Source organism: Arcticibacterium sp. GJ41-1 (genome assembly GCF_055808875.1).
In genome coordinates this window covers 3,582,055-3,639,725 of record NZ_CM147888.1, presented here as the reverse complement: position 1 = coordinate 3,639,725, position 57,671 = coordinate 3,582,055, and the positions used below count along the sequence as shown (strand labels likewise).

The following is a 57,671-nucleotide window of genomic DNA, read 5'->3' as shown; positions in this document are numbered from 1 at the left end:
TCCGGAATACAACACTCACTATTTAGTGAGTTAGGTCTTAAACAAAAAAAAAGGACTGGAACAAAATGTTCCAGCCTTTCCCGCTACTAAATCCACACAACTTTTATCTTAAATATTTTCTGTTTCCCGACTAGTTTTTTCTTAGTGTTTCAAAGGTAGATTTTCTCTTTATACAACGCAAATAAATTTCTACTATTTTTATTGGGCGGTGGTATCCATGAAAAATATCCTCTCGCTAATATCTATACGCTGTGTAAGTTAACCGATTTTGATAAATAATATTTTTTTTCAAAACTCTTTAGGTTTCCGATTCTTTATCATAGCTACATTATAAACGTAACAAAAGCCCATTTAGTTTTTCAGTTTTATCTATTTGTTTGGGTAATATATAATAATCTTCTGTATTTCCCTTATAGTTAGGGTTTTGTATTGTTAACAGCTAGATAATCTAGGCTTAACAATTAGTTAATATTGCTATTCTAGCTTTGTGCCAAATTTCAGGGTAGAGGTATACGCTATTCTGAAAATTTAGTAAAGAATCAAATACTATAAAAAAAAACGCCCGAAAGGGTAGAGTTAAAAATCAAGTTTAAAAAAACTAATTCAAAGAATTTTTAAAACTCCAAATTTCCCAAACAAATGAAATTTTCAAAAATGATTTTAGCCGTAATGGCGGCTTCTGCGTTTATTTTTTCATCATGTGATAATAATGATGATGAGTGTACTACAGTATGTGCAGATGGTTCTGTACTTACAGCAGATTGTAATTGTGTTCCAGTTACTACAGACCCTTGTGCTGATGTAACATGTCCAGAGGGTTTTGTATGTTCTGATGGAAATTGTATCGAAGTTAATACACCAGTAACGGAAGAGTCTAGAGCAGGTCAATTAAGTACTGATGAAACTTGGACTGCAGATAGAATTTACATATTACAGGGTAAGGTAGTAGTGCCAACAGGTGTTGTATTGACTATTGAGCCGGGTACTATAATTAAAGGTGCTACAGGAACAGGTTCTTTAGCTTCTGCATTAATAGTAGCTCGTGGTGGTAAGATTATGGCGGAAGGAACAGCAGATGCTCCTATCGTTTTGACATCTATTGAAGATAATATCGCAATAGGTGAGAAAGCAGGTACTAACCTAGATGAGACTATAAACTCTCAATGGGGTGGTTTAATTGTTTTAGGAAATGCACCTATTTCTGCAGGCTCAGGAGCTACAGCACAAATAGAAGGTATTCCTGCGGATGACTCTTATGGTAACTATGGTGGAACTGATGCTGAAGATAACTCAGGTGTTATTAAGTATGTATCTGTTCGTCATGGTGGTGCTTTGATTGGTGACGGTAACGAAATTAATGGTATCACTTTAGGTGGTGTAGGTTCTGGTACTACTATAGAGTATGTAGAAGTAGTTGGTAACCTTGATGATGGTATTGAATTCTTCGGTGGAACTGTAAACTTAAGCTATGGTTTAGTTTGGGGACAAGGAGATGATGGGTACGATATTGACCAATCTTATTCAGGTACTATTGATGGTTCTATTTACATAGCAGGTGCTGACAGTGACCACGCATTGGAAATTGACGGCCCAGAAAACGCTATCAACGCTGATGGATTGTTCACTATTCAAAATAGCTCATTCAAAGGCATGGCTGGAGAGTATGCTGACTGGAGATCAAATGCACAGGGTAGCCTTCTAAATAACTACTTCTTTAATTTCAGCGATAATTCTGATATGGAATTAGATGATAATGCTGGAGTACAAGCTAACTACGTATCAGGTACTATCGTAATTTCTGGTAACGAATTTAAGCTTCCTGCTAATGTAACTGATTTTGCATCAATATTCAAAGACACTTTTGCTACAGGTGATGACGCTGCTTTCAAAGCAGATATGACTTCAAAAAATACTGCTGTAACAACAAGAACTGTGGGAGCAGATCCTGCAAACTTCTCTTGGACTTTTGCAGCTTCTAAAGGAGCCTTAGAAGGCTTCTAGGAAAAAAAAACTCAAGGGTGAGGCTTAATTGCTTCACCCTTTCTTTAAAAATTACCAATATATAAAATCAATGAAAAGAACTTTTACCTTAATCACGCTAGTAATAGGCATGATTATTAACACTACGGCCTCCGGTCAATCTGGACTTATTAGAGGTAGTGTTATTGACAATACAAATGGTGAGACATTGCCATTTTCTACAATTTACGTAAAAGAAGCAGCCAAAGGAGCTTCTACTGATTTAGACGGTGCCTATTCCATTTCTCTAACTCCAGGTACTTATACTTTAAATTTCTCTTTTGTAGGCTACACCGCTACTACCGTAGAGGGTGTTATAGTAAAAGATGGTGAAACTACTGTTTTAGATGTAAGAATGGGTAATGATGCTCAGGCTCTTGCAGAAGTAGTCGTAAAAGCCACCATTGTGAAAAATAGTGAGTCGGCTCTTTTGACAATGCAAAGAAAGTCTCCAAACCTAATGGATGGTATATCAAACCAAACATTTAAGAGAATTGGAGATAGTGACGCAGGTGGAGCCATTAAAAGAGTAACAGGTGTATCTGTAGAAGGTGGCAAGTATGTTTTTGTAAGAGGTCTTGGTGACCGTTACACTAAAACAATGCTTAACGGTTTAGATATTCCTGGTTTGGATCCTGACAGAAACACCATTCAAATGGATTTGTTTCCAACCAATATTATTGACAATATGGTAGTTATAAAAACTGCCACACCAAATGTTTCAGGTGATTTTACAGGTGGAATTGTAGATATTACTACCAAAGATTTTCCTTTAGAGCGTTCTTTCAATGTATCTATAGGAGGGTCTTATAATCCATCCATGCATTTTAATAAGAACTACATTGCAGCACCAAAGAGCTCAACAGACTTTTTAGGTTTTGACGATGGCTTGAGAGACTTGAAAGTAGACTCAAGACAAGTTATACCTTCGGTTGCTCAAAAAGATGGTTCTCTTACTACACTAACTAAAAGATTTACTCCAGATTTAGGAGTTTTGAAAGCCACATCTCCAATGGATTTTAGTGCATCTATTTCAACTGGTGACCAAATCAATTTTGAGAAGTTTACAATTGGCTATAACCTAGCGGCCAATTATAAAAACACAACGGACTTTTATGAAGAAGCTCAGTACAATGCTTATATCAAAGGCTTTGACCCGTCTACAGATTATGAGTTTGAATTAAACCAATCGCAAAAAGGAAGTTTGTCAAAAAACAATATACTGGCGAGTGGATTAGCTGGTTTGGCTATAAAATTTGATAAACATAAAATTGGTATCAACGCCTTAAGAATTCAAAATGGCGAGAGTACTGCAGGTTTGTTTCAGCAGGAAACGTACATTTTTAACTCATCTACACTTTATCAAGATAACATAGAATATTCTGAAAGGTCTATATCTAATTATAGTATTAAAGGAGAGCATAGTTTAGGCAATGAAGATAAATTTAGAGTTGACTGGAGTTTCGCTCCTACTTTTAGTAAAATAGAAGATAAGGATGTTCGTGTAACACCTTTCAGATATGATGAAGGCGTATTTTCTTTGCAGCCATCTGAAGGTGCTCAGCCAAAGAGACTTTTTAGAAACTTGAACGAAGCCGATTATAGTGGAAGGCTTGATTTAACGTATAGCTTTGTAACTAACAGAGGGGACGCCAAACTTCGTCTTGGAGTTGGTAACGTGTTGAAAAACAGAGATTATGAAATCTTTCAATACGTCTTTAATATCAGAGGGCAAAGCCAATTTGACATAGGTGGTGACCCAGATAAATTATTACTTCCTGAAAATATCTGGACCCCAGAAACAAATGTAGGATTATATGTGGTTGGTAATTTTGAGCCAGCAAATACTTACTCTGCTAAGCAGAATATAGCATCAGCTTATATAATGAACGAAATTAGCTTGAACGATAAATTGAAAGCAATTTACGGTTTGAGAGTTGAGAAGTTTGACCACTACTATACAGGACAGACTAACTTAGGAGATTTAGTTTTGGATAATGAGAAAATTAATGATGCCTTGGATTTACTTCCTTCAGCAAACTTAGTGTATGCACTCAGAGAGAAAACTAATTTAAGACTTGCGGTAGCTAGAACACTGGCAAGACCTTCTTTTAAAGAGGCTTCAATTTCTCAAATTTATGATGCCCTTTCTGATAGAACTTTCATAGGAAATAGAGACCTGGAAGAAACTAAAATCATGAACTATGATTTAAGAGTTGAGAAATTTATGGAAAATGGACAAGTAGTTTCTGTGAGTGGTTTCTATAAAACGTTTAAAGACCCTATAGAGGTAGTGGCTTATTCACAGGCTTCGCCAAATGATATACAGCCAAGAAATGTAGGGAAGGCTATTGTTTTAGGTGCAGAGCTAGAAGCAAGAAAGAATCTTGGACTTATGGTAGGTAATGAGAAGCCAATAAGCTTTGGTGCCAACTTTACTTTTGTATACTCTAAAGTAGACATGAACCCTAACGAGTACCTTTCTAGAGTAGAGAATGCTAGGGTAGGGGAAGAAATAAACCAATCAAGACAGCTTCAAGGTCAATCGCCATTTATTATTAACGCTTTTGCTACATACCTACATCAGGAAAGTGGCTTAGAGGCTAATGTAAGTTATAATGTTCAGGGTAAGAGATTATCTGTAGTGGGTATTGGAAGAAACCCAGATATATTCGAAATGCCATTTAACTCTTTGAATTTCAAAGCCACAAAACGTTTTGGGAAGTCTCAGAGAGGTTCTGTAAGTGTGAATGCAAATAACCTTTTAAATGCAAAACGTCAGCGTTTTTATGAAGGGTTTAATGCTGAGTCTCAGGTTTATGATTTATTCAAACCAGGTTCTTCATTTGGTGTAAGCCTAGGATATTCACTTTAAAGACACAAGTTTTTTAAACTTGATTCATATTGGTAATTGCAAAACAGCCTGGATTTTCCGGGCTTTTTTGTTTCTTAATATTGAGGTAATGAATAGGAAATCTTAGGACTTTAAATTTGAAATATCTAAAGAATTAGACCAATGAAAGATATTTTGACAGACCTACGAAGTTTTATAGAACGTTATTGGCCAAGTGTGGCTTTATTCTTATTTCTAATCTGGTATTATAGTTTTCCTATGCCTGCTTAAGGCTTAGTACCTGCTCAAAAGAATCAAGTTCGGCTATGAGTTTTGATTTGCCTTCGGCCAACCAATTTTTAAAAGGAACCATCGGACTTTGAAAGGTGGAAGTGTAGGTAAGGAAATTGTCAAGATTAAAACTCTCTTGGCTAATGCCGGCTCCAAAACGAGAGGCGTCAAGGGCATTACAGGCCTGCTCAAAGTGGTTTGGTACTGGAACCATCATAACTGGCTTGCCGTAATAAATAGCCTCGCAAACCGCTTCAAAACCAGCTGTTGTGATTAGTCCTTTTGCATTTGCCATAAGTCTTAAAAACTTCTTAGCGTCTAATTTATGGATGAAAAGGTTTTTATGGCTTTGTGTAACTTCCTGATCTTGCTCTGTTTTAAGAAAGCAATGAATTTCAATATCTGTATGTTCTTTGTGCCAGTTGGCTAATTGTTCTACTAATCCTGCATTGGTCATGTAGGCCACATAGTAGGGGTGTTGGGAGGTTGGCTCAGAAAGCACTGACTGTCTTATAAGAGGAGGTATGCTTACAATGTTTTTATGGTTTTTATAAGGGGAGAATGATAGAGCTAACATCTTTTTGGCTCTCAAGGCAGTTACCTTACTATTTAAGTTAACCAGTATTCGGTCTACGAGCCTTTTCTTAGGAAAGACGAATTGCTCATGCAGTAAAAGGTACTGATGCCCAATGCATATCATAGGAGGGGCAGATTGCGGAAATCTTAGTTGATAGATACCTGCTAAGAAATCATAAAAGTTGATAATTAGGTCTGGCTGGTATTTGTCCATCCAGCCTTTCATTTTGTTAAGACTTTGGTTGTGCTCTGGGAGTTTCTTTAGATTTTGGATTATAGTGTTTTTTAAGCTTAGTCCTTTGCCCGCTTGGTTATAAATGAGGTTTGGACTGCTGAAGTAATGGACTTTAGTATTTATTTCTTGTTCAATAATGGAGCTAAAGTCATCTTGTTTTATCATCCCCACTAAACAAGCTACCACTTCATGATTAGAGCCCTGAAGCTGCTGAAATAGACTAATGGCTTGTGTTAAGTGCCCTCTACCTTCTCCTTGAACAATAAAAGCTATTTTCATTTCAATTCGAAAATATGACTGTATGATTCTTCAAATTCTCTATCTGGTTCTTCCATATCTAAATCGAATTCAATAGGCAATTCATCTAAAGAATCTGTGTGTAAGTGTGAGGCGTCGTACACTATTTCCCAGTTGCCGCTGTAATCTTCTACTAGTGCAGATTTGTTTTCGACCCAGTCACCAGAATTCATGTATTTAATGTTGTCAATAGTTTTAATAGCTGGCTGGTGAATGTGGCCACAAATAATGCCGTTGCAGCCTTTTGATTTAGCCATTTCAGAGAGTTGTTCCTCAAAGTCGGAGATATAGTTTACTGCCATTTTTATGGAATTTTTTACTTGTTTTGATAATGAATAATAGGGTTTGCCTTTAAAAACACGGTACTGGTTATACTTCTTATTTAGCCAAAGAAGGGCTGTGTAGCCTAGGTCACCAATGTGAGCAAGCCATTTGGCTTTTTTGGTAACTAAGTCAAAGACGTCACCATGTGTTATGAAGAATTTGTTTTCTCCAGAGTTTAGTACTAACTCCTGAACTATCTTAAAGTTGGAACCAATAGAAAACGGTAAGAACTGGTCTAAAAAGTCGTCATGGTTACCTCTGACGTAATAAACCTCTGTGTCGTCTTTTTCTATGGTTTTAAGGACGGCTCTGATAAAGGCAGTGTGCTTTTTTTTCCAAGCACCATATTTTTTTAATTGCCAACCATCAATAATGTCTCCGTTAAGAATTAATCTTTCGCAGGTATAATCGCGGATAAACTTGGTAGCTTCAATAGCCTTACTTCCGGCTGTTCCTAAATGGACATCGGAAATCACTATAGTTCTGTAGTCGTATTTCTTTTGCATGACGCAAGTTGTCAAGCAAATGTTAATTGAAGTTTACCGTAAGGCTATGTTTGTGTTAAGTGGAAAGGGCGTTTATGTAAAAATTGGGGCATAAAAAAACACTGCCTAAAAAGGCAGTGTTTAATTTGAGAACAGAATAAATCTTATTCTGCGGCTGCTTCAGAAGCATCTTCTCCTTCGCCATCTTCATCGTCATCATCATCTTCGTCGCCAGCCATTTTAGCTGCTCTAGGAATAACAATACTCGCTATAGGATTTGATAAAGCGTCAAGGATACTTAAACCTGGAAGGTCTAGTACTTCAACTTTAACTGAATCACCTAATTTTAATGTAGTCACATCTACGTCTACGTACTCAGGAATAGCTGATGCTGGTCCTTGAAGTCTTAGTTTACGTAATTTGTGCTGTAATTTTCCCCCAGCTGCTAAACCTGCAGGAGTACCTATTAATCTAATTGGTACAGAAATTTTAATTACTTTGTCAGCAGTGATTTCTAAGAAATCAGCATGAGTCAAAGTGTCATTCACTGGGTGAAATTGTTTATCTTGAAGAATAGCTTGGTATTCTTTTCCTTCGATATTCAATTTTACTTCATAGGCATCCGGTGTGTAAATCAACGGACGGAATAAATAAGCAGGTGCATAGAAAGAAACTTGCTCTTTGCCGCCATAAAGTACACATGGTACTTGCCCCTCAGCACGAAGCTGGTTAGAAGCTGAACGACCAAGATTCGCTCTATTAAACCCTACAATCTCGGTTTTTTTCATTTTAAAATGTTATTTGATGTTGGTAATTTATAAAAAGTGTGCTTATGGATCCGTTATCTCTGATTCTTCCAATAGCCTTAGCAAATAGCTCAGCTACAGAAAGAACTTTGATTTTCTCGTTTTCTTGTTTTAAAGGAATTGAATCAGTTACTATCAATTCTTCCAAAACAGAATTTTCAATATTTTGATGTGCTTTATGTGATAAAACAGGGTGTGTACAAATAGCTCTTACAGAGGCTGCTCCTTTATCCATGATAATTTGAGCTGCTTTGCACATGGTGCCACCAGTGTCAATCAAGTCATCTACTAAGATTACATTGGCACCTTCTACTTCACCAATTAATTGCATAGAAGCAATTTCGTTGGCTTTTTTACGGTGCTTATCACATATAACTATATCTGCATTAAAGTGAGTCGCAAATTTTCTTACCCTCGCTACTCCTCCTACATCAGGAGAGGCAAATATTAGATTATCTAAATTTCTTGTTTTTAAATAAGGTACAAAAACCGATGTACCCTCAAGGTGATCAACTGGGATGTCGAAGAATCCTTGAATTTGACCCGCATGAAGGTCTAGTGTCATAATTCTATCAGCACCAGCAGCCATTAACATATTGGCTACTAATTTGGCACCTATAGCTACCCTTGGTCTGTCTTTCCTATCTTGACGAGCATAACCGAAATAAGGTATAACCGCTACTACATAATGTGCCGAAGCCCTACGAGCAGCGTCAATCATTAGGAGCAATTCCATAAGATTATCCGCATTTGGGAAAGTGCTTTGCACCAAAAAAACATCGCAACCACGAACTGTTTCGTCGTAAGCAACAGAAATTTCACTATCAGCAAATCTCTTAATAGAAGTTTTGCCTAATTCTTTACCGTAATAATCGGCTACCATGCTAGCCAAATACTTTGAATTAGTGCCGGAAAATATCTTAACCTCAGCCATTTAGATGTATTTTTGGAAACGAGGTGCAAAAGTAGAGAAATTATGCGTCAAAACCCACTCCTCACAGTAAGTTTTAGAATGTTTTGTAAAAAATGCTAAAAATTTTATTTTTGTAACGAATATATAAGACGAGAATATGCAGTTATCCTTAGTGGATGAAATTCCTGAGTTAAGTAAAAGCTTTTTTTTAGATGTTTTTGCTGAAGCTGTTTTAGATGCTAATAATGCATCCATGAGACTAGAGACTATTGATGGTCAGCAGGTTCCTTGTGACCTAAAAGTAAGTGTCCCAAGAAAATTCATTTCTAAGTTTCCGGAAGGAACGATTTATAAACTTGATACCCGTTTGATAAGGAAAAATGGAAGGAAACCTTATTTTATAGCGGTAAATAGAAAAAACGTTAGGCGTGCCATGGAATTTTTTGAATATAATCTTAAGGTTCAAAATGGTTTTGACTATATCCCACCTACTAAAAAGCGATAATCGAAACTCCTTATAAGGAGTGTTCAAATAGTCGTTTTTTGCGTGAAGCGTCGTCTTTCTCTCAATTATGGGAAAGAACTGATAGTTTTATTTTCTTCTCCAAATTTAACTCTCACCTTGCTTTAATGGCTCATATAGTGCTGTCAATTAGTTGATTGTAGGTGGTTTCTTCTTTTTGCGTTTATAGATATGCTGGTTTATAATCAGGGCTATAATGAATTTATTCTTTCTCTTTCTTTATATATGTACTTAATTTGTCCTTAAATCGAGACTGAAGCTAATACAGCAACAAAAAATATATGTCGAAGAATTTAGTAATTGTAGAGTCCCCAGCGAAAGCAAAAACAATAGAAGGTTATTTAGGAAAAGATTTTGTGGTCAAGTCTAGTTTTGGTCATATAAGAGATCTTCCAAATAAGAAACTTGGGGTAGATGTTGATAATAACTTTGAACCTACCTATGAGGTATCTACCGATAAGAAGAAGGTAGTAACAGAATTAAAGAAACTCGCAAAAGGTGCTACCGTATGGCTAGCAACTGATGATGACCGCGAAGGAGAAGCTATTTCATGGCACCTTAAAGAGGCTATGGGTTTGGCTGATGATACCAAAAGAATAGTTTTTAGAGAGATTACAAAAAATGCCATCACTAAGGCTATTGAAAGTCCAAGAGGAATTGACATTGACTTAGTTAATGCTCAGCAGGCTAGACGTGTTTTAGATAGGTTAGTGGGTTTTCAGCTATCTCCAGTGCTTTGGAAAAAGATTAGGTTAGGAGGAGCAGATAGAAAAAATCTTTCGGCCGGAAGGGTACAGTCTGTTACAGTAAGAATAGTAGTAGAGCGTGAGCGTGAAATAGAATCACATAATTCTAAATCTTCTTTTAAAGTATCGGCTTTATTTAATATTGAACCAAACAAGATTCTTAAAGCGGAATTAGGTAAAAACTTTGATGCAGAAGAAGATGCTGTTAAGTTTTTGAACGACTGTATAGGTGCAGACTTTAAGATTAACAATCTAGAAGTTAAACCTACTAAAAGAAAACCAGCACCTCCATTTACTACTTCTACCATTCAGCAGGAGGCTTCTAGGAAACTAAGTTTCTCTGTAGCTCAAACCATGCAAGTGGCTCAGCGACTATATGAAAGTGGTAAAATCACATACATGCGTACGGATTCTACCAATCTTTCTCAAGATGCTGTCAATAGTGCTACTGGGCAAATAAAGTCAGCTTATGGAGAAGAATTCGTTCAGGTTAGAAAGTATAAAACCAAAAGCGAATCGGCTCAAGAAGCTCACGAAGCTATTCGACCAACCGATTTTTCGGTAACTGAAGCTGGAGCAGATAGAAACCAAAAAAGACTTTACGATCTTATTTGGAAACGCTCTATTGCTTCGCAAATGAGTGATGCTCAAATAGAAAGAACGATTGCTAAAATTGGTGTTTCTACAAGAGACGAAGAATTGACCGCTACAGGTGAGGTTATTAAGTTTGAAGGTTTCCTTAAAGTTTATTTAGAATCTACGGATGATGAAGACGAAGAAAACAAAGACATGCTTCCTCCATTAAATGTAGGTCAAATTTTAGAGCTTCAAACTTTGAAGACTACAGAGCGATTTACAAGACCACCTGCAAGATATACGGAAGCTAGTTTGGTAAAGAAACTGGAAGAATTAGGTATTGGTAGACCATCTACTTATGCACCTACTATTTCTACGGTTATTAAGAGAAACTACATAGTTAAAGAGGATAGAGCAGGGGAGAAGAGAGATTATAAAGAGTATGTTTTAGAAGGTGGTGAGGTAAAAGAAAACCATGGTTCTGAAACTTTCGGTACAGAGAAATCAAAACTGTTTCCAACGAATATTGGGCTTATAGTTAATGATTACTTGGTAGCCAATTTTAATGATATTCTTGATTATAAGTTTACTGCAAGTGTAGAAGACGAGTTTGATGATGTGGCTGAAGGTAAATTGCCTTGGCAAAACATGATTAGCAGTTTCTACAAGGAGTTTCATGATAAAATAGAAAAGGCGGAAGCTGCTGATGGCTCTGCGGGTTCTAATGCCCATGAATTGGGAATGTATCCTGATGAAGATGGTAAAAAGGTTTTTGCTAAGCTTGGTAAGTTTGGTCCTTATCTTCAAATTGGAGAGTCTACCGATGAGGATAAACCAGAATTTATTAGCCTTAAAAAAGGAACTATAATAGCTGAATTTACCATGGAGGAGGCTCTAGAGGTAATTAAAGGACCAAAATTACCATTGGAATTAGGGATTTTTGAAGACCACGCTTTAGTGGTTAACGAAGGAAGATATGGCCCTTATATTCTTCATAATGGCAAATATTATAACCTAGAAAAAGGAGAAGACCCTTTCAAAGTAACGATGGAAAGGGCTTTAGAATTAATAGAAATTAAAAGAAAAGACCCTGAAAGTGCTTTGCCAAGAGATATGGCTAATTATAAAGATGAGCCAGTTTTAGTAGGGAAAGGAAGATTTGGTCCATATATAAAATACAAAGGCAAGTACATTAGCATTAAAGGAGAAGACCCGCTTACTATTGACGACGCTAAAGTGGCAGAATTAATTGAAGCCAAAGGTCAAGCCGACGCTAAAAAAACGATTAAGGTTTTTGAAGAAAATGATAAGGTACAGGTACTTAATGGAAGATATGGTCCTTATATTAAAGTAGGTAAAAGGAATATAAAGATTCCTAAGGATAAAAAACCAGAAGAACTAACGCTAGAAGAGTGTTTAGAATTAGCAAAAGGATAAATGGCTAAAAACAGCATTGAAAGTCTTATAGAAAACATGTCTCCCGAATATAATTCGGGAGATTTTGTTTTTGTATCTGTTCAAAGTATGAGCGGAATTGACATTGACGATATATTGGCTCTTTTCAGAGAGCCAGAAGGCATTTCTTTGGTTTTGACGAAGGTCAAGCGGAAGAACTAAATTTAAATTATGATGGCGTATTCTCCTGGATTACGCTAAAGGTATTTTCTGATTTGAATGATGTAGGTCTTACAGCTGCTTTTTCAAATGCCCTTTCAGGTGGAGGAATTAGCTGTAATGTGATTGCTGGCGTAAATCATGTCCATATTTTTGTGTCAAAAGATGATAAAGACGCTGCCATGAAAATTTTATCAAACTTGTCAGAAAAAGGCATCTAAGCTATCTTTAGTTTATGAAAAAGAGCTTAGTAGTTTTGACAGGTGCCGGAATCAGTGCGGAAAGTGGTTTGAAAACCTTTAGAGATGGCAATGGCCTTTGGGAAAACCATAAGGTAGAAGATGTGGCCACACCAGAGGCATTTGCTGCAAACCCTGCGTTGGTTTTGAAGTTTTATAATGAAAGAAGAAAAGCTGCTGCCGAAGCTAAGCCAAATGCGGCTCATAAAACACTAGCCGAATTAGAAGAATATTTCGATGTGAAGATTATTACGCAGAATGTAGATGATTTGCATGAGCGTGGTGGTTCTTCTAATGTACTTCATTTGCACGGAGAGCTCTCAAAAGTAAGAAGTGATGTAAATCCTAGTGAAATTATTGATATAGGCTCAAAACCAATAAATGTAGGTGATAAAGGAAAATGTGGCGGGCAGTTGCGTCCGCATATTGTTTGGTTTGGCGAAGCCGTACCTATGATAGAGCCTTCGATAGAAATATGTGAACAGGCTGCTATATTTCTGGTGATAGGGACTAGCTTACAAGTTTATCCGGCCGCAGGTTTGATAAGATATGTACCAAGAAATTCTCCAAAATATATAATTGATAAGGTTTTGCCAGCATCGGCTCAAAACGATAAAAACATAGTTTTTCTTGAAGGTGCGGCAAGTGTAGTGTTACCTGATTTAAAGAAAAAGCTCATTGAAGAGTTTCTATAAAAACTTCAATGAGCTTGTTTGTAAGAGTTACTATCTTAACTAGGCAGTTTTTTGGCCTTTATATTTGCCATCTAACCATCTCCCGGCTTTAACTTGCCCTACATAAGCGACAATCTTGATTTTTTCGTATTGCTTAATGGCCATTTCCACCTGCATCATATTTTCTTTACGAAGTTTGATACCTGAGTTGGAGCCTTTGTTTTTAACTTCTATATAGTAACCTTCTTTCAGTCCGACTTTTTTGGTAGGCGGCCTACCTTTTTTACTTTGCGACATCTATGATATTTAGCCTGTTATACAATTTGTTCAATTATACAAAAAAAAATCGAGACTAAAAGTTCATTTATAAAGAAAATAATACAGAAAATTGGATTTTTTCTAGATTTTGCTGCGAAATTTAATTTCGGACTACAAAAAGATTACTATTTTAGAAACATGTTCTTCCCATGTTTATCGACTATAAACTTATTGTCAAGAGATATAGATGAATTTTAATGCAGCACAAATAACTCTTTTATCCATTTTTGAAAAGTATGATTTCAAAAATGCTGTAATCTCAAAGTTAAGGCATTCTGAAAGTGTTGTTTTAGAAAAGTGTAGTAATGGAAGTATGATATCTGTTTCTTTTCCTGGTTATAAGGCTTATCGTAAATCTTCCGGCGATATTGTTTTTGATTATCGAGTTGATATTTTCAAGAATGGGGTATTGACTTCGCTTTCTCATGCCAATTTGATAGTTGACATTTATAACAAAATAAAGTTTGGACGCATGTTTCCATTGGGAATATGTAATGCCTTAATTCAGCTATCTCAAGAAAATGATATTGATTTAAAGCAGTTTAAAGCGGATTTGCGATATTCAAAAAAGAAACCAACTGAAGAGCTTCTAAATTCAGTTTCTGAATGGCATGGTGAGAAGAAATTTAACCGGCTTGGTAATTCCTTTGACCTTACTTTAGAAGAATTGTTTTTGTCCATTAAATGGATTGTGATTCAAGAGGATATTAATTATCCCATAAGTGAAGGTTTTCTAGGACGTAAAATGTGTTTTTCAAGATATTTAGAGGTGGTATTTGCTACGCATCAAAAAGATTATGATTTAGAAGATGTTATTAAAAGAACACTAAGTCACACCAGACCAGAACCATGGCCTGAAATGGATTATAGCTTTTTAGATGATATCCGATAAATTAAAAGTCATCAAAAAATAAGGCATTAAGGTAATCTTGATAAGGTTTTAAGAGTTTACAGCCTTTTATTATAGTTTTATCAAAGCCTTTTTGACAAACTTCAGTTTCTTTAAATCTCCTCAAGAAAAATAGTTCTTTATATTTCAGTAGTTCTATATCAGGGTGGTCTAAATCATATCCTTTAGGTTTGGTTTTTAACCTTTGACCTTCTATCTCATTAAAGAATTTTCTAAAGGCTTTGTTTTCAATTAAGCTTTTTAAATCTTGAGGATTATAATCAATTTCTTGACGAAACTTGGCTAGATTTTCTGGGGTAGGGCTCCACATGCCAGCACCAAGAAGACTTTGGTCTTGAGCCTGAATTTGGAAATAGAAGTCCACACGTCCACTGCTTTTTCCACCTGGTCCAAACCCAGCTCCAAAATAATTTTTATAAGGTCTTTTGTCTTTTGAAAAACGGATGTCTCTGTTTATTCTCAAAATACACTTCTTAATATCGGTGTTGATGAGGTCAGGTTGAATCAATTTTAAACCTTCCAAAATTTCTGAACTAAACTCAATAAAATCCTTTTTGCTGTCATCGTACCACTTTCTATGGTCCTGAAACCATTCTTTATTATTGTTTTTCTCTAGTTCTTTTAAAAATTGAAAAGTATTTGGGTCAATCATGCCCTAAATCTCTAATTTTACATTCTCAATTACAAAACAATTTTAAAATAGAATGGCCAGAATTCTGACAGGTATTCAAGCAACAGGTAAGCCACATTTGGGTAACATTTTAGGAGCAATAGCTCCGGCAGTTGAACTTTCAAAAGACCCTAAAAATGAGTCTTTTCTTTTTATTGCTGATTTGCATAGCTTAACGTCTATCAAAGACCCAGCAGTTTTGAAAGAAAACACAAAAGCGGTTTCTGCGGCTTGGCTAGCTTGTGGTTTTGATACGGAGAAAAACTTTTTTTATCGTCAGTCAAGATTAGCTAAGTATCATACTGAGTTAATGTGGTATTTGAATTGTCAAACACCTTATCCGATGTTAGCCAATGCTCATTCTTTTAAAGATAAGTCTGATAAGCTGGCTGATGTAAATGCAGGTCTTTTTACATACCCTGTTTTACAAGCTGCGGATATAGTGCTTTATCAAGCCAATTTTGTGCCCGTAGGGAAAGACCAAAAGCAGCATTTAGAAATGTCAAAAGACATAGCGGCTTCTTTTAACAGAACTTATGGCGAGGTTTTTACTTTGCCAGAACCTAAGATTGACGAATCGGTAATGACAATTCCGGGAACGGACGGTCAAAAGATGTCGAAGTCTTACAATAATTACATTGATATTTTCTTGCCAGAAAAGGCTCTCTATAAGTCTATAAAAAAAATAGTGACAGATGATACTCCTTTGGAAGAACCAAAGAATCCTGACACTTGCAATGTCTTTACATTGTATAAATTATTAGCTTCAGAAGAGCAGATAGCTGAAATGAGGGCTAACTATGAAGCCGGTAATTATGGCTACGGACATGCCAAAAAAGCTCTTCTAGATGTGATTCTAGCTCGTTTTTCTAAAGAAAGAGAGCTTTTTAATTATTACATGGAAAATGAGGAAGCTTTAGAAGCTAAGCTAGTAGAAGGTGAGAAAAAAGCTGAAGTGATAGCTAAGCAAACGATGCACGAAGTGAGGAAGGCTTTGGGTTTTGATGCTTAAGCTTTAATGAAATCATTATGGAAACAGTAGTAGAAGGTTTTATAGGATTAGATGAAGCTTTATTCGTTTTCCTTAACGGTATTCATGCTCCATATTTAGATGGTTTTATGGGTATTGTTACAGCTCGAAATACTTGGATTCCTTTTTATTTGCTGTTGATATTTTATATCGCACGAAGCTTTCCTGTAAAGCAGGCAATCATTTATGTGGTTTATCTTTTTGCTGCGGTTGGTTTGGCTGATTTTATTACGTCTGGTCTTATGAAGCCTTTTTTTGAAAGGCCGAGGCCTTGCCATAATGAGGCATTGGTTGGGCTGGTTCATTTACTGGAAGGGCATTGCGGAGGTAAATTTGGTTTTGCTTCATCGCACGCAGCTAATTCCTTCGCCCTTTTTGGTGGCCTATTTTTTATTTTTAGAGAGAAGAAACTGTTTGTTAAACTCTTATTGGTTTGGGCAATTTTAGTGTCTTATAGTCGTATTTATGTCGGTGTTCATTATCCAGGAGATGTCTTAGTAGGTTCTCTTATCGGATTTTTTATTAGTTTCACACTTTATACACTTTTTAAAAAGCACTTTAACATCAAGAAACCTTATGAAAAAAACGATTTTATTATTTAGCCTTTTGGCTATTTCTTTCATTTCCAATGCTCAAAAAATTACGGATGGCACGTGGTATAATGAAGAAAGAAGTAGCCGTGTTCAGTTTTTTATGAATGGAGATAAGCTGTTCTGTAAAATAGTTTGGTTAAAAGAACCCAATGAAAATGGAAAGCCAAGGTTAGATTCCAGAAATCCAGATCCAGTTTTGGCCAAGAAACCTTTGATGGGCTTAGTTTTTTTGAAAGACTTTAAAAAGGAAGACGAGAATACGTGGGAAGACGGGACCGTTTATGACCCACGAAATGGTAAACTATACTCTTGTACTATTACAGAAGTGAATACAGAAAAGGTAGAAGTTAGAGGCTATATAGGATTTTCTCTTTTAGGAAGAACTAGCCATTTAACTAGAGCTACCAGATAATTATCTTAAAGCAAAAAAAAGGCGATGTGAATTTCACATCGCCTTTTTTTATTTAAAACGCATCGCCTAAGCCATCGTCAAAATATCTGCTGCTTAGCTCATCGCCGTCGTTATCTACATATGCTGCTGACATTTTTTTGAGAATACTTATTTGACCAGAGTGGTAAATGTCATGATGTATAATTCCATTTATGAGTGTAAAATAATCATACTCAGAGCCTGGTACTATTTCACTTAAAAAATCATCATTAATCTTATCCATTTCCTTAATGAGTTCATCATGGCTAAGACTTAATTCCATGATGAGCGTTTCTAGCTCAAACTCATCTACTTTAGGAGCCGAACCAAAATTCTTCTTATCGTTATCAATCTGATAATCAGAATCTCCTTGGAGTCTTTTGATAGTGAAAATTCTCCAGCTAGTAATATGATATATAAGCTCTGCAGCCGTGTGTATGGTCGGTGTTTTAAAGCTAGCCTCTTCAGGCGTAATGTTTTTTATTGCCTCCAAAACGGATGGACCATGCCATGCTCCGCCATGATATCCAGCATTAAGAAGTGTCTTTAGACGTTCTACTAGTTCTCTGTTTTCTTCGTTAGTTTCTGCCATATAAAAAATGTTATTATTCCCAGAGTACCCAAATCATGCCAAGATGATAGGTGTCATGCTGAATCATACCAGTTAAAAGTTTATAAAAATCGTAGTGTTCACCGGGAACTCTTCTGTTTAATAATTCGTCCGTTTGCTCTTCTAAAAGGTCCACAAGCTCTTTTTGTGTGTCTTTAAAGAGTTGGATAAGGTTTTGCCAGTTAGCCTGAGAAGTCATTTTTGGGCTACCCCAGTTGTCTTCTTCAGATTCTAAAGTATAGTGAATTTTGTCATCCAGTTTTTGAATAATAAACTTTCGCCAAGCTACCAGATGGTATACTAGTTCGGCTATTGTTCTTTTAGAGTAGCCCTGTTTTTGGTCTACTACTTTCTCTGGAAGACTATTTAGCATTTCTAAAACAGACGGGCCGTGCCAAGCGTCTCCTCTAAAAACGGTTTCTAAATTGTCAATAATTTTATCTAGTTCCTTACTCATTAGGTGCCTTTAAATTCAGGTCATGACAAAATTGATAAAAATATCGGAGGGAAGGAAATTCTTTTGAAAACTATCTTAGTCACCCGTCCATTTCTTTTAAAATTTAGATACTTAAGGCTTTTATATCTCCACCATCTCCCCAGTTTTAACAGACTTGTCGCAGGCAAAAGCTACTTTTAAACTATTTACGGCATCATTAATATGCTCTGTAAGATCAAGGTCTTTTTGAATTGCTTTTAAGAAATACTGCTGCTCACGGTTACAAAGTTCTTGATGGTCTGGCTCGTCATCTAAGAAAATCCATTCATCTTTTTTGGTGAAGTTGTTTTCTTTGTCAATATCGGCATAATGTACTTTAAGCGATTGTGTTCTGCTGTGAGAGTCTATATCATCAGATTTTCCAGAACTAGCGGCCTCTCTCGCTAAAATGGAAACACAGCCTTTTGGGCCTATGACATCTTTGACAAAGAAAGCCGTTTCGCTCATCATGGGTCCCCAGCCAGCTTCATACCAACCTACAGAACCATCTTCAAACCTTATTTGAAGTTGTCCATAGTTATAATTCCAGTCAGGTACATCGTCTGTAAGTCTAGCTCCTATGGCCGAAACTTTGACAGGTTTAGACTGCGTCATCAAACACATAATATCAATATAATGCACCGCACAATCTACTATAGGGCTAAGGCTTTTCATGAGATTTCTGTGTACATCCCACATGTAGCCATGGCTTTGTTGGTTAAGGTTCATTCTCATAACCAATGGCTTACCCATAGTTCTGGAAATCTCTACAAACTTTTCCCAAGAAGGATGCACCCTTAAAATGTAACCAACTACCAGTTTTTTGTTTTTCTCTTTGGCAAGTGCCGCTACTCTTTCGGCTCCTTCCACAGTGTCTGCTAAAGGTTTTTCTATAAACACATGGCAGTCGGCTTCTAAAGCTGCTATGGCATAAGCCTCATGCGTGTCTGGATAGGTTGAAATACTTACGGCATCAGGTTTAGTACTTTTCAAAGCCTTATAATAATCTTCAAAAAGAGGATAGTCAGCAGCTAAGGTTTCGTTCAGTTTCTTTTTACTATCTCCTCTTGAAACTATGCCACATATTTCAAATTCAGGCATGTCATGGTAGGCTTTGGCATGAGAAGCTCCCATGTTTCCTGCTCCTACCACTAATATTTTTATTGTGCTCATATACTGTTCTGGTCTTAAATGAATGTATAGTTAGGGAGAATTTTGACAAAATAAAAGCTCGGAGAAATTATCTCCGAGCTTAAAAGTACTATATCCTAAAACTTTAATATTTAGGCTTTATACATAACTTCTTTAACTGCAGCTATTACTCTGGCCTTATTAGGAAGAGTAGCTTCAATAAGCGTAGGAGCATAATTTAAAGGAATATCCATGCTATTCACTCTAATTACTGGTGCATCTAAATAGTCAAATGCGTTACGCTGTAAGTGGTAAGAAATTTCAGAAGAAATAGCCGCCAATGGAGGTCCTTCTTCTACTACCACGCATCTATTTGTTTTCTTAACAGATTCTACTATTGCAGCATAATCTATAGGTCTTACTGTTCTTAAATCTATAACCTCAGCGTTAATACCTTCTTTCTTTAATGCTTCTACAGCTGGCATAACTACTTGAGGAATCATCTTTCCAAAAGATACTATAGTAACATCTGTACCTTTCTCTATTACATTGGCTTTGCCTATTGGAATTAAATATTCCCCTTCAGGCACCTCACCTTTATCACCATACATTTGCTCAGACTCCATAAAAATAACTGGGTCGTTATCTCTAATGGCAGACTTTAAAAGTCCTTTAGCATCGTAAGGGTTTGAAGGTATTACTACTTTAAGACCTGGTGTATTTGCATACCAGTTTTCAAAGTTAGAAGAGTGCTGAGCACCCAATTGACCTGCACTTCCTGTAGGCCCTCTAAAAACTATAGGGCAAGAATATTGACCGCCCGACATCGACATGATTTTTGCGGCAGCATTAATAATTTGGTCAATGGCAACCAGAGAGAAGTTAAAAGTCATAAACTCCACTATTGGTCTTAGTCCGTTAATACCTGCACCTACAGCTATACCAGAAAAACCTAATTCGGCTATAGGGGTGTCTAATACTCTATCAGGGCCAAATTCGTCTAGCATTCCTTGGCTAGCTTTATAGGCACCATTATATTCAGCTACTTCCTCACCAAGAAGAAAAACGTCTTTATCTCTACGCATTTCTTCCGACATGGCCTCTTTTATAGCATCTCTGAATTGAATTTCTCTCATCCTTTTGGCTTAAATCGTTTTATTTGACAGCTTCTCGCTTCTATTTGCAGCTGCGAAATTAGCCAAGTAATGTTAAAAAAAGAAGCATAATTTTATGTAATTCTATTTTGGTGGATACAACCTTTTTTTGATTTTAGGCATTATATAGACAAATAGAATCGAATATTGATTTTGCTTAAAACAATAGAACTTCTAAAGAGTAATAATCCCAAAGCTCAAAAAGAGGTCTTCGAGAAATATAGTGATGTACTGTTTTCGCTGGCGAAACGGTACATGGGCAACGCCATGGCCGCTGAGGACATGATGGTAAATGCCTTTATGTCTATATTCAAATCGGCAAGCAAAGGCAATTTTGAAAACGCGAGAAGTTTTGAAGCGTGGATGAAAAGAATAGTGGTAAACGAATGTTTATCTGAAATTAGAAGAAACAATTCCTTTCAAATGCTGCCACAAAGCGTGGCTGAAAATCTAGCATTAGAGCCAGATGTATTAAAACAATTAGCTCATGATGATATTTTAGTGTTGGTGGAGAAATTACCACCGGGTTATAGGACTGTGTTTAATATGTATGTAATGGAGGGGTATTCTCACAAAGAAATTGCCAAGGATTTAGGGATTTCAGAAGGTACTTCCAAATCGCAATTAAGCCATGCCAAAAAAATGTTAAGAAATAAAATTACAAATATCTATGGAAAGGAAACTAGATTCAGATATTGAAGAAATAAGGAATGTGCTACTTTTTGGAGCAGGTCGGCAGGTATGGAACAAACAAGACGTTTGGGCTAGAATAGAACAAAAGGAGTCTAAGAAAAGGGTTTGGCCTTTCGCTTTGGCAGCTTGTGTTGCTTTGGTTTCTCTATTTGTTTTTTGGAAAATTACTCCTGAAGAAACTGCAGTAATGGCAGGGGTAACGCCAATGACTCCTAACGAGATGACACAAAGTGTAGCTTCAAATGAGGTACTGCCTTCAAATCAAGCTATGGCCTCAAATCAAGCTATGGCCTCAAATCAAGCAGTACCTTTAGATAAAGAAAGAGTAACTAAAACGAAATTAGTTGGTGCTAGACCGCAAATAGTAAGCAGTTTTAAAACGCAAGGTTTAGCTTTGGCTGAAGGTACAAATGAAATTGAAGCGAAAGATGTTTCGAGTAATTTACCGGCTTTGTCTTCAATAGAAATGTCTCCAATAGAAACGGATATTTCATTTAATGATATTGATATAAAATTAGTAGCAGTACCTGAAATGATTTTAACGGAGAATGTTGCTCTTTTAGAAAAGAAAGAGGCTTTAGAGGGAAAAAAAATCACACTGATTATTCCTGAAGAAGAGAAAGAAGGAGTAAGGTCTAATGTAAAAGTGGTACGTTTTATCCAAAGGGTAGGAGAGTATAACCGGACTGGAGACTGGGAGCCTGAAAAGAAGAATAAAATAGGAGAACTCTGGGTTAAATTTTTAGAGTCTACCAAAACCAACGAGAAGTCTAAACTTTAAGCATGAAAAAGATTTTAATTGTTATGCTGCTTCTTTTTTCAGATGCGGTCATGGCACAGTCAGACACCTTGCAGGTATTGATAGGAAATAGTTCAGAACTTCTTTTTATAGCCAAAGACCCAAGTGCATATGAAGATTTAAAAAACTACGACTTCAATAAGATGCTTCTAGAAATGCAGGCAAAGCTAAATAGCAGTCAAACCAGAAAGTCTTTTCTTAAAGATAATTCGGGTGAAAAGTACCTAAGAAAAGAGCGTAAGCATCTTTCTGGATATTATATGAATTATTATTTGGGCTTTAATTATTCAGAAGGATACGAAATCTTAAACGCTAATTTGGTAGCCAATCTCTTAAGAAATACGACGGGAAACCAATTAGATTCTTACTTTCAAACATCTTATCCTGAAAATACTTATACCGTAAAGGTATTTCAGTCGCCTTATTTAGCCGCCAGTGTCAATAGGCACCTAGAACTTTATGGGAATCACAGAGCATCTTTATTATTAAAAGGAGGACTAGAGGCTTTCTTTAGTTTTGAGAAGTTTGGGAAAGAAAAAAATAGTGATGCTAGCTCTGTTTTATTACAATCAAGTAGTCCGGCTGGAATGGAAAACTCAGTATCCTTTTCTCCTGATACGTTGGCTTCTGGTGCATTTGATGGCGATTCTGATTATATTTTATGGCGATATGCCGACGAAGATTCTTATTCAAAGTCGTTTACTACGGTGCCTTATAATGTAGTGAAGGCAGGGTTTAATTTTAAGCTTATTCCTACGGTATCTTTTAATAATCGCTCCGATAAACGTGTGGTTTCTTTAGGCTTTGGACCTACCATAGGTGTGAATGTAATAGGAAACTCTATCACTAAAATTAAAGATAATGTACCTTCCGCCCCTGTGGTGGTAGGCGGTGTAAAAGCTACGCCATTTAGGTATGGTTTAGTGTGCGAAGTAGGAGTAGGTGGAATTACGTTTTTTGGTCAATACGTTAAGAATAGAGTACGAAATAGAGAGTTAGAAGTAATGTCAGTATCTTCTGGCGTTGCCAATCAATTTGCAGGCAAAAACGAATACATGACCGAAGTGATGACCTTCGGATTAAAGTTTGGCAAATAATAAAGCCAATTTCTGTAAAATGAAGTTTAACTTTGCTTCATGCAGGTTTCTTCACTTTATATATACCCCATAAAATCTCTTCCTGGAATAGAGCTTTCTGAAAGCAATGTCACCAATAGAGGGCTGGCCTTTGACCGAAGGTGGGTGCTGGTAGATGAGCAAAATTATCATGTAACCCAGCGTGAAATGCCTGAAATGGTGCATCTCAAAGTTTCTTTAAATGGTTCAACTTTAACTGTTTCAGATAATAAGAGCGGAGAAAGCATTATTTTTTCTACCAAGGAAACCGAAGGAGATAATGAACTTATCAAAGTTTGGGACGATGAGTTTGATGCCGTAGAGGTTTCATCAAAAGTAAGTCATTGGTTTTCTGAAAGGTTAAATAAGCAAGTGCGTTTGATGTTTCAGCCAGAAAGCTCCAAAAGGCTAATTGATGAGCGATACGCTCAAAATCAAGAAATAGTAAGCAATGCCGACGGTTATCCCATTCTCATGATAAGTGAGGAAAGTTTAGCAGACTTAAATTCAAAACTTACAGAACCAGTAGAGATGTTAAGGTTTAGACCAAACATTGTTATAAAAGGGATAGAAGCTTTTGGTGAAGATGACTTAGGTCAAATTCAGATTGGCAATTCTGAAATTATTGGTGTAAAAAACTGTGCAAGATGCATTATGGTAACCAATAAACTTGATGGCTCGCCTAGAGATAAAGAACCTCTAAAAACATTGGCTCAGTATAGGCGAGAAGGTAAGAAAGTGCTGTTTGGAAGAAACTTTCTGATAGCCAAAGAAGGCATAGTAAAGGTGGGAATGGATTTAAACGCTTTGTGAAATCTTGAAAAAAATCTTACAATATTTTAATCTTTTGAGCCTGAATGTAGTTTTAGGAGCAGTGCTGAGCTCTTACATGTTTTGGTTACTTCCAGACGGGAGCGGTATTCCTGATATTCCTTCTTTAATTCTTTTGGGACTAACCACTTGGATAATTTACATTCTTGATAGATTATTAGATATCAAAGTTTATCCAGAAAATCCTTCTACTCGGCATAAGTTTCATGCAGAGCATCAATATAACCTTTCTGTGCTTTTAGTGGTTTTAAGCATCGTTGCAGGTGTTTTATGTTTTTTTATACCAAGAGCAGTTTTCTATTATGGCTGTGTTTTGAGTATAGCTTTAGTGATGTACTTTTTTGTGCTCAATAAGTTTTTGAAAAATACCAAAATGCAATGGCTAAAAGAACCTACTACAGCCATTTGCTATTGTTTAGCTGTGATTGGCATAGCCTATGTGCAGCACTCTTCCATTAACCTGAGTGGCTGGTTTCTAGCATTTATGTTCTTTATTATTGCTTCGCAAAACCTTCTAGTTTTCTCCTATTTTGAAAGCTTTTCAAAGAAAGCGTCTGATAACACTGTTGATTTTTTTGGTCAAAAAACTACCGTAAGAATTATCAGAATCTTGGGTTTTATAGTCTTGTTTTTAGCCATTTCCTTTTTCTCTAATGGCTGGGACTATATTCATAAACTGGGTTTACTATTGGCCATAATGAGCCAAATACTCTCTTTTATGCCAGCCAAACAAAAGTTTTTCTTAGAGCAGGACCGCTACCGATGGGTGGGCGACGGTGTTTTTATACTCCCTGTAGTTTTGCTTTTGCTCTGATTTGGACTAGCTCTTTTTCTTCTTTTTTCCGTAGTTCGCTTTTAGTCTAGCTTCCATACTTTTTTTAGGAGCTTCCTCTTTTGTTTTATCTGCATCCATCTTTTTCTGTCCTCTTCTAAATAAATAGGTTAAGAATCCAGCTATCGCAAACATGAGAAAGAAGTAACAGTCTTTCATGTCTACACCTTTATAAATAAATTGGTCAACCCAAATAACCAAAAGGCCTAAACTTCCGAAAAGTAGAAAAGTGTCAAAGTATTTTTTCATGGCACAAAATTACTCAATCCTCTAAAATTCCTACTTGTTTAAATTTTTCAAAAACACTATCGGTATGTGGGGCATCAGCAAGCTCATCAGTAAGGTCTTGACCTGCCCAGTGCTCATAGTGTTTTCCGTTTTTCCATAATCTAGATTCAGACACATCATAAATTATTCCGTGAAGAGCTACCCAAATTTCTTCTTTATCTTGTCCATTTCTTAGGGCTAACTGGCTTTTTTTGTATTTCTTTGAAGCATCCATTTGAAAAAACATGTCGTATTTAAAGTAGTCAACAACTTTAAATCTATTTAGTTTGAAATAATTGGCAAAAAAATTGTGCTTTGCACTATTAAGAAATAATTTCGCATATATTTAATAATCGAAAAATAAACGATTGAATGAAAAAAACGAGCGGTCTTTTAGCAGTAGCAGTTATAATGGTGAGCTTCTTTGTCTCTTGTGGAGATAAAGTAGACCCAATTTCAGAACGAGTTGCCAAAGTTTGGGTACCAAGACTTGTCCTTGAAAACTCAGCGGTTGTTTATTCAGCAGGTGGGTCTGGCAATGTTAAGCCGGCATATTCTTCATACAGATTAAATTTATCTTCACCGCCACAAGCAAGTCTTACAGATGTGGATGGTCAAACATATTCAGGTACTTATTCGGTAGATGGAGAAACAAAGCTGACTATTTCAGGTTTGACTCCTGAGCCTACAGGAACTGGAGGTACTTTAGTTTTTACTATTAATAGTTTGCCTGATGATGCATCAGAATTGGAAATTACTTTAAATGGAGCTTATCCTAAAACAGGTAATACTACTAACAAGTATACATTAGTACCGCAATAAAAAATATTACTTATAATTAAAGGTGGGCTTAGTGCCTGCCTTTTTTTGTTTATTCTATACTAGGATGAAAAGAACAGAATTAGGAGAATTAGGAGAGTTTGGCTTGATAGACAGGCTAAAAGCAAACGTTAAAATATACCAACCATCTACTGTTTTTGGGATAGGTGATGATGCTGCTGTGATAGACTCAGGCACGCATTATACTTTAGTATCTACAGATATGTTAGTGGAGGGTGTACACTTTGACCTTTCTTATGTTCCATTAAAACATTTGGGCTATAAAGCTATTGCGGTGAATATGTCAGACATAGCCGCTATGAATGGTATTCCTAAGCAGGTAACGGTGAGTATATCACTTAGTAATCGCTTTTCGGTAGAAGCTATTGAAGAGATATATGAAGGAATAAACGCTGCTTGTGAAAACTATAAGGTAGACTTAGTAGGAGGAGATACCACATCTACCAGGGCTGGTTTGGCACTGTCTATTACCGCTATTGGTGAAGTGTCAAAAGAAGCAATTTCTTATAGAAAGGGTGCTAAAGCAAACGATGTGCTTTGTGTTACTGGAGATTTAGGAGCTGCTTATTTGGGTTTACAAGTATTGGAAAGAGAAAAGCAAGTATTTTTAGAAAATCCAGAAATGAAACCTGAGCTAAATGACCATGAGTATTTAGTAGGGAGACAGCTGAGACCAGAGGGAAGAACTGATATAGTTCATGACTTAAAAGAAAAAGGCATTGTACCTACTAGTATGATTGACGTTTCGGATGGTTTAGCATCTGAAATTTTACATATAAGCAAAGCTTCTGGTGTAGGCATGACGGTGTTTGTTGATAATATTCCAATTGAAAACAAAACCTTAACCACCGCCAATGAATTCAATGTTAATCCTATTACGGTAGTGATGAATGGTGGCGAAGACTATGAGTTATTGATGACTATTTCTCAGGAAGATTATGACAAAGTAAAGGCTATTCCAGAAATTACGCCGATAGGTTTCGTAACGGAGGATAAAAACAATATTTTAGTAACGAATTCAGGCGAAAAAGTACCGATTACAGCTCAAGGATGGAATCACCTTCAAGACAAGGAATAGTTTTAATAATAGCAGTATTTTGTTTTTTTTCAGTTTCATGTAGAGACTCGACAAAAAATGAGGGTTTACTAAATTCTTTGGAAACCCTAAAAATGGAATATGCTCCTGATGGGAGAACCTCCTTTTTTCAATATGAGATAGTCAATGATTCTCTAAAAGGTCAAATTGACGACGCTCAATTACATCAAAAAGTAAAGAACTTATTAGTAGATTTTGATTTGGTAGAAGCTTTAGAGGCTTTGCCAAGTCAAGATTTGACAGACACCCTAGCTTATATCAATGTATCTGTAGGTAACATTAGGTCAAAGGCAGCCGAATCTTCCGAACTTTCTACCCAAGCTTTATTAGGAACGCCCTTAAGAGTTTTAGAGAAATCAGGTTCATGGTTTAGGGTGCAAACACCAGATGGTTATATCGGTTTTATTGAGAATTCGGCTATCGCTTTTGATGATAGTTTTGATTCGCAGGCAAACAAAGTAGTTTACACGGGAACGTATGGTTTCAGTTATCAAAATTCTTCTTTAAAAGGTTTAAAAGTGTCTGATTTAACTTTTGGTAATATTTTTAGGGAATTAGAAAAGGGCTCTCATAGCACTAAAGTGCAATATCCAGACGAAAGAATAGCCTATATTTCAAACATTGAACTTAAGCCAGTAGTAGATTTTGTCAATGAAGCAAAACCCAAAGGTATTATAGCATCAAGTCAGGAGTTTTTGGGCATCCCGTATTTATGGGGTGGTACTAGTATGAAAGGAGTTGACTGTAGCGGGTTTACCCGAACCTCCTTTATGATGAATGGAATTTATTTGCCAAGAGATGCTTCACAGCAGGCTTTGGTGGGTGATGCTATTGATACCTCTTCTGGATTTGATAAGTTGGAAGAAGGCGATTTGTTGTTTTTTGGTAGGCCGACAGATAAGGGCAATAAAGTGACCCACGTTGCTATATATTTGGGAGAACTAAAATTTATTCATTCTTCAGGAATGGTACGTTACGGTAGTTTTGACCCAGAATCAGAATATTATGATTCGTATAACCTTAACAGGTTCTTGTTTGCCAAAAGAATTATTGAAAGTGAAAGCATAAGATATCTTAACCCTCAAAATTTTTATTAGAATGTATAAAATACTGACTGTTCTCTTTGTATCAGCTCTTTTTATGTCATGTAATAATGGCCATCAAGAATTGTCAAAGGCAGAATACGACGCTTTGACAGAAGAGCAAAGAAGAAGTCCAGAATATGCTTTAGAAGGAATTGACTTAGGAGATAAAGATTTAGAAGTAACGCTTTTTGCATCAGAGCCTATGATGAGAAACCCTACCAATATGGATATTGATGCCAGGGGTAGAGTTTGGATTTGCGAAGGCTATAACTATAGAAGTAAGCTGAATCCTAAGAATGGAGTAGAGGAGAAAGGCGACAGAATTTTGATTTTAGAAGATACCGACGGTGATGGAAAAGCAGATAAAACTACTGTTTTCTATCAAGGTAATGATATTAACTCTGCTTTAGGAATAGGTGTTTTTGGAAACAGAGTGGTGGTTTCAAGAAGTCCTTATGTGTATATTTTCACAGACGAAGATGGTGATGATGTGCCAGATAAAAAGGAAGTTCTTTTTGAAGGAATTGGTGGCGAAGACCATGATCACGGCATGCATGCTTTTACGTTTGGGCCTGACGGAAAATTCTATTTCAATTATGGAAACGCTGGGAAAGGACTTTTGACTAAAAAAGGTAAACCGCTTTATGATGGGCAAGGAAGAGTTATAAGAGCAGATGGCAAGCCATACCGTGAAGGAATGGTTTACAGGTCTGACTTAAATGGTGATAACGTAGAAATTTTAGCTTGGAACTTTAGAAATAATTATGAAGTAGCAGTAGACTCTTATGGCCTTATGTGGCAGTCTGATAATGACGATGACGGAAACAGAGGTGTAAGAATTAACTATGTGATGGATTATGGAAACTACGGTTTTAAAGATGAAAATACTGGCTCAGACTGGAGAACACGAAGAGTAAATATGGAAGATTCTATTCCATTAAGACACTGGCATTTAAATGACCCCGGTGTAGTTCCTAATTTACTTCAAACTTACGCTGGTTCGCCTACAGGAATGGTAGTGTATGAAGGTAAGCTTCTTCCAGAGAAGTATCAAAATCAAATGATTCATACGGATGCAGGGCCAAATGTGGTTAGAGCTTATCCTGTTAAAGATGACGGTGCAGGTTACTCCGCTACTATGTTAAGCATTTTGGACGGTTCTAATAGAGATAAGTGGTTCAGACCTTCTGATTTGACGGTAGCTCCTGATGGCTCTTTATTCATTGCCGACTGGTATGACCCAGGAGTAGGCGGACACGCCATAGGAGACCAAAACCGTGGTAGAATTTACCGAGTAGCTCCTAAAGGACATGCTTATACAGCTGTCAAACCAGATTTTGAATCTATTGACGGAAATATAGCAGCTTTACAAAGCCCAAATGTGGCCACACGATATATTGCTTGGACTAATTTAAACGAAATGGGTCAAGATGCAGAAGCTGCTCTAAAGGCTCTTTATGCTAGCAATGACTCCAGAATGAAAGCAAGAGCTTTTTGGCTTCTAAGCAAATTGCCTAATGGTAAAGAATACGTTTTAGATGCAGCCAAATCAGAAGATTCTAATTTAAGAATAGCAGCAGTAAGAGCAGCTAGAGAGTTAAAAGGAGTTGACTTTTCGGAGCTTTACTTTGACCTAGCAGGCGATGCCTCCGCACAAGTTAAGAGAGAAGTTGCCATTGCTATTCGTGATGTTAAAGCAGCCGATACTTGGGTGAAATTAGCAAGCTCTTATGACGGTGAAGACAGATGGTATTTAGAAGCCTTAGGGATTTCAGCCGAAGGTCAATGGGATGATTATCTTTCAAAGTATTTAGACGAAGTAGGGTCAGAATGGATTAACACGAAAGCAGCTAAAGATATAGTTTGGCGAAGCAGAAGCTCAAGAACTTTAGACCTTTTGGGACAAATTTTAGCTTCAGAACCTACGGAGTCAAAATGGAAGTATTACAGAGCCATGGACTTTCAAAAGACTGGTGATAAGAATAGCATTCTTTTAAACCTGCTTGCTAGGGCGTCGGATGTAACAGAGAAGTCGGTTATTTTTAGACAGCTAGATATTGATGACTTAACAGCATATCCAAAATTAAAGGATGAGGTTTCAAACTTTGTGGGTCAGCTAGATAATGCAGACTTCCTTGACATTGTAGATAAATTTGAACTGAAAGGTCAAAAAGAGAGCTTGGTACGTATTTTAAGGACAGATACAGAAGGTAGCAATATTCAGGATGCCGCTAATACATTCTTTAAGTTTTACGGAATGGATGAGGTTAAGAAGCTTTGTTTAGATACGGATTTAGAAAAGGCTAAGAATGCGACAGAGCGTTTTGGTGCGGTAGATTCTAAACCAATGACTGATTTGTTGATAAGCATGTTTCAGAACGAAACCTTGGACTTAGGTTTGAGACAGGAAGCTATGAAGGCCATGAATGGATGGGATAGTGAGTCTCGTCTTTGGGAGTTAATTCAGGAAGATAAGGTACCTGCCGATGTCATGGATATAGCAAAAGAGCACATGATGAGAACTTGGCACCAAGATATAAGAGCGAAGGCAAGTGATTTTTTTGGTGATGATGATGCAGCGGCAGTGGATGTAAAGGCTTTATTGACTAAAACTGGTAAAGTAGAAGAAGGTAAAAAGGTGTTTGATGTATACTGTGTTTCATGTCACTTGGTTAATGGTAAAGGTGTTGATTTTGGACCAGGTTTGAGCCAAATAGGTGCTAAACTAACCAAAGAAGGACTTTATAACGCTATTCTTAATCCTTCTGAAGGAATGGGTTTTGGTTATGAAACGCAAGAGATAGTAATGAAAGATGGTTCTTCTTTCCAAGCTATCATTACCTCTAAAACAGAGGATGATGTGAATATTAAACTATTAGGGCAGTCTGAAACTACTAGATATGCCTTAAGTGATATAAAGTCGATAAAGCAGCTGGATGTTTCCTTAATGCCTAAATATCCTTTTGATGAAAATCAATTGGTGGATTTAGTAAGCTACTTATCGAGTTTGAAATAAATTTTGAATATTAAAGTGTGATTTTTTATTGAGACCTAAATACCATTTGAAACCATGGGAATTAGCCTGGCAGCATAAACTGCGAGACTGGAAAGACTCACGCTTTGGTTTGAAGCTAATTCAGCGGATTCCTGCAAAATTATTGAAGAAAATACCCTATGAAGCTATCCCATTTTGGATAGCTTCTGTGTTGGTAGGGGTAGTGTCCGTTGGGTATGAAAAGGCTTTTGAAATAGTGGAGTCTACCAGTATTAAGATCTTTAATTACAATCCCTATTTAATATTTGCGATAGCTCCAGTTTTCATGTTTTTAAGCTGGTACTTGGTTCAGCGATATGAAAAAAACGCAGGAGGGTCTGGAATTCCTCAACTCATGGCTGCGGTAAATATAGCAGGTACCAGAAATGGTTTATTGGTAGATAAGCTTCTTAATCTGAAAATTATAGTGATTAAGGTGCTGAGTAGTTTGGCCTTGCTATTAGGAGGAGGTGCTATTGGAAGAGAAGGACCTATGCTTCAAATTTCAGGGTCTATTTTTGAAACTGTTTATAGGCTTATTCCAGAGAAATGGCCAAAGGTTTCTCAAAAAGTGATGATTATTACTGGTGGAGCTTCTGGTTTGGCGGCAGCCTTTAATACACCGCTTGGAGGAATAGTTTACGTAGTAGAAGAACTGACGAAATCACATATAGGAAAATTCCGAACAGCGGTTTTTGGGGCGGTTATTATATCGGGGCTTACGGCTCAGTTGTTTCTTGGTTCTTATCTTTTCTTAGGTTTCCCTAAAATTAATAAACTTCCATTTTTAAGTCTTTTTTGGGTAGCTGGTTTTGCATTTATCTCAGGTTATTTGGGCTCTCTTTTTACCAAGGGTATCTCAGAGATTTCAAAATTAAGGACAAAGGTCAAAAAAGGCGGCCATAGGGCTTTGTTTGTTTTGGGTATTTCATTGCTTTTTGCCACCATGGTTTTCTTTACTGGTGACTTTTCAATGGGCACGGGAAAGCATTTGATTAATGAAATACTGTTTACTAATGAAGAGTTGCCTTGGTTTACACTTCCCGCCAGAATGATAGGTAGTTTACTTTCTTTCAGTATAGGTGGTGCAGGTGGTATTTTTTCTACGAGTTTGTCTTCTGGAGCAGCATTGGGTCATTTATTGGTAAGCACCCTTAACATGGGGCAAGAAAACCATAACCTTATGGTGTTAGTCTGCATGATTGGTTTTCTTACAGGAGTAACTCGTTCGCCCTTTACAGCGGCTATTTTGGTGCTAGAAATGACAGACAGGCATTCAGCTATATTTTATTTCCTATTAGCAGGAATGGTAGCGAATGTGGCTGCTAATTTGATTTCTACACGCTCTTTTTATGCTCAGAAAGAAACCGAAATTTATAAAGAACTAGGCTTGAGAACTAAATCAAAAACCTAGATCAATGCGGGTTTGTGTATCGTTATTCGGGAATCCTAATCCAGAAGGAAGCTTTGACGGTACATACCTTTCTAGGTTAGGATCGTAAAGACCGTTCTTGATAAATAAGGTTAATAAGTCAACCTCTTCACTTGTAAGATTTAGTGGTGCAAAAGCAGGGTCTAATTGCCCACTTGAAACATTACTGTTCTCTGGAATAGCTTTGTTCTTATATTCTATCACATCTCTTATTTCTGTGAAAGAAGCTCCGTGGCCATAAAATGGGGAGTCTTTAAGGTTGTATAATTGAGGAACTTTGAATTTGTATAAATCTTCAGGTTTGTTAGTGAAACCACCTCTTCCTTTATGCTCTACGTTTGTTTCATCTACATTGTAAACCTGTAGATTACCGTAACTTCCCTTAGTCAAATCTTTCATACCAATAGCATGGAAATCCATATTTGCTAATGATGGTCCATTATGACATGAAGCACATTTTGCTTTTCCAAAAAATAAGATAGCCCCTTTTTTCTCTTCTTCTAACATGGCGTTATAATCGCCTTGAAGCCATAACTGAAAAGGTGATTGATTAGAAAGAAGAGATCTTTCGTAAGCCGCAATAGCCAAGGCACTATTATCTTTTAGTGCCACTGGATTATTAAAACTGCTTTCATCATATGCTGCCGTATACATCTGACGATAGTTGCCCACATTACTCATGAAAATTTTATCAATCATCAATCTGTGTACATCTCTACCTGCAATGGCTTGTGTTTCTATACCTTCAAAACCCAGCTTGTTAGTGGCTTTTGGAGTGTCTTCAGTCCAAGAAGCTTCTGTTCCAATATTTTGATGGGTTCCTCCAAACTGACCATTCCACAGCACAAGTGTTTGGTAAGCCAAGTTCATAGCAGAAGGAGACCTGATAGGCTGCGTATCAATACTTTTTTCTGGGTAAGCGGGGTTTTTAACTCTAGATTCTCCGATTTGGCCAAATCCAGTTCCTCCTTCACCTATCCCTTGTGGCATACAAGCCTGAAAGCCAGCTTTAGCATGATGGCAGCTTGCACAAGAGTATGTATTCATACCAATGTTCATGCTTGGGTTTTGAGCTATTCCCGTTTCATGAAATAGAAATTTACCTAACTCAACTTTGGCTGCTGTTAAAGGGTTTTTAGGGTCTTGAGGGATTTTTGAAAATTCATCACTATCTGGCATTCTATAAAAAGCTTTACCAACATTGTCAGAACTAGCTAATAAAGCATCTTCCAGAACAATGTCTGTTTCATTCGCTTCTATAGAGATTATTTCGTCTTTGTCATTACAAGATACCAAGGTTATAGTACCAATTAAAAATAGTGCGTAGAGGTAGATTTTATTCATGCTAGTATTTTAAGTAGTCCAAACCTTTTGCTGCAAAAATCAGTCCATTTAGCATTGAAAGATGTTGAAAAAATAAGAATTATACCTTGTAAGGCATTCTGTCGATGTTATTTGAGAAGATGTAGCTTTATAAAATTATATTTTTTAAAATTAAAAATTTGGCATGATAATACGTATTGAGAATGCCGATAAATCATTTTTGAAAGAGTGATTATTGAGAAATATAATTTATTGCCTACCTTCAATATTATTTTAAACCATTGAGACAGAGACAAAGTACACGACTGGGTGCATTATTATTGGCTATATGCTTTATGGTCAATCTGTTTCTAGTTCCTGCTGTGTTATTAAATCTTCTTCACCAAGAGGGTAGCATAGAAACCTCTTCTTTCTTATCAGATGTTAAAGGTCCTGAGATTTTAGAGATTAAAATGGCAATGGCACTTCCTTATGCGTCAGAGTGGGAAAGCCCTAAAAAGGGGAATGGTTTATTGGAGAGAAATGGTGAGTTCTACACCTTAGTAGAGCGAAATTTCGAAAACGATACACTTTATTTCAAATACATTAAAAACACCAACGCAAGAGAGATATTTAGCATGTTATCTGACAAAGTAGATAACAGTCAAGACACGGATAAGCAGCAAAACTCCAATGGAAATAGCCTACTTTCTAACTGGATGCTTCTTAAATTCCAGTCAAACTCTTCTAGTGATTTTGAATATTTGAATCTCTCTTTTAAAGAATTGGCCTTTCATAACTTTAGCTATAAAAACTTGTTTTCTTCTGTTTCTTTAAGAATTGACACCCCGCCTCCTCAGCTAGTTTAATGTTAAATATTATCCTTTAAGTCATCGATAAGTCTTTATTGATGCATTATTATTTACATTAAATTTTATTCAAAATGTTAAGAAAACTACTTGCAACAGTATTGTTGCTGTGTATTCCCTATATATATGTTTTTGCACAAGGATGTGTGGCTATTAAACATTTTTCTACTTGTTCTGGTAACCCTAATTCTTCTCTTCAAACGGGAAAGGGGTACGCTCTGTTAAGTGCAAATTATCGCTATTTTAAATCGTTTAGGCACTTTAGAGGAACGCATGAAGAACCAGATAGAGTGGCAAATGGCTCTGAAGTTATCAACTACAGCCATTCTTTAGATTTAAACCTTACTTATGGTCTGGGCAATAGAGCATTTTTAACGGCCAATTTACCAATAGTTTATAATGAACGAAGTTCCCTATACGAACACGGCAGAAGTGAAAGACATAGTTCTTATTCGCAGGGCTTAGCAGATGCTAGAATTGGCTTTGGCTATTGGCTAAAAGATATAAGTACAGCTCATGATGCTAATATGTCTATTAATCTTGGTGTAAAATTGCCAACAGGAAATTATGAAGCTACCAGCACCTTCTATAACGTAGGGTTAAATGGTGCAGAAGAAGTAAGGCCAGTAGATCAATCTATTCAGCCAGGTGATGGTGGTTTTGGAATAACTTTAGGCTTTCAGGGCTTTAAGCAGTTGGGTACTAGATTGAGTGTTTATGGCTCAGGCTTTTATCTGTCAAATCCGAAAGAAACTAATGGAACTAGAACATTTAGAGAAACGCTTAATCCTATCCTTGAAAATGAATCTATCATGTCGGTTACAGACCAATATTCCCTTTCAGCTGGTTTAAGCTATTCGTTTTTTGAGCCAAGCATAAGCCTGAGTTTAGGAGGACGATTTGAAGGAATACCTGTTAAAGATGTGATAGGAGGAAGTTTAGGGTTTAGAAGGCCAGGAATGGCAGGCTCTTTAGACCCAGGAGTTACCTACATGAAAGACCAAATGATGTTTACGCTAAATGTGCCGGTAGTTTTTTATAGAAATAGGCCACAGAGTTTGACGGATTTGGAAACTGAAAGATTGACAGGCTCACCAAGAGCTGGTGATGCAGCATTTGCAGATTACCTTATCAACTTTGGTTTGACCATAGGTTTGGGTAATAAAGAGAAGTCTCATTAATAAATATGAAATATTAGTTATGAGATACTTATTATGCATATTCCTCATTTTAGTATTAGGAGTAGGGCTTTCAGATGCCCAGCAAACAGGAAATATTGAAGGTAATGTAGAAGATGACCAATCACAGCCAATTTCAGGAGCAGTGGTTCGTATAGCAGGTACTAATTTAGCGGCTTTTTCAGATGCTGAAGGAAAGTTTAAGCTTAGAAATGTAGCTTATGGTACTTATAAATTGAAGGTTTCTTTTATTGGCTATGCCAATCTAGAGAAGGCGATAGTATTAAATAGTCGGAACTTGTCTTTGTCGCAAATAGTCTTGTCAAAAAATGCGGAAGCTCTAGAAGAAGTAGAGGTAAATGCTGCCAGAATTGCTCGCGTAGAGCAAATTCAAGAAGAAGAAACGGATGTTTTAATTGGTGGTAAAAAGACAGAAACTATATCGATGGCTGCTGTTGATGCAGACGTTTCTCAAAAAAATGCCCGTCAAATTTTTGCTAAAATTCCGGGTGTTTTTGTTTACGACATGGATGGCTCTGGAAATCAAATTAACATATCTTCTAGAGGACTTGACCCTCATAGAAGTTGGGAATATAATGTGCGGTTAGATAATGTGGTGACCAATTCAGACATGTACGGTTATCCGGCTAGTCATTTTAGTATGCCAATGGAGTCTATTGAGAAAATACAGATGATTAGAGGAACCGGCTCTTTGCAATATGGAGCACAGTTTGGAGGAATGCTTAATTATGTCACCAAAAGTGCTGATAGTACTAAGAAAATAGGTGTAGAGAGTATTAACTCTGTGGGGTCTTATGGCTTAAAAAGCACTTATAATGCTTTGGGAGGAACCATTGGGAAGTTTTCTTACTATGCTTATTTTTCTAAGAGAGTGTCTGACGGCTACCGAGATAATGCGGAGTCAAATTACGAGTCGGAGTATATAAAGATGAACTATCGCTTTAACAGCACTTGGAATTTGGCAGGTGGTTTGGCAAGGTCAGTTTACACGTATAGAATTCCTGGACCATTGACAGAAGAGCAGTATGCTAGTAACTCAAGACAAAGTACACGGGATAGAAACTATTACTCTCCTGATATTTTTGTGCCTTTCTTAGAGTTGTCTTCCAACATTGATGAGAAATCATCTTTGAAATTGATGGTATCTGCGGTTTTAGGTGAAAGAAAAAGTGTTCAGTTTACTGGAGTATCAGGTGTGGTAGACGAACCTGACTTTAACACAGGGTTAATGCCTGCACGTCAGGTAGATATTGATAATTATCATTCGTACACCACAGAATTGTCTTTCAGTAATAAGCATTCATTGTTTAATAAAAGTGCAAAACTTCATGCAGGTGTTAGGCTAATAAGAAACGACTTACACCGTCGTCAAAAAGGAAGGAGTGATGTGGATGAAGGTGCAGTTTATACGGTAGGTACTGCTGGTTTTGGAAGAGATATACATTACTATACTGATAATGTGGCTATGTTTTTAGAAGAGAAGCTAGATTTGACTAGTAATTTTTCTGTCAATGCGGGCTTACGTTTTGAAAAAGGATTGACCAAAATGCGTGGAAGAATTGATGATTATCCAGAAAACGAAGTGCCAACCGATATTAAGCATGAGTTTCCTTTACTGGGCTTAGATTTCAACTTTACGCCAAAGGAAAATTTGAGGTTTTATGGTGGTTGGTCACAGGCTTATCGCCCCGTTATTTTTGCGGATATAATTCCTGCTAATCCATATGAATTAGCAGATAAAAACTTGCATGACGCCTCCGGCTCAAATATGGAGTTGGGTTTACAGGGTAAGACCTTTGACAATAGGCTGGTCTATAATGTTTCGGTGTTTAATCTTTTTTATCAAGACAGAATGGGTAAGCAGGTTATTGTGGATGCTAATGGTGATACTTTTGTTCTAAGAACCAATATTGGCAACAGCATAACTTATGGGTTAGAATCTTATTTAGATTTTATCATTCATAATAGTCCCAAATTTAGGTGGTCTGTATTTACGGCTAGCTCATTTATGAAGGGTAAGTACCTAAACGGTGAAGTGACTAATGGAACAGAAAATGTTTCCGTAGATGGGAATTTATTGCCAGGAGTACCTCAGGTTATAAGCAGAAACGGATTCTTATTTAAAACCAATAAATGGAGTGCTACTTTACAGTATAGCTATACTTCGTCTTTTTATTCTGACCCATTAAATGTGGAGTTTGTTGATAATGGTACTGTAGGATTAGTGCCTTCTTATGGTATTCTTGATTTTAATACCAGCTTAGGGCTTACAGATTTTTTAGTATTGAAGGGTAGCTTGAGTAACATTGGCAATATTACCTATTATACTAAAAGACCAACAGGGTATCCAGGTCCAGGAATTTGGACATCAGATGGAAGAAGTGCTGTGTTAAGCCTTCAATTAAAGTTTTAATGAAATAATATCGTTGTCAAATATACTTTATAAGCATATTGCAGATGATTTGACAGCATCATGAGTGTAAGTCGTCTATAAAATGACTTACACTTTTTAAAGATTTATAATAATGAAGAGTAAAGATGTTTTTGAAGAATATAAGGCCTTAAGAAGTGTTGATTTATTTAGTAGAATAGCACTATGTACGGTTTTTTTCTGGTTTGGTTTTTTGAAAGTTATAGGTACATCACCTGCAGAAAACTTAGTTCATAAGCTGTTTGATTTAACCTTGGCTCCGTTCGTATCTATTGATGTATTCATTCCAGTTTTTGGAGCTTTTGAGTGTTTAGTAGGAATAATGTGGCTGTTTCCTAAGCTAACTAAACTCACGTTCTATGTGATGCTAGGCCATATGGCTTGCACTTTTATTCCATTAGTGTTGCTTCAGTCTGATACCTGGCAGTCTTATTTTACGTTAACCTTAACAGGTCAATATATCATAAAGAATGTGGTTCTGATAACTTCAGGATGGTATTTAAATACAATGAATACTTACCTGAGAGTAGATAAAGTTAATGAGGGAAAGAGAGAATTAGTGCATGCTTAGGTCTTAAGTTTCTTCTTCTTTGCCGCAGGAAATAAAACGTTATTAAGGATTAGTCGATAACCAGCAGAATTTGGATGAAGATTCAAATCTGTTGGTTCTTCACCTACATAATGCTGATAATCTTCAGGGTCATGGCCTCCATAAAATGTCCAGAAACCTTTGCCAACAGTACCATGAATATATCTAGCCTCGTTTAGCTCCCTATTTTCTGCTAAAATTACCACCTCTGGCTTAATCAAGTTCTTTTTGTAAGCAGTGGTTTGGCCCATAAATCCTTTGATAAGGTTATTATGGTTTTGCGTAAGCATGGTAGGAATAGGATCCCATTTGGCAGAAAATTCAAAAAGATTGAAGTAATCATTACTTTCATTAACCTCACGCTCTTGGCTAGTATGGTCAATATTTGAAAACTCTACAATGTATGGGTCATATATAAGGGAGAAGTCTTTGAAAGCAAAAGTTTTACTAAAGTCTAGTTTTGAGTCGGCAGATTGGTCTGCACCATCTCCATCGTAAGGAGTCTCTACTACATCTAGGCCTTCTGCTGCCAAAGCAATATCATAGGTGTCGGTAGCATTACACATCGCAAACATGTATCCACCACCTAAAACGAAGTTTTTAATTTTATTAACCACAGCTAATTTAGCTTGGCTCACCTTATCATAACCATATTTAGTGGCAATGGCTTCGGCTTCCATCTGCTGCTGCTGGTACCATGACTGGCCACGCATTCTAATAAACTTACCAAACTGCCCTGTGAAGTCTTCGTGGTGCAAGTGTAACCAATCATATTCAGGTAGCTTACCTTCCAAAACCTCTTCGTCAAAAACCTTGACATACTTGATTTCGGCATAAGTTAAGGCCATGGTAACGGCATCATCCCATGGTTGTGTACTCTTTGGAGAATAAACAGCTATTTTGGGTACTTTCTGAAGTTTGACAGCATCCATGTTGGCGTCAGGATTTTTTACAAAAGCTAAAATCTGAGCCCCATCAGCTTCTGAAATTACTTCGTAACTAATGTTTCTTATTACGCATTCGTTGATAAATTCTTGGGTAGCTGGAAACATAAAACTACCACCGCGGTAATTTAAAAGCCAGTCTACCTCTAGGTCATAACTGTCCAATATCCAATACACCAAACCGTAAGATTTTAGGTGATTAGTTTGACTGTCGTCCATAGGAACTAGGAGCTGATTTGCTCTTAAAGACCCAGAAATGGTCAAAAAAATGATAAGCGGCAATAAGACTCGTTTCACTGGCTTGTTACTTTTGATTACTCTTTCCAATTTTGTAAATATAACCGATTTGGCTACCAAATAGTGTCCGAAACACTACGAATTAGAATAAAATCTAAAGATTAATGAATTTAAAAGAAAACATAGCAGAGGGTTTTAGAGCTATAAAAGCCAATATGCTAAGAGCAGTTCTTACTGCTACTATTATAGCATTTGGTATACTGGCTTTAGTAGGAATTTTGACGGCGGTAGACGGTATTCAAAATAACGTAAATCAAAGTTTGTCTGGTTTGGGAGCTAACACTTTCGATATTTTGGTGGAACAACGTCAAGGTAGACAAGGAGGAGTGCGAGATAAAGTGTTACCACCTATAGTATATAGAGAAGCCAAAAAGTTTAAAGAGCTTTTTATGGCTGAGGAAGATGCCGTGGTGAGTGTATATACTGGTGTTACAGGAAGTGCAGAGGTGAAGTATGGCTCTATAAAAACTAATCCGAATACGAGAGTAATAGGGGTAGATGAGCAATTTTTAGGAATTAAGGCTTACAACCTTCAAAATGGAAGAAACCTCAATGAAACCGATATGGAATTGGCCTCAAAAGTTGCCATTATAGGTTTTGAGCTTGCTAAAACACTTTTTCCAAAGGAGGCTCCATTAGAAAAAGAGATTGCTTTTAAAGGGAATAAGTATAGAGTGATTGGGGTTTTAGACCAAAAAGGAAGTTTATCTGGCGGAGGAGATGATAGGGTGATTTTAATTCCTCTTTCATCAGGTAGGCAGTATGATATTAATGGTAACTTTTCTTATGAAATAACCACCTCTGTAGAGAGTGTGGACAATATAGAAGAGGCTATTGGCGAAGCTACTGCCGTTATGCGGAGAGTACGTGGAGATGAAATTGGGGTAGATGATAGCTTTAAAATAGAACGTGCTGATAGTTTAGTGAAACAAACAGAAAGTATTACGGGAGCTATGCAAATGGGTGGCCTTGTAATTTCAATTATTACGTTATTGGGAGCGTCAATAGCTTTAATGAATATTATGATGGTATCTGTGACGGAGCGAACGCGTGAAATAGGTGTTAGGAAGGCTTTAGGTGCTAGCCCTATTAAAATAAGGTTACAGTTTTTGATAGAGGCTATTATTATTTGTCTTTTTGGAGGGCTGGTAGGCGTCTTATTAGGTATAGTAGGTGGAAATCTTGTTTCCTCATTAATGTTTGACGAATCTGTCTTTTTGGTGCCTTGGGGTTGGATTATGATAGGGCTGGTAGTGTGTATCGGGGTAGGTTTACTTTCTGGATTTTATCCGGCCTATAAAGCATCCAAGCTTGACCCTATAGAGTCTCTTAGGTATGAATAAGTGTCATTAAATTTTAATTGAAAAAGTTTGGGGGAAAAGCTTTGTGAATAAATCCTGTTATTCTATTTTTGCACCCCCAACCCAAAGAATGCCCAGATGGCGGAATTGGTAGACGCGTTGGTCTCAAACACCAATGGTAGCAATATCGTGCCGGTTCGACCCCGGCTCTGGGTACTCAAGAAAGCCTCCTTTTAGGAGGCTTTCTCTTTTTATAGCCTTCCTCATTTTTTTGGCACGCCACTCAGGGTTTACCCTGAATTTAAAAATGCCAACCTGAAAAGTTGACAATTGTCATTAATGTCGCCGTTTGCCGAAAAAAAATGTTTCCTATTCTTCAAATGGCATAGTTTTTCACCTATAGTTCAATGTAATGTTGGAATCTCACAATAAACTATCAGGAAAATGAAAAAACAAACTATTATTACTCTACAAGTATCAGGCAAAAGAAGCTATAAGAAGCCATCCCTAAAAAAGCTAGGCTCTGTTTCATCATTAACGCTGAAGACTGGGTCGGTATCTGACTTTGGTTCAAATCAGTTTCAGCCTTAAAAAATGATGTCACATGAAAAAAATATTATTACTACTTACAATAATTGTAAGCCCTGAATTTGTTTTAGGGCAATGTGCGTGCCAACCTACTTGGCCACTAGCGAGTGGTGCAGGTAATTTTACATCAAATGGTGGAGGAATATGCGTGAATGGTTCTTGGACGGGATTTATAAATGATAATACTTCAATAATTGATATTTGTGTAACAGATGGAGGTAACTGGAGTCCATCTAGTGGTTCGTTACCATCTAATGAGTTTATCGGCGATTTTGATTTAGAAATAAATGAGGGTGGAATTGTCAATATAGTTGACGGAAATCCTCTCATATCTATAGGAGGTAAGCTTAAAAATCATGGCGGTACTTTTATCACCAACACCACAGGTTCTCTTACTTTCTTAGACTCCGTTATAAACAATGTGGGTGTTTTGGATACTGGTTTAATAGATTGTACATCAGGTACTTTGTTAACAAAGGATATCCTTAATTTGGGTAACCTAAATTTAGACTGCCCAACCGCATCTTTAGATGGGAAATTAATAAACAATGGTGGAGGAATAAATGTAAATATATCTGGAGTTCTTACTTTTTTAGATTCAGTTATAAACAATGTGGGACTTTTAGGGAATGGTCTAATTGATTGCACGGCAGGAACAGTGCTGTGTGAAGAGATTTTGAATTTATGCGATATAAATCTAGGTTGCACCACAGCTACTTTGGGTGGGAAGGTTTTAAATGACGGAGGTTCGTTTATTGTTAATAGTTCTGGAGCTCTTACCTTTTTAGATTCATTGATAAATAATATTGGGCTATTAAATAACGGTCTGATTGATTTAAGTACGGGGACTTTGTTGACCCAAAATTTATTTAACTCTGGTATTATCAATTTAAGCTGTGATGGTATAGAAATACTTGGAGCTTCCAATATTGGAACCATTAATATTGACCAAGACGAAATAGATATTACCCTTTTAAGGCAAAAAGGAGACGGGAGTAATTACTTAACATCACCCATAGAAATAGATCTTTTAAATAACTTTGGCACAGTCCAGTTATTGGGAGAAAGAGTAGTGGAGGTGGGTCTTGGCTCCGTATGGAATAATAATGGTTCTGATGCGGTATTGGGTCTAGATGTTTTAGGAGATGCTGGTTTGTTTCTTAACGGAGGTACTTGCAATAATACAGGTGGAGCAAGAATGCTGTTAGGTTATTTTCAAAACGCCTATGGTCACTTTATTAATACGGCTACTTCGATAGTAGAGATAGAAGCTGGCTGTCTTAATAATGGAGAGTTCACCAATGGTGGTTATATTCATGTTGGTGCAGATTTACAAATGGGGGTGTCAGGAATAGAGCTTCTTCCTTTTGTGAACAATCATCAGATAGTGGTGGATGGCGATATATTGATTTTTGGAAGGGTGGATAACGAAGGTGTTATATCGAGTGAATTTGGCCTTTTTGAAGAGGGAACTGTAGTGGAAGTCTTAGTTGAAACTGTAGTAGAGGTTACTAATTGGATTGTAAATGTTTTAGACCCATTAGGAGCACTTATACCAGTTGTTACAGAAGAAGTAGTTATAGAACCAGTATTGACCTTGGTTGGAGAAGGCTTATTAGCAGGCGATGGAATTATATGGCTTGGAACTGAACCAGAAAACATTTTTGATGTATCTCAAATGGTTACAACTGGAGCTGATGGTAGTTTAGGCTTGGCTAATAATACTTTGGTTATAGGGTTAAATCCAGAGAGTGCTGGTCTTGGCGTTTTTCCTGTCAAATTAGTTTCTTTAAAGGGAAAGCAGTTAGAGCGTAGAATTAATGTTTCTTGGGAAGCCACAGCATATGAAAATTTTCAATCTTTTCACTTAGAAAGGAGTAATAATGCAGTAAATTTTGAGGGTATTGCTAGGATTGGCAAAGGTCAGAAAAATTATAATCATGATGATTTTAACCCTAAAGAAGGTCTTAATTATTACAGGTTAAAGATGATCGACACTAACGGAGAGTTTTCTTACTCTAAAACAATAGCGGTTAATTATGAAATAGATGGTGATTATTTCACTTTTGAAAATCCTGTTAGAAATCACACTATTCAGATTAGAACTAATATTAAAGATTCAGAGCTACGTATTTTAGATATTACAGGAAGAAGTATTCCTTTCGATATATATGATACAGCGGAGGGATATGAAGTAAGACCTCAAAGAACTTCGGATGGTGTCCTTTTTGTAAGTATGGCTGGTGAGAGGCATGTATTTACAAAAAAGGCATTGATTCGATAGACGACTTACTGCTTTTCTATAAAATACTTATACATAAACGTGAAATAAGCTATAAACGAAGTTCATCTCGCCGTTCCGTAAAGAACGGCGAGGTGGACCTTTTCATTTTTATAGTTAAACTATCAAGGCGTTTTTACTGTTACTCTGAAAGTCGATGCAAAATCTTTTTATTCGGCTATTCATGATATCTTGTTAAAAACAGTCTATAAAAATTGAAAACTTCTTTTTCTCCTCCCTTTTGGCAATTTGAAGGTCATCTTCAAACCATTTACCCAAGTTTTTTTAGAAAGGTCGATTTGCCCTATGAACAAGAGCGAATAGAACTCCCTGACGGTGATTTTCTAGATTTAGAATGGGTCAATAACGACAGCGATAAGCTCATTTTAGTGACACATGGCTTAGAGGGAGATGCCTCACGCCACTATGTAACAGGAATGATTCAGAAGTTTCAAGAGCAAGGTTTTGATGGTTTGGGCTGGAACTGCCGTAGTTGTAGCGGTGAAATGAACAGACTGCCAAAATTTTATCATCATGGAGATGCGGAGGATTTAAGAGCTGTTTTAGAGTATGCCATAAAGGAAAGGGGATATAAAGAGGTGGTACTAGCAGGCTTTAGTATGGGCGGAAGTTTGACATTAAGGTTGGTTGCCGAAAAACCTGAACTTTTACCTGCGGAGGTTAAACTGGCGGCAGTAGCATCTGTACCCTTAGATTTACAGAATTCGGTAGAAGAATTACAAAAGCCTATGAAACGCTTTTACATGGACCGTTTTCTAAGAAAATTAGAAGTGAAAATTAAGCAAAAATCAGTTCAATTTCCTGATAACACCTTTTTCCAAGGTTCAGCTAAAACCAATGATTTTTTCGAATTTGATAGCCGTTATACGGCTCCTTTGCACGGTTATAAAGATGTATTCGACTTTTATGCTCAAGCCTCAGCTAAACCTCTTTTAGGTAGGGTAGAAGTACCAACTTTGATAGTTCAGGCTTTAAATGACCCATTTTTGGGTGATAAGTGTTTTGATTTGGGCGAAGCCCAAAGTAATGCTAACCTTAATTTATTATTACCCAAAGAAGGAGGGCATGTAGGCTTTATGCAGTCGGGGCAAAAAAGTACCTATGTAGAAGACCAAGCTTTGGCCTTTTATCAAAAACTAAAAAAGGCCTCTGAATAAATCAGAGACCTTTTTTTGAGGAAATTAAAAGCTGTTCTTAGTTACCGTTTCCGCCAGCTCTACTTTTTAAGTCTTCTGTGGCAGTGCTTCTTCTTCTGCTACTTTTTACGTTTTGGTTACCAAAAGTATAGTTAAAGCTTAAGGTTACTCTTCGGCTAGTCCACCTGTTATCAATTTGTAAGTCTACATTTTCATAATCAATAGCACCTGCAAAGAAAGAGGTTAAGAAGATGTCATTGATATTAAATTTGATGCGACCTTTTTTCTCAAGAATAGTCTTTTGAACACCTGCATTTACCGAGTATTGAGGTTTTGACTGCTTAATAATTCCCATTATCTGTGGTGAGTTAAACCACATACTAGCTTCTGCAGACCAGCCTTTCTTAAAGTTCAAGTTGTTACTTGTATAAAAATTAAACGCCGTTTGGTCTATATTTAAGGTACCACCGCTTAAGTCGCTGTCATAATATTTTACATAATATAAGTTTATGTTATTCTGCATATTCCACCATTTAGTTACCGGAATAGGGAAAGATAAGTTGGCAGAATAGTTTTCTACTTTTTCAAGGTTCGTGGTCGTTTGAAAAGTAACTCTAGTTTCATCATCTTGCTCTATCACCTGCATCATAAAGTCATTTGTATTGGCGTAGCCTAATGTAAGTGTGATGGCGTTGTTATATGTATATGTAAGTTCTAAGTTATCAGTAAATTGTGGTTTTAAGTACTCGTTTCCACGCTCAAAAGTATAAGGGTCTAAGAAGAATAAAAACGGGTTAAGTTGTTGATAGTTAGGACGTCCTATTCTTCTGCTGTACGAGTATCTCAGCGAATTTTTGTCGTTTACTTTCTGATTTAAAAATGCCGTTGGGAAAAGGCTTAAGTAGGAGCGAGGTACAGATTGGTCAAGGGTGATAGAGTTTCCTTCTGATTTAGTATGCTCTGCTCTTAATCCAGTTTGGAAACCTATTTTGTCCCATTGTTTTCCTATGTTAAAGTAAGCTGCGTTTACAAATTCCGTGTAAACAAAGTGATTTGTTTTACCTGGGTCAATAGTCCATGCTCCGTCGTTTTCCACTTCAAACACAAAGTCATTATCGGTTTTTACATAGCTAGTTTTGGCACCAAACTCAATTTTCATTTTGTTGGCTGTAGGTATTACAAAGTCAACTTTAGCAGCGTAAATATTAATGTCAGAAGGTGTGCTGTTTTGCTGGCGAATACTTTCGGTTAAGTTTTGATTACCATCAAAATAATCAGTGTCGAATGTTTGGAAAGCGTAGTTTCTAAAACCACTGTAATCAGCGTCAAAACTTACTTCTTTTCCTTTGTCATCAAAGTTATGCTTTACATTAAAGTTGGCAGTGTAATTCCAGTTGTCCATCTCTCTATCAGAAGTTGGAATTAATGAACTTTGACTAAGCACATCACTTTGTCTTTCTATGATTTCTGTTAAGCCAGAAGACTTCATGTTGCCATTCCAGTTATTGACATCAAACATAATTCCTAAGGTAGTTTTATCAGTAGCGAAGTAGTCTGCACCAAGTTTTGCCGAGCTATAAATACCATTACCATTTCTTTGAGACACTTGGTCAAACTCACTTCTCAAGCTTTCAAAGTTTGTGCTTCTCATAAGATGATTGTCATTATAAAAAGCATTTCTACCTACATTTGCAGTTCCAAAAACGTTTACTTTCTTGTTTCTGTGGTTTAATGAAATATTGGTAGATGCTCTGTATAAATCATCGGTAGAGTTAGGTAGGTAGGAGTCTCCAACAGCTACGTTTATTGAACCGTTTGTTCCAAAAGCTTTATTTTTCTTCAATTTGATATTGATGATTCCAGAGTTTCCAGAAGCATCATATTTAGCAGAAGGATTAGAAATGATTTCTATTGAGGTGATTTCGTCAGAATTCATATTGCTTAGCATTTGCATCAATGCCTCTTCTGATAAATAACTACGTCTTCCGTCAATTTGAACTAAAACACCATTCTTGTTTTTTAATTTAAGAGCGTTGTTTTGTCGGTCAACTACCACGCCTGGTGCTTTTTCCAGTACTTCTAAAGCCGTATTTCCGCTTCCTACTATACTGTTTTCTACATTTAGCACGGTTCTGTCAATCTGCTGCTCTATAAAAGGTTTCTTCGCCGTTACTGTTACTTCACCCAGTTCGTTTGATGCCACTGTTAGCTTTATTGGTTGAAATTCAAATTTCGGTGTGGCTTGTCCTAACTTGAATTTAGGAGACACAAATTCGGAATAACCTACCATCGAGATTTTAACAAAATATCCGCCTTCGGCTAAATTGTCCAGAATAAAAGCTCCATCCATCTCGGAAGCTACTGCTTTGTTTAAAGAACTGTCTGCAGCATTAAGTAGAAGTACATTCGCAAATGGCATCACTTCCGACTGTTCATCAAGAACATTTCCTGTGACCTGGAAATTGGTTTGTGCCCATGAACTCAATGTTCCTGCAAGGGCGAAAATTGTAAGTAATAGCTTTTTCATTTTTTGTATTTTTTATGTCGTAATAGCTTTGGTCTTTGGGATATGTTTTCCTAAATGACAGTTCAAAGGTATGGGTATTGTGTATAGCAAGGTAATGGTTTATACACAAGTGGTTCGATAAACTAGATGAATGGTTCTTTCATAATTTGTACACCAGATGGCATAGAAAGGCATAAGGTTGCAAGCCTAAGCAAATGAAAGCTAGGAAAAGGTTAAGTAAGGGGATTGTGGCTACAAATTAGCTAAAAGAGGGGATATGCTTGTTTGTTGGGCGTACAATGGCCTAGAATTAGGGGAAATCGGATACTGAACTTAAAGCTTTTCTTGAAATTTCTTCAAGGTGGAGGTGGTCGTTTGATTAAGTTTTTTCTTAAAAAACTCAGTATTACCCAAGAGAAGACCTTTGAATCCCATGGCTTGTTTAGCCCAAGTATAAAGGTTAAAGGTGTCTATATGTTCTATTATTTTGCCGTCTTTGAATTTGAACTTTGCCAAGACAATGTTATGAACAGGACGCCCTGTTTGACTGAAAGTATATTTGGCTTCCCATTTTACTAAGCCTTTTTCTTCATCTGCTATCGGCTCAGAAAATGTTACTTCCACACCTTTTCCATTTTTACAAAGCATTCTCCACATGTCGCCGGAGTCTTTTCCATGTAATCTACCAAAAGCTGGGTCTTCAAATACTACGTCTTCATGATAACATGAGGCCATAGTTTCGGCGTCTTGGTTTGCAAAGGCACTATAGAATTTCTGTAAAAGGTTTTTCATAAGAATGGTATTAAGCAGACATCCACTTTTTTAATTCGGCAGCTTCGTTATCATTGAGTTCAAGCTGAGAGCTAGCTTTTTTATTTGTAGGAAATGCTATCAACATAACAACCAAAACAGCTAAGGCAATAAACAGAAATTGTGTTTCGCCAGACATGATGGCTGCAATAGATGCTAAATAACCAGGTATGGCGAGGCATAAGTTCTTTACAAAAACAGATTTTTTATAAAAGTCTAATTTGCTCGACAGGTTTTTAGCTTTTCGTGCTTCCTTTAGGTGCTTGTTTCCTAAATAAAATGATGCAGACAGACCTATAACTATACTCATAGGCACAGCTTTAAACAGAATACTCATGTAAGACGAGCCTTTTGAAATATCGCCAGATTGGATGAGGTAAAATACAGCTACAGCCAATAATAATAGGCTTAAAGCAATAGCTATATATGTTCTTTGGGTGTTTTTGAGCGTGTTAGTTTGATTCATTTTTTTATACTTAGGGTTAAATTGAAGTTAATTTAACCTGGTTTTTAAATACTTCTAGTTTCATTACCTCGCCACATCTTACAGCTAGGTTCTCATCATCATGACCTATAGGGAAATCATAAGAGACAGGATATTGAAATTCAGATACATGTTCTTGGATGATTTCAAACGCCGTTTTACCAAAAGGAATAGCGTTTTCTTTAGAATCAGAAAACTGTCCAACTATCAATCCTGCTAGGTTGTTAAGTTTACCAGCTCTTTTTAATTGCACCATCATTCTGTCAATATTATAAGAATATTCTCCCACGTCTTCCAGAAATAGGATTTTATTTTCAAAACTGATGTCAGAAGATGAACCAATATTATGAGCTAAGAGACAAAGGTTTCCTCCAATTATTTGTCCAGCACATTCGCCTTCTCTATTAAAATGGTGTCCTCTTTCTTTATACTTTAAAGCCTTTCCTGTTAATGCTTTTTTTAAGGACTCTGTAGATGCAGCATCATTAGTTAGGGTTACCATCATAGGTCCATGAATAGACTGTATGCCTAAACTTTGAAGTTTTTGATGAACTACTGTTAGGTCAGAAAAGCCAACAAGCCATTTTGGATTTTGCTTAAAGCTATTCCAATTCATTTGGTCAATGATCTTAGAGGCTCCATAACCACCTCTTCCTGCTATAATTCCTTTGATTTCAGGATTGTCTAGCATCGCCTGAAAGGCTTCTATTTTCTCTTGGTCTGTGCCAGCGAAATTATGATGAACGTTTAAAATATTGTTTGAAAAGACGATTTTGAAACCAAAACTGTCTTCAATAATTTCTTTACCTTCTAAAAGCCTTTTCTCATCTAAAACAGAAGAAAGGGAGACAATACCGACTTGGTCTCCTTTTTTAAGAGCGGGTGGCTTTATGAGTGCTTCTAGCTTCATTCTTAAACTGCAAACTGACTTAAATGGTGATCTAAATGCTTATAAAACATGACGTTCCACTCACTTTCAGTTAAGTTTCCAAATGAGTTTGACGCTTTTCCGTCAAAATAAGCTCCTCCCAGCTCTTGTGTTTTATTAAGATAGTCAATCAGTCTTTTCTTTTCTGTTTGAAAATTTCTCTTGTCTTTAATTACAAAAGCCGGAGCAGTAGGACTGTTCTTTTTATAAGGCTTTGGACCTACCACTATGTTTTTTACAAAAAGCTTCATGATAAGCGTTTTGAAGAAACCTGCTTTAGGGTGAGTCTCATCATAAATCATTTCATAAGTTACACAGCAATGAGCTAACATTTGAGGCACAGACATTTTGCCCCATATTGCTTTACTCTCAGGCGAAAGTTGATTTATTCTTCCAATAATTTCATTGGTTACAGCCGCTTCAAAAATATTCTTCATCAAGCTTTATTTTTATTATTCCTTAAATATGCAATTCCTTTTTCTAAACTAGAAAGCTCGAGTACTTAATTATGAAGGTTTTTGCGTCAAATAACCTTTAAATGTTAAAAGATTACTATTTCGCTCGGTTCGTAACCTAGCCTCATGGCCATGCATTCGTATGATTCGGATTTCGTTTCTATTGGTTTGGTATATACTTCCCATCTTTGAGCTCCTCTTTTTCTGTATGCTATAGAAGCTCCAGCGGTCATGCTAGTCAGTTTGGTTTTTTCACCCATTGGGTAAACGGTAGGCTTGGCTGTATGAGGAGCAGCATTTTGCCCATTCCACATTTCGCTTAGCATTTCTTTTTCAGGAATAGCTCCGTAATCACCCGTTTCGGCTACCCAGTTTTCCAGAGCTTCTCTTAGTCTAAGTAGCGTTTCAGCATGTTCAGGGTTTGCTGCCAAATTGTTTAGCTGGTAAGGGTCATTCTGCCAGTCATAAAGCTCCTCCTCAGGTTTTGTTTCCTGAAACCAAAAAGACTGAGCGTCGTTTAACTTCCCTTCTTCTTTAAGAGCTAAAATCATCTTCATTGTAGGTATTCCCTTTCGATAATCTACATCCATATAAAGTGGTTTTTCTGGATTATAATTTTTTATGTACTGATATTGATGGTCCATGGCAGAACGCACTCTATCATAATCATTATCAATTCTATCTCTTGCCGCAAAAATATACTCGTGGTCAGAATCAGCTTTATATTTCCCTAAAAATGCTTTTCCATACATTTGAGAAGGCGTTTCTATGCCCGCAAGGGAAAGTACTGTCGGTCCAAGGTCAATGGCATTTATGAAGTCCATATTTCTGGTTCCTGCATTTCCTTTATTCGGAAACCTAGCTATTAAAGGAATATGAAGCCCTCTTCTATAAACCTCTCTTTTATAAAATGGAAGTCCATCACCATGATCACCCCAGAAGAAAATGATAGTATTCTCTAATAAACCATCTTCCTCAAGTTTTGCTAGTACTTCACCTATTTGGTCATCTAGTTCAGACATATTACTGTAATGTCTGGCAACATCGGTTCTTGAAATGATATTGTCAGGGTAATAAGGTGGGAGTTTTACATCTTCTGGCTGCACTCTTAACTCATGGTCTGCTCTTGCCCATATTTGAGACTCATGAGTGGTAGTGAAATTAATAACACTGAAAAAAGGTTGGTCACCATCTCTTCCTCGCCAGTCTGCCGTAGTACTCACCTCGTCCCACACCGTAGGAGGAGCGGTAAACTGATAATCAGTTTTTACATTATTGGTAGTATAATATCCTTGTGCTCTTAAATACTCAGGAAAACATTTGACCTCTGGTGGAGGTACAGAGTTGTACATTTTAGGCAAACCAAGCTTTTGAGTATCATGAATGCCCATAGTTCGCATGTTATGGCCGCCATTGCTAGTTTGGTATCTACCGGTGATGATGGAATTTCTGGCAGGAGAGCATACACCTGCTGATGTATACACATGGTCAAAAACTACACCCTCATTTGCTAGTCTATCCAAGTTTGGCGTAGAAATGGTGGAATCACCATAAGCTGCCATTCTAGGGCTTAAATCTTCTGCCGAAATCCAGAGAATATTAGGTCGGTTAGGCAATTCTACTTTTACCTTTTTTTTGCAAGAAGCTAAACTGAAAAGTAGCAAAAAGGAGTATAAGGTTACTTTTTTCATGATTAATTAGCTTTTAAGACCTAGTTTTTGTGCTTTGAGGGCAAGTTCCATGGTCAAGAAACAATGTTCTTGCGACATAGCAGTATTAGTTCTGTTCAAAACATCGTCTACCATTTGAGGGCCAAAAGGAAGTTCAATGTCCTTACAATCCATGTGAATGGTTTCTTTACCATCAGCCATGTAAAGATGATTTCCGCTGTCATGCCTAGCTATGTCAATGTTCTTTCTTATTTCAATGAAACCTTCGGTACCTAAAATAGTTAGTCTTCCGTCTCCCCAAGTATTTAATCCATCTGGGCTAAACCAGTCTATTCTTACATAGCCAGAGCCTCCGTTTCCTTGCACCATGGCATCCCCAAAATCTTCAAAACCTGGGTACTGCGGATGATTTACATTTTTAACCTGTGCTGCTAATACCTTAGCCTCTGTAGAGTTTGTGAAATGTAGAAATTGGTCAAATTGATGCGAAGCAATATCTGTAATGATACCGCCTACTTGTTTCATGTCATAAAACCAATCGGGTCTGGTCTCTGGTCTCATTTTGTGCGGTCCTAAACCTATGGTTTGTACCACTTTGCCTATGGCACCAGCTTTTACCAGTTCACTAGCTTTTACGGTAGCTCTGTTTTCAAGACGCTCACTATAAACAATGGTATAAATTTGCCCAGTTTCTTTTTGAACTTTTCTTACTTGAGCTAATTGTTTTAAAGTAGTAATACCAGGTTTGTCAGACATATAGTCTTTGCCAGCTTTCATTACTCTTATGCCTAAAGGAGCTCTTTCACAAGGGATTCCGGCACTTAAAACCAGTTTAATGTCTTTGTTTTCTAAAATCTCTAGTTCGCTTTTAGCTTGTTTAGCTGTTGGGTGCCTTTTGCCAAAAGCTGCATTTAGCTCAGCTTCTTTGGCATAGTAAGAAACTAGCTCTCCGCCACCTCTTTTGATGGCTTCTGTCATGCTATAAATGTGGCCATGATTCATGCCAATTACGGCAAATTTTAAACGAGGTTTGTCCCAAGTTTTTATTAGGTCCGGTTTGGCTATGATTGATTTATGAGCAGTGACACTGTTTGGGATGGCTCCTAAAAGACCTAAACCTGCAGAGTTTAATGCTACGTTTTTAATAAAATTCCTTCTGTTGTTTTTCATTATAAAGAGAGTTGAATATTTGTCAAATATGCGAATAAATAATAATTAAGTTTTTAACCTATTCAAAATTATGGAGTTGGTCTTCCCAAGAGTATGGTTTGTAAATCATTTTAAATCCTTTGGTAGGTATGTTTAGTTTATCTTCCAAGATTTGTTTAATTCCTTTTTCGCCATTAAAATCACCTCTAAACCAGCTCATTAGACTGGTAGTGTGAATTTCCATTCTATCATAAAATACCTCCGTTTCTGATTCTAAAAAAGATAAGGTGGCCATGTCTAATTGCTGGTCTAGGCTGTCATGCTTGTAAAAAGCAATAGGCGGACAGCTTTTAGCACCACAGTTTAAGGCAAAGTGAATGCGGTAATCTACTTTACTTACTGCCAGTGTTTTTATTAAGACAGGGGCAAAGATATTTGGCAAATAGCCCAAGGATATCTTGATACGATATTTGCGTAAAATGCCATGCTCTATTTCGTCAAGACTAAAGTTTTCGCCAGCTATTTTAATTAGCTTTTCAGTATAAATTTCAGGGGCGAGTAATTTCGTCCTTTTTCTAAGAATTTGGTAATAGGCGTTATAGCAGTTTATCCAGAAAGCTTTCTTTTGAGAGTCTGTATTCAGTTCTGATTTTAATTGGTCTAGTGGCAGTGCCGCTATTTGTTCTTCTAAGCCTTCTGTATCCACTTCTTTTTTAACATTTAGAAGTAGCTCCTCAGCCAATTTGTTTATTGTCATTCAAATTTAAATTTAAAGTCTGAAGAAAGCGTATGTTCTTGATTCATTATTTGTAAACCTTTTGCTACAAGTTCTGGGTTTAAAGAAGCGAGGTCATTTTGCTCTTCAATGTCTTTGCCAATGTTATAAAGCTCAACCTTGGTTTTCGTGCTGTCGTTAACATGAAGCTTTATGCATTTCCAGTTATCATCAAATAAGACACCCTGCTTGCCGCCCTGTTCGTAAAATTCCCAATATAGGAAATCATGTTTAGCTTGTTCTTTATCTAGTAGAGTTGGTAAGAAAGAGATGCCATCTGTTTTATGATTGTCTTCTATTTTAACTAAGTCTTTTAATGTTTCAAATAAGTCTACAAAACCAGAAACATGCTCAGAAGAACTTCCAGCTTTGATTTTGCCTGGCCATCTAGCAATGGTTGGTACTCTTATACCACCTTCATATAGGTCTCTTTTAGTTCCCCTTAATGGGCCATTGCTGTTGAAAAACTCAGAATCTGCACCACCTTCATTGTGTGGGCCATTATCAGATGTGAATATCACTAGCGTGTTTTCATCTAATCCTTCATCTTTAAGCTTTTGCATCACTAGGCCTACTGTTTTGTCCAGTTCGCCTATCATAGCGGCATGCCTTTTTTGATTCTCTGGCCAATCTTTATCAGCGTAAATACCTAAGCTAGGTACTTCCATGCCAGATTCATTAAAGTGTTGAGACTCATTATTGGCATGTGGTACGGTTATAGGAAGGTATAAAAAGAATGGTGCTGCTGCGTTTTGCTCAATAAATGCTAGCGATTTTTCAATGAATTTATCGTTGGAGTAAACGTCTTTATTAGTGGAGTGACCTGCAATTCCTGCATTATTTCCTTTTGTCATGTATTCTACCTCATTGCCTAGTTGGTCTTTTTCTTGATTTTCGTAGAGAAAAGCTGGGTAATGATTGTGAGCATGGGCTTGATTTAGGTAACCATAGAAATAGTCAAAACCTTGTTTATTTGGAATGCCAGAGCTTCCTTCTTCTCCTAATCCCCATTTGCCAACCAAGCCCGTGGTATAGCCAGCAGTTTTTAATAATTCAGCTACGGTGTAATCCTCTTCTAGTAAAGGAACTCTTTTGTTTCCTCTTACCGTGGCATGCCCATTATGTTTGCCCGTCATTAATGTGCATCTAGAAGGAGCACAAACGGTATTTCCAGCATAATGCCTTGTGAGCATCATGCCTTCTTTGGCTAGTTTGTCAATATTTGGTGTTTCTATTAGGGTTTGACCAAAGGCTCCTACATCGCCATAGCCGAGGTCATCAGCCATGATGTAGATAATATTCGTTTTTTCAGAGTTTTGCTGTACTTCTTTACATGAAAAAGTTAGCAAACCGAGGCTAAGTAGTAATGTTGTTTTTTTCATTCTTCAAGGGTTTCAAGCCATGAAGGTAATAGCAAAAGAAGTCTGTTGCAATTTCAATTTTGGTAAATACTCGGATGCTGTTTTTTTTTTGGTTCAATACCGCTAAATAACTTTTATCTATAAACGTTGCTCAGATAAGTTTTTCAAAGGTCATACACAAATTTAGCAGTTTGATACTCAGTGGCTCCCGTATTTCTGTAGAAATCAATGGCTGCGGTTCCTTGCTTTTTAGCTCCTACAAATAAGCGAGAATGCTCTCTTTCTTTTGCAAAATTGAGAATAGTTTGCATTAGTAGTTTACCTATTCCTTTTCCTTGGTATTTAGGACTAACGGCTAAGTTATAAAGTATAACTTCGGATTCTCCTTTATAGTAACTTCTTATTTCATAGGCTGTTAAGCCTCCAATTACTTCGTCATCTTTCATAGCTACGTATCCTACAAAGGTAACATGGCGTAACATGGAATTAAGGCTAAATTCGTCTATCTCTTTTTTTGATTGACCTTCAAGCGTGGCTTTAAAAATTTCTATTAGTTGTTTGAAAGTTTTAAGGTCTTGCGGCCCTAACTTATGGATGACAGTGTCCTCTGATAGTACTTCATTTGGAACCTCCCTTTCCAAAGTGACGGTGCTTAAAGCATCTGTGTTGTATTTCATTTTCCTGAGAGTTAAATGTAAAATTTTAAATAGCAAGGACATAGAAACAACCTGAATAGTTATTGTTATTCAGATTATATTTTGAATCCAGGCTTTTAAAAAGTGTTTTAAATTTTGGAGGTTTTCTCCTGACTTGTATACTAATATAAAACGAATGAATTTATTCTGGGGAAATATAGAGCTTAAACGATTGATTAGTAGACGAAAACGGTATTTTAGTCTATAATTGTGTGGTATTTGACTGGTGAGTGTGAGCTAGTACTATTGTATAAAAAAAAGCTATTCTATTTAAAGAATAGCCATTTTGAGCAAATAGTTTTACAATAATCAAAGGTTTTTACTCCATGCCTCAAAAAGTATTAGTTGTTTATCTGTAGGGTTTACCATTTTTCTAATCTCAATACTGTTGCCTTTGCCAGAGTAATTAAGACCAATTTTTCCTAAGTATTCTTTGTTAGGAAGTGGTTCTGCGTTTTCGATATAGTCATGAATGAAATCGGCAATCTCTGGATAAGTCATGTGCACTAAATCATTGAAAAAGTTTTTCTCAGAAATGGGCTTGCCTTTGCCATATTTATCTACCAACTCAAGCATAACTTCTCTCAGGCCTCTTTTTCCATTAGAAAGCTCTAAAAGCCTAATATCTAAGTAAGCGGCTACTAATGCACCTTTATAATAGATGTTTCCGTATTGCTTTGCTCCATCTTCGTTAAAAGATTCTTTAGCAATTCTGGCAAGGCTCCAGCTTTTATCAAAGTAGTTTTCGCTGATAAGTATTTTTTGGCGGATACTATTTTTGATGTATTCGTCAAAGTCAACCACGCCACCTCTGTACAAGAGGATATTTGAAGCCCACTCGGTTACACCTTCATATAGCCAAAGGTGCTGAGAAGGAGTAGGTTCTACAAAATTGAATGATTCTATAATTTCAGAATGAATGTTTAGCGGTGTTACGATATGAAAAAACTCATGAGAGGCTATATCTGTAACTTGCTTCATGTAGGCTTCTGTAGGCTCATTTTCTGTTAGCACATATTCCGAACTGTAAGAATGCTCCCATGCACCAGTTTGTCCGTCAGGGTTTTGCAAAAAGTAATATAAGAAGGTATAGTTTTCTACAGGTAACTTTATTAAAAACTTGTTTGATGCGTCTAGCATGTCCTTCATGTTTTCTAATAAGGCTGCTGATGTGAATTTACCTTTCTCAGAATAAGTAAATATTCTAATTGGAGTATCTGCTACTTGTGTTTCAGCATATGTTAAATTTCCCGTTAGAATAGGGGAGTCTACAGCGTGGTCAAAGGAGTTTGCCCAGTAGTATCCGTCCTTTTTTTCTAAAGCAGTTCCCGTTTTCCAGCCTTCTCTTTGATTTACTTTTATTTTAATCGGATTACTTTGTAAG

54 protein-coding genes and 1 tRNA gene (1 of these 55 running past the window's edge) are annotated in these 57,671 nt (G+C 36.8%); 30 read left to right on the top strand and 25 right to left on the bottom strand.

The genetic code is table 11. The annotated features are described in order from the left end of the window. The first annotated feature begins 639 nt into the window (after positions 1-639). Complete coding sequence (locus AC0L6O_RS15170) at positions 640-2,001, top strand: hypothetical protein (RefSeq protein WP_473303516.1); 1,362 nt, start codon at positions 640-642, stop codon at positions 1,999-2,001. A 70-nt stretch (positions 2,002-2,071) separates the two neighbouring features. Then, complete coding sequence (locus AC0L6O_RS15165; protein WP_473303514.1) at positions 2,072-4,894, top strand: TonB-dependent receptor; 2,823 nt, start codon at positions 2,072-2,074, stop codon at positions 4,892-4,894. A 235-nt stretch (positions 4,895-5,129) separates the two neighbouring features. On the opposite strand, the gene AC0L6O_RS15160 is transcribed toward AC0L6O_RS15165, so the two are convergent. The 4 genes from AC0L6O_RS15160 to AC0L6O_RS15145 form a co-directional block, all read right to left on the bottom strand. Next, a complete protein-coding gene (locus AC0L6O_RS15160; protein WP_473303513.1) occupies positions 5,130-6,233 on the bottom strand; it encodes a glycosyltransferase family protein in 1,104 nt (367 codons plus the stop codon). Further along, complete coding sequence (locus AC0L6O_RS15155; RefSeq protein WP_473303511.1) at positions 6,230-7,081, bottom strand: UDP-2,3-diacylglucosamine diphosphatase; 852 nt, start codon at positions 7,079-7,081, stop codon at positions 6,230-6,232. Before AC0L6O_RS15155 ends, AC0L6O_RS15160 begins: the two co-directional genes overlap by 4 nt. A gap of 143 nt (positions 7,082-7,224) precedes the next feature. Continuing rightward, complete coding sequence (locus tag AC0L6O_RS15150; RefSeq protein WP_473303509.1) at positions 7,225-7,848, bottom strand: 50S ribosomal protein L25/general stress protein Ctc; 624 nt, start codon at positions 7,846-7,848, stop codon at positions 7,225-7,227. Between the two features lies 1 nt (position 7,849). Next, positions 7,850-8,800 (bottom strand): ribose-phosphate pyrophosphokinase, encoded by a 951-nt coding sequence (locus AC0L6O_RS15145; RefSeq protein ID WP_341224597.1) that lies wholly within the window; start codon positions 8,798-8,800, stop codon positions 7,850-7,852. A 136-nt stretch (positions 8,801-8,936) separates the two neighbouring features. Here AC0L6O_RS15145 and AC0L6O_RS15140 point away from each other — a divergent pair, with 136 nt between their 5' ends. From AC0L6O_RS15140 to AC0L6O_RS15120, 5 genes are all read left to right on the top strand, one after another. Continuing rightward, a complete protein-coding gene (locus AC0L6O_RS15140) occupies positions 8,937-9,284 on the top strand; it encodes a hypothetical protein (protein WP_473303507.1) in 348 nt (115 codons plus the stop codon). A gap of 299 nt (positions 9,285-9,583) precedes the next feature. Next, positions 9,584-12,061 (top strand): type I DNA topoisomerase, encoded by a 2,478-nt coding sequence (gene topA, locus AC0L6O_RS15135; protein ID WP_473303506.1) that lies wholly within the window; start codon positions 9,584-9,586, stop codon positions 12,059-12,061. After that, a complete protein-coding gene (locus AC0L6O_RS15130; RefSeq protein ID WP_473303505.1) occupies positions 12,062-12,241 on the top strand; it encodes an ACT domain-containing protein in 180 nt (59 codons plus the stop codon). Then, positions 12,175-12,459 (top strand): ACT domain-containing protein, encoded by a 285-nt coding sequence (locus AC0L6O_RS15125; protein WP_473308533.1) that lies wholly within the window; start codon positions 12,175-12,177, stop codon positions 12,457-12,459. Before AC0L6O_RS15130 ends, AC0L6O_RS15125 begins: the two co-directional genes overlap by 67 nt. 14 nt (positions 12,460-12,473) lie before the next feature. Further along, positions 12,474-13,172, top strand: coding sequence for a Sir2 family NAD-dependent protein deacetylase (locus AC0L6O_RS15120; RefSeq protein ID WP_473303504.1), 699 nt, complete (start codon positions 12,474-12,476; stop codon positions 13,170-13,172). A gap of 39 nt (positions 13,173-13,211) precedes the next feature. On the opposite strand, the gene AC0L6O_RS15115 is transcribed toward AC0L6O_RS15120, so the two are convergent. Beyond that, positions 13,212-13,448, bottom strand: a complete 237-nt coding sequence (locus tag AC0L6O_RS15115) for a hypothetical protein (RefSeq protein WP_111370722.1) — start codon at positions 13,446-13,448, stop codon at positions 13,212-13,214. 208 nt (positions 13,449-13,656) lie between these two features. On the opposite strand from AC0L6O_RS15115, the gene AC0L6O_RS15110 reads away from it, so the two are divergent. Then, positions 13,657-14,361, top strand: a complete 705-nt coding sequence (locus AC0L6O_RS15110; RefSeq protein ID WP_473303503.1) for a hypothetical protein — start codon at positions 13,657-13,659, stop codon at positions 14,359-14,361. Position 14,362: 1 nt separating this feature from the next. On the opposite strand, the gene AC0L6O_RS15105 is transcribed toward AC0L6O_RS15110, so the two are convergent. Beyond that, the gene (locus AC0L6O_RS15105; RefSeq protein ID WP_473303502.1) at positions 14,363-15,031 is read right to left on the bottom strand and encodes a DUF2461 domain-containing protein; all 669 of its coding nucleotides are present in this window, start codon (positions 15,029-15,031) and stop codon (positions 14,363-14,365) included. A gap of 52 nt (positions 15,032-15,083) precedes the next feature. On the opposite strand from AC0L6O_RS15105, the gene trpS reads away from it, so the two are divergent. From trpS to AC0L6O_RS15090, 3 genes are read left to right on the top strand one after another with little or no spacing between them, the layout of a single operon-like run. Further along, on the top strand, positions 15,084-16,061 hold the full coding sequence (gene trpS, locus AC0L6O_RS15100; protein WP_473303501.1) for a tryptophan--tRNA ligase: 978 nt from the start codon (positions 15,084-15,086) through the stop codon (positions 16,059-16,061). A 17-nt stretch (positions 16,062-16,078) separates the two neighbouring features. After that, complete coding sequence (locus AC0L6O_RS15095) at positions 16,079-16,681, top strand: phosphatase PAP2 family protein (RefSeq protein ID WP_473303499.1); 603 nt, start codon at positions 16,079-16,081, stop codon at positions 16,679-16,681. Continuing rightward, complete coding sequence (locus tag AC0L6O_RS15090) at positions 16,656-17,084, top strand: DUF2147 domain-containing protein (RefSeq protein WP_473303498.1); 429 nt, start codon at positions 16,656-16,658, stop codon at positions 17,082-17,084. The genes AC0L6O_RS15095 and AC0L6O_RS15090 overlap by 26 nt, the downstream gene beginning before the upstream one ends. Positions 17,085-17,136: 52 nt before the next feature. Here AC0L6O_RS15090 and AC0L6O_RS15085 read toward each other — a convergent pair whose 3' ends face one another. The 4 genes from AC0L6O_RS15085 to AC0L6O_RS15070 form a co-directional block, all read right to left on the bottom strand. Next, positions 17,137-17,694, bottom strand: a complete 558-nt coding sequence (locus AC0L6O_RS15085) for a DinB family protein (protein WP_473303497.1) — start codon at positions 17,692-17,694, stop codon at positions 17,137-17,139. A 13-nt stretch (positions 17,695-17,707) separates the two neighbouring features. After that, positions 17,708-18,169, bottom strand: coding sequence for a DinB family protein (locus AC0L6O_RS15080; RefSeq protein WP_473303495.1), 462 nt, complete (start codon positions 18,167-18,169; stop codon positions 17,708-17,710). Between the two features lie 120 nt (positions 18,170-18,289). Then, positions 18,290-19,360 carry a Gfo/Idh/MocA family oxidoreductase gene (locus AC0L6O_RS15075; RefSeq protein ID WP_473303494.1) on the bottom strand — a complete coding sequence of 357 codons (1,071 nt, stop codon included), beginning with the start codon at positions 19,358-19,360 and terminating at the stop codon, positions 18,290-18,292. A gap of 110 nt (positions 19,361-19,470) precedes the next feature. Next, complete coding sequence (locus AC0L6O_RS15070) at positions 19,471-20,454, bottom strand: pyruvate dehydrogenase complex E1 component subunit beta (RefSeq protein WP_473303493.1); 984 nt, start codon at positions 20,452-20,454, stop codon at positions 19,471-19,473. A gap of 171 nt (positions 20,455-20,625) precedes the next feature. On the opposite strand from AC0L6O_RS15070, the gene AC0L6O_RS15065 reads away from it, so the two are divergent. From AC0L6O_RS15065 to AC0L6O_RS15045, 5 genes are read left to right on the top strand one after another with little or no spacing between them, the layout of a single operon-like run. After that, positions 20,626-21,171, top strand: a complete 546-nt coding sequence (locus AC0L6O_RS15065; RefSeq protein ID WP_473303492.1) for an RNA polymerase sigma factor — start codon at positions 20,626-20,628, stop codon at positions 21,169-21,171. Next, on the top strand, positions 21,143-21,946 hold the full coding sequence (locus tag AC0L6O_RS15060; protein WP_473303490.1) for a hypothetical protein: 804 nt from the start codon (positions 21,143-21,145) through the stop codon (positions 21,944-21,946). The genes AC0L6O_RS15065 and AC0L6O_RS15060 overlap by 29 nt, the downstream gene beginning before the upstream one ends. 2 nt (positions 21,947-21,948) lie before the next feature. Beyond that, entirely contained in the window at positions 21,949-23,061 is a 1,113-nt protein-coding gene (locus tag AC0L6O_RS15055; protein ID WP_473303489.1) for a hypothetical protein, read from the top strand. 39 nt (positions 23,062-23,100) lie between these two features. Next, entirely contained in the window at positions 23,101-23,892 is a 792-nt protein-coding gene (locus AC0L6O_RS15050; RefSeq protein ID WP_473303487.1) for an MOSC domain-containing protein, read from the top strand. Positions 23,893-23,896: 4 nt separating this feature from the next. Next, complete coding sequence (locus AC0L6O_RS15045; RefSeq protein ID WP_473303486.1) at positions 23,897-24,724, top strand: hypothetical protein; 828 nt, start codon at positions 23,897-23,899, stop codon at positions 24,722-24,724. Between the two features lie 6 nt (positions 24,725-24,730). Here AC0L6O_RS15045 and AC0L6O_RS15040 read toward each other — a convergent pair whose 3' ends face one another. Together AC0L6O_RS15040 and AC0L6O_RS15035 are read right to left on the bottom strand one after the other, a co-directional pair. Beyond that, the gene (locus AC0L6O_RS15040) at positions 24,731-24,991 is read right to left on the bottom strand and encodes a hypothetical protein (RefSeq protein WP_473303485.1); all 261 of its coding nucleotides are present in this window, start codon (positions 24,989-24,991) and stop codon (positions 24,731-24,733) included. A gap of 13 nt (positions 24,992-25,004) precedes the next feature. Continuing rightward, entirely contained in the window at positions 25,005-25,256 is a 252-nt protein-coding gene (locus tag AC0L6O_RS15035; RefSeq protein ID WP_473303483.1) for a cytochrome b5 domain-containing protein, read from the bottom strand. Positions 25,257-25,381: 125 nt separating this feature from the next. Between AC0L6O_RS15035 and AC0L6O_RS15030 the strand changes: the two genes are divergently transcribed. The 5 genes from AC0L6O_RS15030 to AC0L6O_RS15010 all read left to right on the top strand — a co-directional run bounded on the left by AC0L6O_RS15030 (position 25,382) and on the right by AC0L6O_RS15010 (position 32,478). Continuing rightward, complete coding sequence (locus AC0L6O_RS15030) at positions 25,382-25,831, top strand: hypothetical protein (protein ID WP_473303482.1); 450 nt, start codon at positions 25,382-25,384, stop codon at positions 25,829-25,831. A 64-nt stretch (positions 25,832-25,895) separates the two neighbouring features. After that, positions 25,896-26,927, top strand: a complete 1,032-nt coding sequence (thiL, locus tag AC0L6O_RS15025; protein WP_473303481.1) for a thiamine-phosphate kinase — start codon at positions 25,896-25,898, stop codon at positions 26,925-26,927. A gap of 77 nt (positions 26,928-27,004) precedes the next feature. Continuing rightward, the gene (locus AC0L6O_RS15020; protein ID WP_473303480.1) at positions 27,005-28,042 is read left to right on the top strand and encodes a C40 family peptidase; all 1,038 of its coding nucleotides are present in this window, start codon (positions 27,005-27,007) and stop codon (positions 28,040-28,042) included. 1 nt (position 28,043) lies between these two features. Beyond that, a complete protein-coding gene (locus tag AC0L6O_RS15015) occupies positions 28,044-31,046 on the top strand; it encodes a PVC-type heme-binding CxxCH protein (protein WP_473303478.1) in 3,003 nt (1,000 codons plus the stop codon). Positions 31,047-31,074: 28 nt separating this feature from the next. Beyond that, on the top strand, positions 31,075-32,478 hold the full coding sequence (locus tag AC0L6O_RS15010; RefSeq protein WP_473303476.1) for a chloride channel protein: 1,404 nt from the start codon (positions 31,075-31,077) through the stop codon (positions 32,476-32,478). Here the strand turns inward: AC0L6O_RS15010 and AC0L6O_RS15005 are convergent. Further along, entirely contained in the window at positions 32,467-33,840 is a 1,374-nt protein-coding gene (locus AC0L6O_RS15005) for a cytochrome-c peroxidase (protein WP_473303475.1), read from the bottom strand. The genes AC0L6O_RS15010 and AC0L6O_RS15005 overlap by 12 nt on opposite strands. Before the next feature lie 260 nt (positions 33,841-34,100). Between AC0L6O_RS15005 and AC0L6O_RS15000 the strand changes: the two genes are divergently transcribed. The 4 genes from AC0L6O_RS15000 (at position 34,101) to AC0L6O_RS14985 (ending at position 38,868) form a co-directional block, all read left to right on the top strand. Beyond that, complete coding sequence (locus AC0L6O_RS15000) at positions 34,101-34,667, top strand: hypothetical protein (protein ID WP_473303474.1); 567 nt, start codon at positions 34,101-34,103, stop codon at positions 34,665-34,667. Between the two features lie 74 nt (positions 34,668-34,741). Beyond that, positions 34,742-35,848, top strand: coding sequence for a hypothetical protein (locus AC0L6O_RS14995; RefSeq protein WP_473303473.1), 1,107 nt, complete (start codon positions 34,742-34,744; stop codon positions 35,846-35,848). A 19-nt stretch (positions 35,849-35,867) separates the two neighbouring features. Beyond that, complete coding sequence (locus AC0L6O_RS14990) at positions 35,868-38,279, top strand: TonB-dependent receptor domain-containing protein (protein ID WP_473303471.1); 2,412 nt, start codon at positions 35,868-35,870, stop codon at positions 38,277-38,279. A 112-nt stretch (positions 38,280-38,391) separates the two neighbouring features. Then, positions 38,392-38,868, top strand: a complete 477-nt coding sequence (locus AC0L6O_RS14985) for a hypothetical protein (protein ID WP_473303470.1) — start codon at positions 38,392-38,394, stop codon at positions 38,866-38,868. Here the strand turns inward: AC0L6O_RS14985 and AC0L6O_RS14980 are convergent. Beyond that, entirely contained in the window at positions 38,865-40,127 is a 1,263-nt protein-coding gene (locus tag AC0L6O_RS14980) for an asparagine synthetase B (protein ID WP_473303469.1), read from the bottom strand. The two genes, AC0L6O_RS14985 and AC0L6O_RS14980, sit on opposite strands and share 4 nt — an antisense overlap. Positions 40,128-40,231: 104 nt before the next feature. Here AC0L6O_RS14980 and AC0L6O_RS14975 point away from each other — a divergent pair, with 104 nt between their 5' ends. From AC0L6O_RS14975 to AC0L6O_RS14955, 5 genes are all read left to right on the top strand, one after another. Continuing rightward, a complete protein-coding gene (locus AC0L6O_RS14975) occupies positions 40,232-41,470 on the top strand; it encodes an ABC transporter permease (protein ID WP_473303468.1) in 1,239 nt (412 codons plus the stop codon). Between the two features lie 90 nt (positions 41,471-41,560). Then, positions 41,561-41,644, top strand: a tRNA-Leu gene (locus tag AC0L6O_RS14970). 228 nt (positions 41,645-41,872) lie between these two features. After that, positions 41,873-42,019 carry a hypothetical protein gene (locus AC0L6O_RS14965; RefSeq protein ID WP_473303467.1) on the top strand — a complete coding sequence of 49 codons (147 nt, stop codon included), beginning with the start codon at positions 41,873-41,875 and terminating at the stop codon, positions 42,017-42,019. Between the two features lie 13 nt (positions 42,020-42,032). Continuing rightward, positions 42,033-44,300 (top strand): autotransporter outer membrane beta-barrel domain-containing protein, encoded by a 2,268-nt coding sequence (locus AC0L6O_RS14960; RefSeq protein WP_473303466.1) that lies wholly within the window; start codon positions 42,033-42,035, stop codon positions 44,298-44,300. Positions 44,301-44,512: 212 nt separating this feature from the next. Next, positions 44,513-45,475, top strand: coding sequence for a YheT family hydrolase (locus tag AC0L6O_RS14955; RefSeq protein WP_473303465.1), 963 nt, complete (start codon positions 44,513-44,515; stop codon positions 45,473-45,475). A 37-nt stretch (positions 45,476-45,512) separates the two neighbouring features. Here the strand turns inward: AC0L6O_RS14955 and AC0L6O_RS14950 are convergent, their stop codons facing one another. The 11 genes from AC0L6O_RS14950 to AC0L6O_RS14900 all read right to left on the bottom strand — a co-directional run. Further along, complete coding sequence (locus AC0L6O_RS14950; protein WP_473303463.1) at positions 45,513-47,981, bottom strand: outer membrane beta-barrel protein; 2,469 nt, start codon at positions 47,979-47,981, stop codon at positions 45,513-45,515. A gap of 312 nt (positions 47,982-48,293) precedes the next feature. Continuing rightward, entirely contained in the window at positions 48,294-48,752 is a 459-nt protein-coding gene (locus tag AC0L6O_RS14945) for a nuclear transport factor 2 family protein (RefSeq protein WP_473303461.1), read from the bottom strand. 10 nt (positions 48,753-48,762) lie between these two features. Beyond that, positions 48,763-49,236 carry a hypothetical protein gene (locus AC0L6O_RS14940; RefSeq protein ID WP_473303460.1) on the bottom strand — a complete coding sequence of 158 codons (474 nt, stop codon included), beginning with the start codon at positions 49,234-49,236 and terminating at the stop codon, positions 48,763-48,765. A gap of 16 nt (positions 49,237-49,252) precedes the next feature. After that, a complete protein-coding gene (locus AC0L6O_RS14935) occupies positions 49,253-50,164 on the bottom strand; it encodes a S66 peptidase family protein (RefSeq protein ID WP_473303459.1) in 912 nt (303 codons plus the stop codon). Positions 50,165-50,166: 2 nt separating this feature from the next. After that, positions 50,167-50,619: a DUF1569 domain-containing protein gene (locus AC0L6O_RS14930; protein ID WP_473303458.1), complete on the bottom strand. Its 453-nt coding sequence runs from the start codon at positions 50,617-50,619 to the stop codon at positions 50,167-50,169. A 104-nt stretch (positions 50,620-50,723) separates the two neighbouring features. Continuing rightward, a complete protein-coding gene (locus tag AC0L6O_RS14925; protein ID WP_473303457.1) occupies positions 50,724-52,328 on the bottom strand; it encodes a sulfatase family protein in 1,605 nt (534 codons plus the stop codon). Between the two features lie 6 nt (positions 52,329-52,334). After that, positions 52,335-53,477, bottom strand: a complete 1,143-nt coding sequence (locus tag AC0L6O_RS14920; protein WP_473303455.1) for a Gfo/Idh/MocA family protein — start codon at positions 53,475-53,477, stop codon at positions 52,335-52,337. A gap of 58 nt (positions 53,478-53,535) precedes the next feature. Further along, a complete protein-coding gene (locus AC0L6O_RS14915) occupies positions 53,536-54,213 on the bottom strand; it encodes a DUF547 domain-containing protein (RefSeq protein WP_473303454.1) in 678 nt (225 codons plus the stop codon). Next, entirely contained in the window at positions 54,210-55,613 is a 1,404-nt protein-coding gene (locus AC0L6O_RS14910; protein WP_473303452.1) for an arylsulfatase, read from the bottom strand. Before AC0L6O_RS14910 ends, AC0L6O_RS14915 begins: the two co-directional genes overlap by 4 nt. A 143-nt stretch (positions 55,614-55,756) precedes the next feature. Then, positions 55,757-56,269 (bottom strand): GNAT family N-acetyltransferase, encoded by a 513-nt coding sequence (locus AC0L6O_RS14905; protein WP_473303451.1) that lies wholly within the window; start codon positions 56,267-56,269, stop codon positions 55,757-55,759. Positions 56,270-56,596: 327 nt separating this feature from the next. Next, positions 56,597-57,671: the 3' portion of a M61 family metallopeptidase gene (locus AC0L6O_RS14900; RefSeq protein ID WP_473303449.1), read on the bottom strand. 443 nt of this gene lie beyond the right edge of the window; 1,075 of the gene's 1,518 nt are visible here — the last part of the coding sequence; the start codon falls outside the window, past its right edge; the stop codon is at positions 56,597-56,599.

Coding starts and splice junctions, on each gene's coding strand:
- AC0L6O_RS14905 (WP_473303451.1), bottom strand. CDS start 56,269: ATGAAATACAACACAGATGCTTTAAGCACCGTCACTTTGGAAAGGGAG.
- AC0L6O_RS14950 (WP_473303463.1), bottom strand. CDS start 47,981: ATGAAAAAGCTATTACTTACAATTTTCGCCCTTGCAGGAACATTGAGT.
- AC0L6O_RS15040 (WP_473303485.1), bottom strand. CDS start 24,991: ATGAAAAAATACTTTGACACTTTTCTACTTTTCGGAAGTTTAGGCCTT.
- AC0L6O_RS14940 (WP_473303460.1), bottom strand. CDS start 49,236: ATGAATCAAACTAACACGCTCAAAAACACCCAAAGAACATATATAGCT.
- topA (WP_473303506.1), top strand. CDS start 9,584: ATGTCGAAGAATTTAGTAATTGTAGAGTCCCCAGCGAAAGCAAAAACA.
- AC0L6O_RS15110 (WP_473303503.1), top strand. CDS start 13,657: ATGAATTTTAATGCAGCACAAATAACTCTTTTATCCATTTTTGAAAAG.
- AC0L6O_RS14990 (WP_473303471.1), top strand. CDS start 35,868: ATGAGATACTTATTATGCATATTCCTCATTTTAGTATTAGGAGTAGGG.
- thiL (WP_473303481.1), top strand. CDS start 25,896: ATGAAAAGAACAGAATTAGGAGAATTAGGAGAGTTTGGCTTGATAGAC.
- AC0L6O_RS15015 (WP_473303478.1), top strand. CDS start 28,044: ATGTATAAAATACTGACTGTTCTCTTTGTATCAGCTCTTTTTATGTCA.
- AC0L6O_RS14945 (WP_473303461.1), bottom strand. CDS start 48,752: ATGAAAAACCTTTTACAGAAATTCTATAGTGCCTTTGCAAACCAAGAC.
- AC0L6O_RS15070 (WP_473303493.1), bottom strand. CDS start 20,454: ATGAGAGAAATTCAATTCAGAGATGCTATAAAAGAGGCCATGTCGGAA.
- AC0L6O_RS15060 (WP_473303490.1), top strand. CDS start 21,143: ATGGAAAGGAAACTAGATTCAGATATTGAAGAAATAAGGAATGTGCTA.
- AC0L6O_RS15050 (WP_473303487.1), top strand. CDS start 23,101: ATGCAGGTTTCTTCACTTTATATATACCCCATAAAATCTCTTCCTGGA.
- AC0L6O_RS14975 (WP_473303468.1), top strand. CDS start 40,232: ATGAATTTAAAAGAAAACATAGCAGAGGGTTTTAGAGCTATAAAAGCC.
- trpS (WP_473303501.1), top strand. CDS start 15,084: ATGGCCAGAATTCTGACAGGTATTCAAGCAACAGGTAAGCCACATTTG.
- AC0L6O_RS15140 (WP_473303507.1), top strand. CDS start 8,937: ATGCAGTTATCCTTAGTGGATGAAATTCCTGAGTTAAGTAAAAGCTTT.
- AC0L6O_RS15085 (WP_473303497.1), bottom strand. CDS start 17,694: ATGGCAGAAACTAACGAAGAAAACAGAGAACTAGTAGAACGTCTAAAG.
- AC0L6O_RS14995 (WP_473303473.1), top strand. CDS start 34,742: ATGTTAAGAAAACTACTTGCAACAGTATTGTTGCTGTGTATTCCCTAT.
- AC0L6O_RS15170 (WP_473303516.1), top strand. CDS start 640: ATGAAATTTTCAAAAATGATTTTAGCCGTAATGGCGGCTTCTGCGTTT.
- AC0L6O_RS14925 (WP_473303457.1), bottom strand. CDS start 52,328: ATGAAAAAAGTAACCTTATACTCCTTTTTGCTACTTTTCAGTTTAGCT.
- AC0L6O_RS15105 (WP_473303502.1), bottom strand. CDS start 15,031: ATGATTGACCCAAATACTTTTCAATTTTTAAAAGAACTAGAGAAAAAC.
- AC0L6O_RS15120 (WP_473303504.1), top strand. CDS start 12,474: ATGAAAAAGAGCTTAGTAGTTTTGACAGGTGCCGGAATCAGTGCGGAA.
- AC0L6O_RS14935 (WP_473303459.1), bottom strand. CDS start 50,164: ATGAAGCTAGAAGCACTCATAAAGCCACCCGCTCTTAAAAAAGGAGAC.
- AC0L6O_RS15005 (WP_473303475.1), bottom strand. CDS start 33,840: ATGAATAAAATCTACCTCTACGCACTATTTTTAATTGGTACTATAACC.
- AC0L6O_RS15075 (WP_473303494.1), bottom strand. CDS start 19,360: ATGAGCACAATAAAAATATTAGTGGTAGGAGCAGGAAACATGGGAGCT.
- AC0L6O_RS14960 (WP_473303466.1), top strand. CDS start 42,033: ATGAAAAAAATATTATTACTACTTACAATAATTGTAAGCCCTGAATTT.
- AC0L6O_RS15035 (WP_473303483.1), bottom strand. CDS start 25,256: ATGTTTTTTCAAATGGATGCTTCAAAGAAATACAAAAAAAGCCAGTTA.
- AC0L6O_RS15130 (WP_473303505.1), top strand. CDS start 12,062: ATGGCTAAAAACAGCATTGAAAGTCTTATAGAAAACATGTCTCCCGAA.
- AC0L6O_RS15115 (WP_111370722.1), bottom strand. CDS start 13,448: ATGTCGCAAAGTAAAAAAGGTAGGCCGCCTACCAAAAAAGTCGGACTG.
- AC0L6O_RS14930 (WP_473303458.1), bottom strand. CDS start 50,619: ATGAAGAATATTTTTGAAGCGGCTGTAACCAATGAAATTATTGGAAGA.
- AC0L6O_RS15055 (WP_473303489.1), top strand. CDS start 21,949: ATGAAAAAGATTTTAATTGTTATGCTGCTTCTTTTTTCAGATGCGGTC.
- AC0L6O_RS14985 (WP_473303470.1), top strand. CDS start 38,392: ATGAAGAGTAAAGATGTTTTTGAAGAATATAAGGCCTTAAGAAGTGTT.
- AC0L6O_RS15150 (WP_473303509.1), bottom strand. CDS start 7,848: ATGAAAAAAACCGAGATTGTAGGGTTTAATAGAGCGAATCTTGGTCGT.
- AC0L6O_RS15030 (WP_473303482.1), top strand. CDS start 25,382: ATGAAAAAAACGAGCGGTCTTTTAGCAGTAGCAGTTATAATGGTGAGC.
- AC0L6O_RS15095 (WP_473303499.1), top strand. CDS start 16,079: ATGGAAACAGTAGTAGAAGGTTTTATAGGATTAGATGAAGCTTTATTC.
- AC0L6O_RS14915 (WP_473303454.1), bottom strand. CDS start 54,213: ATGACAATAAACAAATTGGCTGAGGAGCTACTTCTAAATGTTAAAAAA.
- AC0L6O_RS15090 (WP_473303498.1), top strand. CDS start 16,656: ATGAAAAAAACGATTTTATTATTTAGCCTTTTGGCTATTTCTTTCATT.
- AC0L6O_RS14910 (WP_473303452.1), bottom strand. CDS start 55,613: ATGAAAAAAACAACATTACTACTTAGCCTCGGTTTGCTAACTTTTTCA.
- AC0L6O_RS14920 (WP_473303455.1), bottom strand. CDS start 53,477: ATGAAAAACAACAGAAGGAATTTTATTAAAAACGTAGCATTAAACTCT.
- AC0L6O_RS15155 (WP_473303511.1), bottom strand. CDS start 7,081: ATGCAAAAGAAATACGACTACAGAACTATAGTGATTTCCGATGTCCAT.
- AC0L6O_RS15165 (WP_473303514.1), top strand. CDS start 2,072: ATGAAAAGAACTTTTACCTTAATCACGCTAGTAATAGGCATGATTATT.
- AC0L6O_RS15160 (WP_473303513.1), bottom strand. CDS start 6,233: ATGAAAATAGCTTTTATTGTTCAAGGAGAAGGTAGAGGGCACTTAACA.
- AC0L6O_RS15145 (WP_341224597.1), bottom strand. CDS start 8,800: ATGGCTGAGGTTAAGATATTTTCCGGCACTAATTCAAAGTATTTGGCT.
- AC0L6O_RS15080 (WP_473303495.1), bottom strand. CDS start 18,169: ATGAGTAAGGAACTAGATAAAATTATTGACAATTTAGAAACCGTTTTT.
- AC0L6O_RS14965 (WP_473303467.1), top strand. CDS start 41,873: ATGAAAAAACAAACTATTATTACTCTACAAGTATCAGGCAAAAGAAGC.